We start from the raw sequence: 57,671 nt of genomic DNA on the forward strand, positions 1-57,671 counted from the left end.
GCTTAATACGCACAAGTGATACAACACCTTGGTATGGGTCAAACCAAGAATCGATAATAAGCGCTTGTAGAGGTGCGTCTTTGTCGCCTACTGGCGGTGGAACATCTCTAACAATCATTTCGAGTACTTCGGCAATACCTACACCCGTTTTAGCGCTACATTGCACTGCATCAAGGGCATCAATACCAATAATTTCTTCAATTTCTTCTGCAACGCGCAAAGGATCTGCTTGCGGTAAATCGATTTTGTTAAGTACTGGAATTACTTCTAATTCCATTTCAATAGCGGTGTAACAGTTAGCTAATGTTTGTGCTTCAACGCCTTGGCCTGCATCAACAACGAGTAGCGCACCTTCACATGCGGCTAAAGAACGCGATACTTCATACGTAAAATCAACGTGCCCTGGAGTATCGATGAAATTAAGTTGATAAGTTTCGCCATCGTTCGCTTTGTAATTCAACGTTACACTTTGCGCTTTAATGGTAATACCACGTTCGCGCTCAATATCCATTGAATCCAAAACTTGTTTTTGCATTTCACGGTCGGTTAAACCGCCACAAACTTGGATCAAACGATCTGAAAGGGTCGATTTACCATGGTCAATATGGGCGATGATCGAAAAATTACGGATATGCTTCATAAACTGGATTCTATACTTCTATTTTAATGGACTAAATATGAATACCTAAGTGACTTGAAAATACTTACTTTAGGATGCCATAAGCTCAGTTTGTAAGTTACAGACTTCACTCACGCTTTTTAAGATCGGTTACAATTATTTTATTTATTAAATAACAATAAGTTATGCTTTCTTAACTTAAATAACCCAACTAGATAAAATAATTTTAAAAACCACTATTCCCTGTATTTCCAAGTTACTTTGGTATAAAACGGCAATTTTACATTTAATTGGCGTCAATCACCATCTATTTGAGTTAAAGGGATACTAATTGGGTGAATTTTTATAACTTTTATATCGTGCTTTAGCGATCTCACGCGAGTTTTAGCTATAAAAAAGCCAGTAACACCACCTAAAGCTGCAGCTAAAATTTGCCAAGCTTCGGAAGCCATAAACAATTGCGCTGCAATCAGTGCAAAAACTAAACTTAGAAGGAGCGGAAGCATGTATACCGCAAATGCATGCTTAACGACGTGACTATCGTCAAGTGACAAGGTTACCTTTTGTCCTACTTCAACAGAGGATTCAAATTTATAAGGGAAGGTTTTTTTTGCAGTGCCAAACAGCTTACCAAACACTTGTGAGCCGCAACGACCATTGCAGCCTTCACATGCTTGTTTTTGTTGTGCTTCTAAATGAGCAATGTGGCCATCGAGGGCCACAACAGTGAGGGTTTGTTCAATCATAACAATCCTTACGAATCGTTTATAATGCGCGGGTAACTGACTCAGCAATCGCTTTTGCGGTCATACTCGGTACATTACCAACAACCGATACATCAAAATTACCGCCATTATGCACATATACTGTTGTTGCACCAGAGGTTAGTGCACCACTTAAACGCTTACCCGGCAATGGACGCTGAATAAATACCGAAATTTCAACAAAACCATCAGAGAACAAGTAATAGTCTGTTAATTCGTTATTTAAATCGAGCTTATGTCTGTCTGATTTTAGTAATTCAAAGCCATCTGGTAACCAACTGATTTGCCAATTAGTAGCAGTACTATCTTCATTTACAAGTGCATCGTTTGGTAACGGCGTTGGAAAGTTTCGATTGAGCACTTCAAGTAACATACCTGCTGGCTGCTCTGTCACACTAATATGAGTAAGCTGTAACTGCTCTAAAGCTTCACCTTCGTGGTTAACGTAAGCGGCTTTTAGTAACAACGACGATTCCATATCCAGCCAAATCCAATAATTATATTTATACTCGTCTTTAGATTCTATGCGAACTAGTTGTGCAGCACGCCCTGCAATACGACCTTTACCACCTAGTACAAAATCATAGTGCGCGCTTAAGCGATCTATATCTTTAAAAAGTACTTCAGGGATTGGACCAGCTATTGAATCTGTTTTTAGGGAATATGGTTCTGACTGAGGTTCAAAATAAGTAACTTGGTTGTCAATACGGACCATTTCAAGCCCAGCACCGTTAAGTAAACTTAAATGCTCAAGTTCTGTGTCACCTTGTAAAGCATGCACCCATCGGTAGGGTTCCATTGTTTTACCTTTGACAACCACAAACGAAGCGTCAAAATTACGGGTGTGAACGGCATTAGCCATTTTTAGTAATAAATCTTTGGCAGGGTTTGTGTCGTTAGCAAATGCATTAAAGCTTACTACCAACGACAGAACAAAAGTGATTACTTTCATTTAATTAGTTTTTTTCCTCAGACGCTTTGGTATTAGTTTGCGCTGTTTCTAAAGAATTCGCAACTCGTGCTTGGCGTTGATGCTCAAGAACTAATGCACCAATACGTTGTTGCTGTAATTCACGTAAACCTTGCTCTGCATTTTCAAGCGCAGGCTCAGATGAGTAACTTACTGGCGATGCCATACCTGTCAGCGGTGTGGTTTGTAGTAATGGAATTTCGCTTTGTTGCTCGTTGTTACTTTGAGGTAACGTATTAACGCCTACAATAGCAAACATTGCCACACTGGCTGCAATTGCTAGTTGAGCAACTGGTTTGCGCCAATTAAAAGCCACTACTTTATTATCTTGTACCGTTTCAGTGATTGCTTGAGGCTGTGTTTTTGACTGACTAAAGTCAGCATAAACAGGCTCGCTTTCTAGTGCTAATGCAACGCGATCGCTAATATCAATATGTGTGTCGTTATTATTTTTTTGAGCACGCATCGCATCACCAATTAACGCATAACGGCCAAACGTAGTTACATCTTGCTCTGCAATTTTTGCATCAGTCAGATGTTGCTCGCCATCAAGTAATGCCGATAACGCTTCGTTATCTAACTTGTTAAGGTGTGCTTTTGTCATACTAAGACTCGCCTATTAATGGGTTTAATTTGTTATCTATTGCTTCACGGGCACGAAATATACGCGAACGCACAGTCCCGACCGGGCAATCCATTACCACTGCTATTTCTTCATAGCTCATCCCTTCAATTTCTCTAAGGGTGATTGCGGTTTTAAGATCTTCAGGCAAACTATCAATCGTATTAAAAATAACAGCGCGTACTTCTTCGCTTAAAAGTAGGTTTTCAGGAGATGCATTAGATCGCATTGAATCGGCACAATCATAAAACTCGGCATCTTCGGCGTCTATATCATTTGCTGGCGGCTTACGCCCCTGGGCTACTAAGTAATTTTTAGCACAATTAACGGCAATACGGTATAACCACGTGTAAAAGGCGCTGTCACCTCTAAAGTTAGGAAGTGCACGGTAAGCTTTAATAAAAGCCTCTTGTGCTACATCAGCAATATCGCCTTGGTTTGATACATAACGTGAGATCAAACCTGCAATTTTGTTTTGATACTTCTTTACTAATAGGTTGAAGGCGTTTTTATCTCCTTGCTGGACCCTTTTTACTAGCACTAAATCTAATTCCTGCTCGCTCATTCGAGCCGGTACTCCTATGTCTGATTTTTGCTTGTTATTCATATTGTCGTCATTGTTCACAAATACTCTGACCTCTTTATGAATAAAAAGTTCTGCTTAATATTATTTTTTTATAAAATAGATGATAAATAACGGCGCTAAGCCTTTAAAATCACTACGTAGTAGTATGACAAATATGGTACAACTACAGATATTAAAAACAAATATTGCTCTATATGGGCATTGTAACCGCAAAGTACCTCTGACATGAACCAAAATAAACATCACATTGCAGATGTCGCTATTATAGGTAGCGGCGCAGCAGGCTTATCACTTGCATTATCTCTCGCTAATTATTGTAACGTTACCGTGATCAGTAAAGGAGCGCTTACAGAAGGTTCTACTTTATATGCTCAAGGTGGTATAGCTGCTGTATTTGATAAACAAAACGACAGCATAGAATCTCATGTTGAAGATACACTCGATGCGGGCGGCGGTTTATGCGACAGAGACGCTGTTCATTATACTGCCAGCAATGCTCACGATTGCCTACAGTGGTTAATCGATCAAGGTGTTCCCTTTGATATGGAGTTTGATAGCAAAGGAAAAGAGCGTTTTCATTTAACACGTGAAGGCGGTCACAGCCATCGTCGTATTTTGCATGCAGCCGATGCTACTGGTAAAGCGGTGCAAACCACACTTATTAGCCAAGTTAAAATTCATAAGAACATAACGCTCCTAGAACAATACAATGCCATTGATTTAATTACAGATAAAAGCGCCGGAAAAACAGGCTCACACATTGAAGGTATGTATGTGTGGAACAAAAAAGCTAAAAAGGTAGAAACCATTTCAGCTAAATTTGTTGCCCTAGCCACTGGTGGCGCAAGCAAAGTGTATTTGTATACATCTAACCCGGATGTATCAAGTGGTGATGGCATTGCAATGGCATGGCGCGCGGGCTGTAAAGTTGCCAATATGGAGTTTAATCAATTTCATCCAACAAGCCTTTATCATCCAGAGCTACAAAACTTTTTAATTACAGAAGCTATGCGCGGTGAAGGGGCTTATTTAAAACGACCTGATGGTACTCGTTTTATGAAAGACTTTGACAGCCGTGAAGAACTCGCTCCACGCGATATAGTGGCACGCGCAATCGATTTTGAAATGAAGCGTTTAGGTGCTAATTGTGTTTATTTAGATATTAGCCACAAAGATAAAGACTTTATTATTGAGCACTTTCCTACTATTTACGCAAAATGCCTAAGTGTAGGGCTTGATATAACAAAAGAAGCAATCCCAGTTGTACCTGCTGCACATTACACTTGTGGTGGCGTAATGACCGACTTTAACGGTAAAACAGATCTCGATAACTTATATGCAGTTGGCGAAGTCGCTTACACAGGCCTACATGGTGCAAACCGTATGGCAAGTAATTCTCTATTAGAATGTATTGTGTTTGCCCACGCCGCAGCTAAAGATATTTTAAGTAAAATTGAACAAGCACCAGAGCCAATGGCTCTACCTCATTGGGATGAAAGCCGTGTTAGTAACTCTGATGAAGAAATAGTTATTACCCATAACTGGCATGAACTACGTTTATTTATGTGGGATTATGTAGGTATTGTACGCTCTACTAAACGCTTAGAACGTGCACTGCATAGAGTTGAGTTGCTACAGCAAGAAATACACGATTATTATGCAAACTTTAGAGTAAGTAATAACTTGCTTGAGCTTCGTAACTTAGTACAAGTGTCAGAACTCATTATCAGAAGTGCAATGGAGCGAAAAGAAAGCAGAGGCCTACATTATACTATTGATTACCCAGAACAAAATGAAAACCCAACACCGACTATTTTGACTCCTCAGCGCAACTAATCGCGCTTAAAGTAGCACGTTTTAAACGCGCATAGCTTTGTTTGTTAACACCATTGGCTGAAATTATTAGCCAATGGTTGTTACTAAAACCCTTAATATGCAGCCAAATGCTATTGCCATAAAAGCGGCTTTTTTTACTAATTTCACCCTGAATTTTTAAGCCCTCGCCCTCAAACCTAAATAGCTTAGGCTCTAATATTATAACGCCATCAGTTGGATGAATCGCTAACACTTTTTGCCAAACTACAAAACCAGCGGTCACATTCATTACTAAGCAAAAAATAATGGCTAATACTGAACTTAAAAATAGGCATAATATTAAACCGAGCATACAAAAAAAGACCACAATAGGTTTGTGGTCAGCTTTATTATTTGTAACCGTAAACCTATACACGAACTCGGTCTAAGATAAGCTGAACCATGCTATTTAGTTGCTCATCTTTACATTCTTGATGGCCCATAAACCATGCAAATAAATCAGGATCTTCTTCTGTGAGCAAACGCTGAAAGATAGCTTGCTGCTCTGCGTTTAAAGAGTCGTATGCTTCTTCTACAAACGGCATAAACAAAACATCTAGCTCTAACATGCCACGACGACAGGCCCAACGAATACGTGCTTTACTATGAATTTCAACCATTTTAAACCTCATACTTAATTGACTTAAGTTTAACAAACACAAGCCTATTTAGCAGCTATTAATCTCTTATTAAACAATAAACCCGCACCAATAAGCGCTTGTCTGTACCATACGTAACAACTGCGTTATTATGTCACTTCATTTCTATTGCAAAGAAGGTTTTTATGTCGAGCGTTTATGCATGTCCGTTATCTCATCAACTTATTAGCCTCTCAGGCGCTGATAAATTATCTTATTTACACGGGCAAATCACTCAAGATCTAAATAAATTAACCAGCAGTAATTATTTGTGGGCTGGCCATTGCAGCGCTAAAGGTAAACTTTGGGGCGTATTTAAATTATTTTCTTATCAAGACAGCTACTACCTTACAGGCAGCGAAAACGAAGTAGAAAAATCGTTAGCTGAGCTAAAAAAGTATGCCGTATTTGCAAAAGTTGACATTAGTGCATGCACAAAGCGATTAATTGGTCTCATTGGTGATGATTTATCGGATGTACTCGCACAACTTGATATTAACTTTGAAGGTGATGCGAGCGCGTGTGACTTTGAAAACGGGAAAGCACTAAAATTAGCTGATAACCGTGTTTTATTAATGGTTGATAGTCAGTTTAGTATGCCTGATGACGTATCTACACTTGATAACGAAGCTCCTTGGCAACAAGCATCTATGCTTGCAGGTGAACCTCAGTTAAGTGCAGATGCAATTGGCGAGTATGTTCCTCAAATGGTAAACCTACATGCTATTGGCGGTATAAGCTTTAAAAAAGGGTGTTATACCGGTCAAGAAACTGTGGCTCGCATGAAGTACCTAGGTAAAAATAAGCGTGCAATGTATATAGTCTCAGGTCAAAGCGAAGGGATACTTTCAGAGCCTGATTTGGAAACCCAATTAGGCGAAAACTGGCGCCGTGCGGGTAAACTTATTGCACAAAGCTTTAATGAACAAACAAAAAAATTAACCGGCCTTGTTGTGTTGCCAAACGATACTGATGTAACTCAGGTACTTCGTGCAAAACACACACCTCAGGTGGAGCTAAGCATTCTGCCTCTACCCTACTCTCTTGAAGATGAATAAATAGGAATGACTATGATCGTTGCGGCAAACAAAGTGGTAAAAATGCATTATTCGGTAATGGATAATGATGGCAATAGCATTGATAATTCGTTCGGTGGTGAGCCACTACACTTTATCATTGGCACAGGCTACTTAATTTCAGGCCTAGAAAATGCTTTGCAAGGCAAACAACCAGGCGACACACTTAGCGTAAAAGTTGAACCTGATGAAGGTTATGGCGAACGCCACGATAACCTAATGCAAGCTGTACCTAAGTCGATGTTTGAAGGTATGGAAATTGAAGTCGGCATGCAATTTCGTGCATCAACAGACGATGGTGACCAATCAGTAATGATCATCGATATCCAAGATGAAGAAGTTATTGTAGATGGTAATAACCCACTTGCAGGCATAACACTTAACTTTGATGTGGAAATACTAGAAGTACGTGATGCAACCGAAGAAGAACTTACTCATGGTCATGTACATGGTGAAGGTGGGTGTGGTCACGACCACTAATACACTGTTATACCAATTAAAAAAAGCGCCTAAGGCGCTTTTTTTATATCATATTGTTGCGCTTAACTGTTTCAGTTTTTGCCTTACTAGGCAGCGCGATTGATACATTCTTTTCTTTTAAAGCGGCTAGTAAACCTTTTTGATCGTTTGTGCCAACTCGATACAAAGTGCCATCTTTAAGCGTTAGCTGTATTGCACTAAAGCCAGATACTGTATACACCCAACCATCGTGAGTAATTCGCATACCAATACCGTGTCTGTAAGAGTTTTGAACTGCCTTAGCTTCTACTACTTCGCCAAGCTCAATGCTTTGCCCTGCAACGCCTGGGCCAAACGCCCAGCTAATTTTTTTATCATCTACTTTTACTGTTAGACCATGGAACAAAAAGCCCACCAGCACTAAAATCCCAGTAAATATCATTAAAGGTCCATCAGCGCCTAACAAGTTCCATGCAAGCGCTACAAAACCGCCTATCCACGCTAATACAAAAAAGATAAACACCGCATACTGTTTATGCTGATACATAATATTCTCTAAATTAAATAAATACTTAAAAGCTGTACACCAATGTAGCACTCAGCTCTGAGTCAAACTTGAGTTTATCATCTTCGGGTTTTGAATTATAACGATACATATAGGTAAATTTGAGTGATACCGCGCCAATCACTTGGCTTATCAGTGCGGTTTCCGATTTTAAGCGAGAATTAAGACCTGAAAGCGACTGCTCTATACTCACATCTTGATTAAAACGAGTACGCTTAGAAACCAAACGTTCCCACTGCATTGCAACACGTACTAAATAACCGGTTTTATTAATTTCATCTTCGCTCACATCCGAATCTTCATCGGCTACTGAACGGTATAAACCAGGTCCTATATCAATATCTACTTTGTTTTTAGAGCCTTGATATACACGCGCACCATAGCCTGTCGCCACCGTACTTTTAAAATCAAGTCCACTAAACTCATCTTCTTCGTAATCACCGTAAATAAAAAATGAGGAGTTTTTAACACCTACTTTATAGTTACCTTGCGCAGATACAAAAACACGGTTAGCTGTAACATCAGTGCCACCGCTTTCGTCGTTCTCATCGCGCTTATAAAGAGAGTCTATTTTGAATTGGTTACGCCACTTTTCAAAGTCTTGATATAAATTACCTTTGAGCTTAAAACTGGTCGAATTGGTGTTACCTTTGCTTAGAATAAAGCCAAATTCGGTATCGCCGTAAAACATTTCACCTTTGTGTAACTCATGAATTTCTTCATCAGAGAGCTTGCCATATTCATGAAAATCTTCAAATGGATCAACGGCCCAACTTGGGCAGCTAATTATTAAAAAAATTAAAAATAAATACTTACGCACAACACTCTCTCTGCACACAATTATAAAAATAAGCAGTATTGCTTATTCAGTTTCTTTCCATAAAATATGACAAAACGGAGCATCTTTATCACGACTAATCAAAATTTTAGCAAACAAAACATCATCATTTTCAAATTCTAAACCAACCAACACCTGAATAAAGTGCTCTGGCTCTATTTCAAGGGCTACAAAGTCTTGCCACTGGTCATCTGGCTCGTCTTCTTCAATAAAGCCTAGGTCTTCTCTAAACTCATTAAAGTCTTCAACATCTTTTTCACTCAAGTTATTTGGCGCTAACTCTAAAAAAATATCATAAGCTTGGTGAGTAGCTTCTTCTACCGTATATAAACGTGGACCCGACATATGTGCTTAACCTTAAGCTTTTAAGTTGGACTATATTATCAAATCTCATCACCATTTTGATAAAAAAAAGCCTAAAACACTGACTTTTTTGTAACCGAGTCATGCTTTATTCAGCATACAACTAAAACAACAAACAACAATCCATCTAACCTATTGAATATAAAGATTACTTTTATTATTTAAGTTAAAATAACAACGTAAAATATTTTTATTATCTTAGGTTCGAATTGTTTAGCTTTTTCTCATCTAAAACCAATTTATTAAGACTACAGCTTTAGCAATAAATTCCATTTATTTAAAAAATACCGTCACTTTACTTAATTCCTATAACAACATAAGCTCAAGCAACAGGTCAGAGGAGTGTGTAATGATAAAACTAGAAAAACAAAATGGCATTGCAACCGTCACGCTTAGCAGAGCAAAAAAACAAAATGCATTAAGCTTTGAAATGTTTGTAGAGCTAAACAAAGTCATTAAAAATATAAAAAGAGATCGCAGTATTCGTGCTGTGATAATAAAAGGCGATGGCGAGCATTTTTGTGCAGGCCTTGATATATCTGCAGTAATGGCTACGCCAATGAACATAGTGAAATTATTGCTTAAATGGTTACCAGGCAATCAAAATTTAGCGCAAAAAGTAGTATTAGGCTGGCAGTCACTGAGTGTGCCCGTTATTGCACAAATTGATGGCAACTGTTTAGGGGGGGGTTTGCAAATAGCGTTGGGGGCAGATTACAGAGTTGTTCATATTGATGCCAAACTTGCCATTATGGAAGCGCGTTGGGGATTGTGCCCCGATATGGGCGCAAATGTAATGATGAGCGGTTTAGTTAAGCGCGACCAAGCACTTTGGCTTGCAAGCCACGCAAACCCAATCACTGCACAACAAGCAAATGAGCTAGGTTTGGTTACTAAACTTACCGATGATACTCAGCAAGCAACGCAAAACATGCTCGATATATTACTTGAGCGTTCACCAGATACGCTTGCTGCTATTAAACGTGTTACACAACTTAGCTACAAACCAAACCAACGAAAAATACTCGCTAAAGAAACCTTCAGCCAAATTCGCTTATTGCTAAACCCAAACACTAAAAAAGCAATTGCTAAAGCAAAAGGAAAAGCGGATATAACCTATGCAAACACAAAGCACTGGTAGACTATTGCACAATGCATAAAAGAGTTTGATTTGTTAAAGTTAAGCTCTTATCTTTTCTGTGAGCCACTTTGATGAAATATCTGCTCAGTAGCGCTATTATTTTACTATGTTTGGCCTCAGCTAAACTCATTATGCATTTTATTGGTGGAAGCTTTCCTGCACCATTACTTGCGATGGTTATTCTATTAGTTTTACTCTTATCTGGTATTGTAAAAGAGCAACACGTAAAACCATGCGCCTCCCCTATTTTAAATATTATGCCTATATTTTTCATTCCTGCGGGCGTGGGATTTATTGAACACCTCGGCCTTATAAAATCACACTGGGCATTTTTAGCCTCAGTTGTGGTGCTAGTCCCTATAACTACCTTGTTGCTTGTTAGCAGTGTAATTGCGTACTTTAAGGGAAAAGAAAATAATGACTAATTTTACTTTTTCTACAATATCAGAGCTACAGCCTAATTTATGGTGGCTAAGTATTCCTTTTATTATTGTATTATTTTTAGCACTAAGGGCCGTAAACCAAAGTATAAAAAACAGCGTATTTAAATCGCTCACTAACCCCGTATTTTTAAGTATTAGTATTATCGCTTTATTACTAATTAACCTAAATTTGCCGTATACGCAATTTGCCTCGCACAGCAAATTACTAAGCTGGTTATTAGAGCCCGCGATTGTGGCTTTAGCACTTCCGCTATATCAACAGTTTACACACGTACGAAAAAACCTATTACTCATAGTCGCAACATGTAGTTTAGGGATTGTTAATGCAACCGTGGTAGCATTTTTACTAAGCATACTATTTAGTGCGCCTGCGCAGCTAAGTGCATCTGTTGCCGCTCTCAGTGTTACAACCCCAATATCTTTAATTGTTACCGACTCATTAGGCGGTATTAGCTCTCTTGCTGCGGCTTTAGTTATTTTTATTGGTTTACTAGGCGCTTTATTTGGCTTTATGCTTTTTAAACTCATTAATCTTTTTAATCACGAATCTCAAGGTGTTGCAATAGGCACAGCTTGCCATGCAATTGGGACTGCTGCTGCTATTGCTGAGCATCCAAAAGTAGGCGCTTACTCCTCAGTTGCAATGGCGCTAAGTGCTTTATTAACAGCAATTATAGTGCCGCTGTTATATCCATTTTTAGTCAACATTTTGCTATAGTTGGAAAAATACAACATAGCCCTAACATAGAGCGCTTTATGATCAGTTCTGAAATCGAACAGTTTGAAAAATATTACACCATGCTTACTGAGTATATGGTTACCTACAGTATGCAAATTGTTGGCGCTATTTTTATCGTCCTCATTGGTTTGTGGATAGCACAAAAGCTTGCCAAATTTGTAGCCGCGTTAATGACCCGCCATAACGTTGATATTACGCTCACTAACTTTGTCAGTAGCGTGGTAAAAGTACTGCTAATTGTAATGGTTATAATTATTGCACTTGGCAAAATAGGTATTAGCGTTACGCCATTTGTAGCGGCCATTGGTGCAGCATCTTTAGGTGCAGGTTTAGCACTGCAAGGCATGCTTTCTAACTATGGTGCAGGCCTTGCCATTATAGCCACTCGACCTTTTGTTGTTGGTGATACTATCGAAGTTAAAAATGTAAGCGGCCAAGTTAAAACGATTGAACTTGGCTACACCATTTTAATTAATGAAGAAAAAGTAGAAATCACCATTCCAAATAAGCACATAGTAGGTGAAATACTTCATAACTCATTTAGTTACTCATTGGTCAAAGGTGAAATAGACATAGCTTATAGTGCTTGCTCTGATAACGCGATTAGCCTTATTGAAGACGTACTTAAAGCCCATGAATTAGTCGCGCAAAATCCATTATCACAAGTGGGTATTGAACGCTTTGCTGATAGCGGCGTAACTATTAGTTATAGGTATTGGGTACCTACAACTAAAATTATCGAAACTAAGCTGGCTATTAACGGTGGTGTTTATAAAGCAATTAATAATGCGGATATTGAAATCCCATTCCCTCAACGCGTAGTTACCATAAATAAAAGCGATATAGAGTCATAAAACTCAGTGGGTAACTCAATATTGAATTACCCACATCAATAAACCACTTTTACTGCGTAAAAACGCTTTATCTGTTTGTTATTTTATCTGTAATATAAAGACTTGGTTAAAAAAGTCGGCAAATCACTCGCTTTAATTACATAATAACAATAATGAGCCATTATGAATCGCAGCCCTTTTTATTTAGGTGATTGGCAAGTCAATCCCCAGTCAAATACTCTTCAGCGTGCAGAAAAAACTAAACAGTTAGAACCAAAAGCCATGGATGTATTAGTCCATCTGTGCTTACAAAAAGGCGAAATTGTTACGAGTGACGAGCTATTAGATCAATGCTGGAAAAATGTTGAGATAGGCGATAACCCGCTGCATAAAATAATTACGCAGTTACGAAAAGCCCTTGGTGATAAAGCAAATGAGCCCACCTACATAGAAACTATTCGAAAGCGTGGTTACCGCGTTATTGCAAAACTTGAGTTTCCTCTAGCTGAAGACATAAAAACAACTGAAAACACATGGCAAGGTGGCTCTCCTTTTTTAGGATTAAGCGCCTACAACCCAAGCGATACACACCTATTCTTTGGCCGCAATCAATCTATAGAAACGTTACTCAATAGAATATCGAGCCAAGTTAAATTTGGTCGTGCATTTTGCTTAATACTCGGTCCTAGTGGCACGGGTAAATCATCACTTGTTAATGCGGGTATATTGCCTAAGTTACTTGATGAGCGAGGCTATAATGGCATTGGGGTTATTTCTTATAGTCAACTCGACTTTGCAGATGTTCATAAAAATAGACTTTTTCTAGATTTAGCTTCCGTACTGCTTGATTGGGATATAAACGCCCAGCCTGTGTTTGAAGGATTAAGCGCTCAAACACTTGCAGAACAGCTAGAATTGGCAATCGATGGCGTAATTAACGCCATACAAGTTGCACTTAGCAAAGCCTCTACACATCTTAAAACACCACAGTTATTTTTATTTATTGATCGCTTAGAAGTACTGCTTTCTTCGCCTATATTTAGTAGCGAAACACGCAGCCATTTTTTATCGGTTATTGAGCGCTTAGCAACCTCTAAAACAGTGATTGTATTTAGTGCGTGTCGTAACGACTTTTATCCTTTAGTAGTTGAACAACCCAGCCTAATGGCAGGCAAAGCCCATGGCGCGCACTACGATTTAACACCGCCAAACCGCCAAGAGCTTCAACAAATTATTCGCCTACCAGCGTTAACCGCTAATTTAACGTTCTCGAATGACCCACAAACCCAAACACCACTGGATGAAATACTTTGTGCCGATACAGCCAATAACCCCGATGCACTGCCCATGCTGCAATACACATTGCAAGAGCTGTATTTACAGCGCAGTGATAATAACGAGCTACTGCACAGTGTTTACACAAAACTCGGTGGTATTGAGGGCGCCATAGGCAAAAAAGCAGAAGATATATTTATTGACCTCAGCAACGAGCAACAACAGCAACTAAAAAGCGTGTTATCACAGTTAATAACGCTTAACCATGATGGTAAAACCATTACGAGCCGCGCTGCCCGCTGGCAAACATTAACGAACATAAGCCAAAAAGAGCTTGTGCAAGCCATGGTCGATAGCCGTTTATTTGTATCGCACCTTCAAAACGAAGAAGCCTGTTTTAGCCTTGCTCACGAGGCATTATTACGTCAATGGCCGCGCGCAAAACAATGGATTAATGACCATAAAGATGCCTTAGCAATAAAAAGCCGCTTACAACACCAAGCGCAAAATTGGATAGATGAAGGTAAAAGTAGTGCCTACCTCCTAGCGCCAGGTAAACCGCTACAAGAAGCGCAGCTATTACTTAACGACAAACTGTTTAGATTAGATGATAACGAGCACGCTCTTATCAAAAGCTCTGTTAAAAAAACAAAAGCAAAAATAAGAGTAAAACGAGTGACCGTTGCTTTATTGTGCTTACTTACATTCACCGCGTTATTAATGAGCTTTACTAGTTTTAAGGCCCAGCAACATGCGCAAAAAAAACAGCTTGAGGCCGAAAGCTTACTAGGGTTTATGGTGGGTGACTTTGCCGACAAACTGCGTAGCGTAAAGCGTATGGACTTACTTGATGGTATTAGTAATAAAGCACTTGAATATTTTACAAATCAAACAGACGAATCAGGTTCACTCTTCGGCTTTAGCGATAATAAAGCACAATTTAACAACCGTTTTCAATACGCACAAACTCTTGAAGCAATGGGTGAAGTGGCCTATTCACGGGGTAAAACCGATGAAGCCTTTACCGCCTTTGAAAACGCCAGCACCCGCCTTGAGGCATTATTAAAAATCAAGTCAAACAATTTAGAGCTACTCACGCTTGCGGGTGCAAATGCCTTTTGGCTCGGCCAGCTCCATTATGATAAAAGTGATTACGCTGCCACAGAGCCATTATTTAAAAAGTACCATACATACAGCGAAACCATGTATTCGTTAGCACCGAATGATTTTAACTCCATTATGGAATTGTCATATTCACATAATTCGCTGGGGTCTTTGTATTTAAAGCAATTTAACTACACTGGCGCGAAGCAACGCTTTACAGAGTCGCTTGCTTTAAAAAATGAAGCCCTTGAGCTTAAACCCAATAATAAAAACTTACTGCGTGATAAAGCGGATACAATCAGTTGGCTCGCCAGCACTGAAGAGAGATTAGGGCACTTTAATCGCGCACTGGATATGTTTAATAATGCTACTAACGAATTAAGAATCATGCTAAACAAGTACCCTAATGACGCTAGTTTATACAAGGGGCTTGCGTCAAATTACATACAACAGAGTTACTTGTTAAGTTATTTAAGTGATAAAAGTCTTGCGTATGAAAAAGCCGAACAGGCGACAACTGCGATTAATATTGCTCGCTTGCAAGACCCTGCAAATAAACAATTTCAACGTTCCTATTTTCGTTTTTTAGCTTTGCAGTTAGTGTTATCTAAAAATATTCAAACTGAAAATGAGGTGAATGAAATCCTGAATTTTTTAGCTCAAGAGAAATTTAACAATACAGAAATAATTAACACCCAAATAAGCCTAATTCAATATTTTTCACAACGGGGTTTCTACTCAAAAGCTGAAGCACTTTTAAAATCACTTGAGCAAAGCGACGATTATAGGGAGCAGGTAAATAGTCTTAATGAAGATGGTTTAGGGTCAATTTCTGCAATAGTAAATTTAGCTAATGCTAAACTAACCCCAAATGAAGAAGAAAAAAAAATATACTGCCAAAACGCACTCAACATTTTGGGAAGTAAAAAAACTAAAAGCTTACATTACACTTTCCCACTAATCCAAGCGCATACTTGCTTAAACAAAGATGCCAAGATTACAAACTTAAAAAACAGCCTAACTAAATTAGGCATCAATAACTTTGAACTATAACAACTTAAAAGGAAAAAGCATGCTTCCAACCTTATCTCCATTTATATTTCATGTGGATATTATTATCAACGATACTGATGAAGCTATAATAACTTACTACCAGAATGACAAAGTGGTTAGCGGTGGTGGCAGCGTCGTAGATGCTAACTCAATTGGCCTTTATATTATTAAAGATCACCCTACCAATGAAGGTATCACATTCGTTGGCGTTGAGTTCTCGAAAGTAGAAGGATCTGTGGAGCCTTGCGCTAAAGAAGATTTTGCAGGTGCATTAATAAAAGGAGGTAAAGCTATTTGTGTATTTGATTCAAACCAAAATATTGGCCTCACCTGTATGCGTTTTGTAGTAGAGCGAGATGGTAAAGCGTACAAAAGCCCAGATCCACAAGTTGAGAACGATAAAAAACCTAACTAAAGCTGGAGGATAACACCAAAACAATTTGCACAGGAAAATCAAAGCCTGTGCAAAATAAAAATAAAAAAATCAAAGACTTAAAAAGGAAGATTACCGAAAGGTTTAAAAAATATAAATTAAATAAACTACTAGACATAAAGTTTCATTAACAATAAAAATGAGCAACACCATGTCTAACAATAATGAAAATAGCAGAGCAAATAACACCGAAAATGCTGTATCTGCATTAATCAGTAGCATTTCTAATACCGTTAACAATGAAAAAATAAGCGCAATTATTAATGTCACTAATGTCATGGCCGATGCTATTTTTATTGTTAATGCAGATGGGGTATTTGAATCAGTAAATCCCGTTGCGGCTCGTTTTTTTAATGTTACGTCTGATTCATTAATAGGTAAAAAATGGCAAGATTGTTTACAAGAACAGTATCGCGATGACTATGCTTACATGTTTGAAAGTTGGAAAAACAACTATCAAACACCACTCAATCATGGCCCCAAAGAAGTTAAAATAATAAAAAACAATGGTAACTGTTTAGATATAGAGCTCTCAATTTCTTGTATACCCGCATCAACCACAAACAATATCCCCCTATTTATTTGTATTATGCATGATATTTCTAGGCATGTTAAAAAGTATAAAGTACTCGAAAACATAGCCAAAATAGATCACCTTACAGGTATCGCTAATCGCTGCACTTTAGAAAAGGCGATTATTAAAAATTGGCAAGAATGCATAGTAGACAAACAGCCTTTGAGTTTTATCTTGATCGATATTGATTTTTTTAAACTGTTTAACGATAATTTTGGTCATGTAAAGGGTGATAAATGTTTGCAAAAAGTAGCGCAAACAATTGAAGACTGCCTCCCCTCAAAAGATAGTTTAGTAGCACGCTATGGTGGTGAGGAGTTTGCTGTTGTATTACCTCGCTCACATGTCTCAAATGCAGAAATGATCGCAAAACGTATTCAAGAAAAAATACTCAACATTAGTTTTAGAGATATTGGTTTGCCAGCGAATGTAAAGATAAGTGTAAGCCAGGGTTTAGCCTGCGAATACGATAATCAATACAGAACATCTGAGGCATTAATATGCGCGGCTGATACGGCTTTATATAGAGCGAAGTCGGAAGGTCGAAATAAATTATGTATAAGGTGATGTACTCACTATTTGGTATAGCCTTTATATACTGAAATAAAAACCGCACTTGGCGGTTTTTTATTACTTGAGAAAAGTTTAAACGTCGATTAGCAGCCCTTCGTCTTTTTTAATCTTTTCGATCACCATATATGTATGATGAGTGCCCACGCCTGGAATATCGACTAAGTCGCCAAGAACTTGTCTATATTCTTCCATATTAGAAACGCGGATTTTTAATAAGTAATCATAACCGCCTGCCACCATGTCACATTCAACGACTTGTTGTATTCTTAGTATATGCTCTCTAAATACCTTAAATACTGCTGTATTTGAAGCAACAAGCGACACTTGAACGTGCGCTACTAAGCTCTGATTAAGTTTAGCTTCGCTAAGCTTAGCGTAATAGCCTTCGATATAGCCTTCTTGCTCTAATCGTTTTACACGATCAAGACACGGGCTTGCACTCAAATTAACCTGTTTTGCGAGGTTAACATTTGAAATTCTGCCGTTCTTTTGTAGAACGTCTAGTATGGCTAAATCAATACGATCTAGCATGCGTAATCTATTTGGAATTGTCATAACAGAATTTTATGCGGATAAGTTAAATTTATGCCCTGTAAATTATCGTAAAACGCGAAATTTAACCAGCATATTCTGCTGAAATTTAATTAGAATGCACTCACAATATCACTGGTAATTTATTGGTAATTAATTTTACTTTAATTCTTAACACTCCTGAGGGTTGCTTATGTTATTCAACGGCGATTTAACAACGATTTGTCCTATTAGACAAAGAATCCGTGACTTCTACCGCATAGATGAAAATGCGGTTATTGATCATATTTTACCGCTTGCAGAAGTAGGCGTAAAAGCACGAAGTCGTGCCTGGGAAAGAGCCCGCCAGATTGTTTTAAACATTCGTAAAGAGCAAGATGGGCAAGGCGGTGTTGATGCGCTTTTAAATGAATTTTCACTTTCAAGTGAAGAAGGCGTTGTATTAATGTGTTTGGCCGAAGCACTGCTTCGTGTACCAGACAAAGCAACTCAAGATGTACTGATTCGCGACAAGTTAGCGAAAGGTGATTGGAGCTCTCATTTAGGAAGTAGCGATTCTTTATTTGTAAACGCGTCTTCTTGGGGATTATTAGTTACCGGTAAAATGGTTAACTACACTGACAAAACGAAAGAACAACAGTTCGGTATGCTTAAAAAGACCATTGGTCGTTTAGGTGAGCCAGTTATTCGTAAGTCTGTAAATTTTGCTATGAAAATTATGGGTAAGCAATTCGTTATGGGTCGTACCATTGACGAAGCAATTGAACGTGCTGCCGATACAGAGCAAAAAGGTTATGTATATTCTTACGATATGCTAGGTGAAGGCGCTCGCACAATGAAAGATGCGAAGCGTTACTTTGACAGCTACATGAACGCTATACACTCTATTGGTAAAGCGGCCAATGGTCGTGGTCCAATTAAGAGCCCTGGCATTTCAGTTAAACTTTCTGCTATTCATCCACGTTATGAGTTCACTCATAAAGACCGTGTGATGGAAGAAATTGTACCAAAGTTAAAAGAGCTTGCGCTTGCCGCTAAGAAATACGATATCGGCTTTACCGTTGATGCTGAAGAAGCTGACCGTTTAGATATTTCTCTAGATGTAATTGAAGCAGTATTTAGTGATGAAGATCTTGGTGATTGGCAAGGATTTGGCTTAGCTGTTCAAGCGTATCAAAAACGCGCTATTTTTGTAATTGAATGGCTAACAGACCTTGCAACCCGTGTTGGTCGTAAGATGATGGTACGTTTAGTTAAAGGCGCATACTGGGATACAGAAATCAAAACCACACAACAAGATGGTTTAGAGCATTTCCCTGTATTTACTCGTAAAGCAACAACCGATGTTTCTTACAAAGCATGTGCAATTAAAATGCTTGAAGCGCGCGACGTGCTTTATCCGCAATTTGCTACACATAACGCTTACACTGCTGCGACTATTTTAGAAGTAGCGAAAGGCGACAACACTGGTTTTGAATTTCAACGTTTGCACGGTATGGGTGAATCATTATTCGACCAAATCGTTAACGAAGAAAAAATTCAATGTCGTGTATATGCACCCGTTGGTCAACACGAAGACCTACTTGCTTACCTTGTTCGTCGTTTGTTAGAAAATGGTGCTAACTCATCATTTGTAAACGCCATTGTGGATACAACAAAACCTGTTGAATCATTACTACCAGACCCTGTAGAAACACTGCAAGGCTTGCGTAATAAGTACAATACGCAAATCAGAATGCCGATTGATTTATACGGTGAAGAACGTGCTAATTCTAAAGGCATGGATTTAACCGATATTAACGTTATTACCCCTTTCAAAGAGAATCTTGAAACATGGTTTAACGAGCACTTAATTGAGCAAAGCCAAGTACCAGAAGGCTCATTGGCTGTTAAAAACCCAGCAAATCACAAAGAAATCATCGGCCACGTTAAATTGCAAACTGGCGAAGAGATGAAAGTATTACTGGCGAATGCTGAAGCTGCACTTGAATCATGGTCACAAACACCTGTAAAAGACCGTGCTAATTTACTGCGCCGCGTTGCTGATATTTTAGAGCGTCATCATGATGAACTAGTCGCTATCTGTATTAAAGAAGCGGGTAAAGTAGCGCAAGATGGTATTGATGAAGTACGTGAAGCGGTTGATTTTTGTCGTTACTACGCAGCGCGCGCTGAAGAGTTATCTAAAGATGAGCGTTTTGAAGCCCGTGGCGTTATTTTATGTATTAGCCCGTGGAACTTCCCGCTTGCAATATTCTTAGGTCAAGTTGCTGCTGCGATTGTTACAGGTAACACTGTAATTGCTAAGCCTGCTGAGCAAACAAGTTTAATCGCCCTTCGTGCTATTGAACTAATGCTGTCTGTTGGTTTACCTGAGCATGTTGTTCAACCGGTTATTGCTCGTGGTTCTGAAGTAGGTAAAACAATCGTTCCTGATGAGCGCATTCAAGCGGTTATGTTCACAGGTTCTACTGAAACAGGCACATTAATTTCTCAAACACTTGCTGCACGTAACGATATTCAAGTACCGTTAATTGCAGAAACAGGTGGCCAAAACTGTATGATTGTTGACTCAACGGCCCTGCCTGAGCAAGTAGTTGACGATGTGATCAGTTCTGGTTTTCAAAGTGCTGGCCAACGTTGTTCTGCCCTTCGTGTTTTATTCATTCAAGATGACGTAGCTGATGGCATTATTGAAATGCTCAAAGGTGCTCTAGCTGAGTTACACATTGGCGACCCAGCGTTGCTATCAACTGATGTTGGTCCTGTAATTGATGAAAAAGCACTTAAAAACTTAAATGAACACGTTGAGTACTTAAAAGGTAATTCTATACTTCATTACGAGTGTAAAATCCCTGATAACACTCAAAATGGCGCATACTTTTTTGCCCCTCGCTTGTACGAAATCGAAGACTTATCAGTACTTAAACGTGAAGTGTTTGGCCCATGTGTACATATTGTTCGCTTTAAGTCGAATGAACTTGATGATGTGATGGATCAAATAAATAACACGGGCTATGGTCTGACAATGGGTGTTCATTCACGTATTGAAGAGCGTTGTGAGTACCTTGCTAAGATGTCACGTGCAGGTAATGTTTACATTAACCGCAACATGATTGGTGCAATTGTTGGTGTGCAACCGTTTGGTGGCCGTGGTTTATCAGGTACTGGCCCTAAAGCCGGTGGCCCTAACTACCTACAACGTTTAGTAAAAGAAAAAGCATCACCAGATAACGTACAAATGACTAACCTGACGCCAGATGAGCTTGATTTACACCACTACAGCGGTGCGAATGAACAAGTTCAAAAGCTAATGACGAACTCAATGCGCGATGAAAAAATCTGGCGCGCAACACCACTAAACGACCGTGTTTCGGCTGTACGTCAGTTGCTTGCTAAAATTGCGACGGTAGAAATTATCGACGATTTAGCAGACGATTTAGCATTAACACTATCAGAAGCACGTGCACAGCTTAACCGCCTTGAAAAGCACATGCGTAAGTTTACTACCCTGCCTGGGCCAACGGGTGAGTCTAATACACTTCATCTAGAAGCACGTGGTTGTGTAGTATGTTATGCCGATAAGAGCACATCATTTAACTTCTGGGCATTGTCTATCATTACTGCTATTGCCGCTGGTAATACGGTAATTACTGTAGCGTCTGAGCTGTTTTATGATGAAGCCGTTGCCTTTAAAGATAAATTTATCTCTACAGGTGTTGCAGAAGGTGTTTTCCAAGTAGCTAAACCTAACCAGTTACAAGCTATTTTGGCCCACCCTCATTTGGCCGGTGCAGTAGTTGCTGCTCGCTCGTCTCGCTTGGGCTACTTTAGCCAACAGCTTGCACAGCGTAAAGGTGCTATTTTACCAGTAATTAGCTCTGAGTATTACGATACATTAATCAAACGTCTTATTACTGAAAAAACAATCAGTATTGATACAACAGCATCAGGTGGTAACACATCACTAATGACGCTTGTTGAAGATGATGAATAATTAAGCTAATGTTTTTTCATTAAAAAATAAAAAAGGCACTGAAAAGTGCCTTTTTTATTAGGTAGTAACGTATGTTTTTGTTAAATTAGTTAAAGATTAGTAACAGAAGCAGTAAATTTGAAAATAATTCCCGTTAGTCAGCTACTCCCAGGTATGTTTGTACAAAGTGTTACCAAGCAAACTGGTAGTATCAAAATTAAAAATCAAGGCTGGGTTAAAACTCAGGCAGGTATTAACAACCTGATAAAAGCAGGCATTCTAGAAATAGAAATCGACCCTGATAAAACCCTCATTGATACAGTCCCCGAAAAAGATCTAATTGCGACACCTACAACAAAAATAAAGCGCGACCCTTGGCAAAAAACACACAGTGCCGAACAAGAAATGGGAAAGGCAAAAAAGCTGTATGACGAAGCTAAAACGCTACAAATAAAAGCATTTAAAGATATAAAAGCAGGCCGCGATATAGATATTGCGCCATTTAAAGAGCTGGCAAGTGGCTTTATGGATTCTGTTTTTAGAAACCAAGATGCCCTAGCCTGCCTTACTCAAATGCGCCAAAAAGATGCCTACCTACTTGAGCACTCTATTAATGTATCGATACTAATGGGGATCTTCGCTAAGCATTTAAGTATAGAAAAAAACATTATCGTTGAGCTGACTACAGGCGCACTTTTACATGACATTGGAAAAATAAAAATTCCAGATGAAATACTGAATAAACCTGGTCGCTTTACTGATGAAGAATTTAAAATAATGAAATTGCACTCGCTTTTCAGTAAAGAAATTTTAGAAGAGTCCGGCTTAACAGGTATCGCTGTTGATATTGCAGGTATGCATCATGAAAGGCTTGATGGTAAAGGCTACCCATCTGGTAAAAAGGGTGACGAAATAAGCCAATACGTACGTATGGCGTCAATTGTAGATGTGTATGATGCACTCACTGCAGAGCGTGTTTACAAGGCAGGCATGGAGCCAATAAAAGCGTTTAAAATACTAAAAGATGGGTGCCCAGATAGCTTCGACCCTGTGCTGCTTAATAAGTTTATTCAATGTATTGGTATTCACCCAGTAGGAACGCTTGTTAGGTTATCGAGTCAAAAAGTTGGCTTAGTGACCGAGAGTAACCCAAGTACACCACTAAAGCCTATTGTTAAAACATTTTACAGCGCCAAACATAGTCGCTATACAGAGATAAAAGATATCGATTTATCTAATAAAAAAACCCTAGATACCCTTGAATCAGCGGTGAAACCAAAAGAGTATAATATTGATTTAGAACGCTTTTATAAAAACTCAATATTATCCTAAGCAATATTGAGAGCTCAACATTCTACCGAGCTCTCAATTAAATAACTAAGCGCTTACTCTGGCCAATCTTGCAAAGCTTTTAAGCTAAACTCATAACCATCAAAATCAAGTACACTTTGTTCAGGTGTAATCTCTCTTACAGTTAAAGCGCCAATCCTCTCCCCCTCATGTAGCTCTCGGCCATTTAGCTTGATCCAACGCTTATCCGCACTCGATGAATATATATGTGCTTGATATTTAATACTAGGCAACATTGATTGCAAACCATCAGGCAGCAATTCTACAGGCTCAACACGTGATGACGTTTTTGATGCTTGGGTAACTTCATAATCTTGATTTTTTTCGACGTCTTGTATAGCTTGAGCAAACGCATTTTTAAGTGTTGTAGGCACCTCATCAAGTTCAGGATCGCTCATCAATTGAGATTGGTTGCTACCATTAATTGGCTTACCCAGGACTTTATATTTACTCATATCTAGTTGAGCAGATGCTGTATTTTGACTTTGCCCAAATACCGAAGCGTTCTGCATATTATTTGGATTGTAATTACTTTGTGGATTAAATACTGGCTGATTATAATTTTGAACTGGCATTACTTGCTGCACGCTCTGCTGATTATAACCTGCTGCATTCCCGCCCTGACTCGATGGCATAGGAATATATTGCCCATTAGGCGTTAATAACATTTGCTGTACACCATTAGGTGTTTGCACATGTACAAGTTGTCCTTCAATCGTTGCTGTATTTGTTGGAGCTACTTTAGCAGGCTCTAACTTAGCTATTTGCTGTTTTTCAACTTCAACATCTACCTCTTTAACTTCTTCTTTAGGTGACGATTTTTCACTTTCAACCACCTTAATTACAGCGGGCTCCGATATGTTTAATAAAGTAGTACCTTGAAACCACTTACCCGTAGTAAACCCACTAGCTACCGCAATAAAAGCAGCTAAGCTTGTACCAAATACTAGCGCTAATCGTCTATAACGCTTAAGTGCTTGCTGTTGCTTTAACTGCTCTGATTGTAAGTCGTATTGCTCAGCACTCATATCTGATTGCTGTGACTGCTTTAGCGCATCTAATAAATAAGACATAACTTACCTAACTATAAAATAAATGAAAGCCCAATGCCTACGGCAAATAAAGCAGCGAATGCAAGGCTATATGGTACTAGTGACGTTGCTTTGTTAGCCTCATTAACGGGCGCTACAAAATCCATGGGTAATGACTCATGTGCTGATTTTTTTATTATATCGCTATCAACTATCAACTGCTGCTTTGCAAAAGTGCCTACCAAAGCTCGCTCACAGACCAAGTTCATTAATCGTGGCACACCACCGGTTAATTGATGAACAGCTTGCATAGCATCCATCGAAAAAATTCCTTTATCACATCCTGCAACATGTAAACGGTGCTTTATGTAAGCTACTGTTTGGCCTTGCGTAAGTGGTAATAAATGGTAACGAGCTGTTATTCTCTGGGCGAGTTGCCTTAATTCATTGCGCTTTAAAAGCTCTTGTAGCTCAGGTTGCCCAACCAATACTATTTGTAATAATTTTTTATGATCGGTTTCTATATTTGTCAACAAGCGTAATTGTTCAAGCACATTAGGGGCAAGTAACTGCGCTTCATCAATTATAAGAATGGTATGCCCACCCGATTTATTATTGGTCTCTAAATGCTTTTTTATAATATCGGTAAGACTTTTAAGCGTTGCATTATTAGCATCATAACTAATGTTGAGCTCATCACAAATACTGGCTAATAACTCTAGCTCTGAAAGTGCTGGGTTATGGATCATAGCTACTTGCGTGTTTTCAGGTAACTGCTCTAACATACTGCGGGTAATTGTAGTTTTACCTGTACCCACTTCGCCTGTTAATAATACAAAACCACCGTCTTCACCTAATCCATAGGTAAGGTGTGCTAAGGCTTCTTTATGTCGTTCACTTAAAAATAAGTAATGAGGGTTGGGCGAAATTGAAAAAGGTTTTTCATTCAGGCCAAAATAGCTTAAATACACCGTGATGTTCCTTCGTAATTAAATCACGGCCTATAATGGCAAAAAAACGCGCTAAGTGACAACGTTGTAAGCGCTTTATTATTGAAATAACGTAAATTTATGTAAAACAAAAAAATGCAGCGGTTTTAAGGCTGCACTTTTGTCTGTCTAATCTTAGTATGCATTTTACTCTTCGTAGCGCACTAACCGTAAATACACATTACTGGTTTTGGCATGTAAGCTATTAAGCCCACTATCAAATTGATAAACCCACGCTGAGCTCATCGTGCTAACACCCGATGTATTTGACCAATAGTTTTGAAGCTTAGTACCAAAAAACACCTCTTCATTAATGCTCGGCTCGGTACAACTGTGCTCTAAAATACTCGCAAGCTCTTTAATGTTAGGCATTTGCCAATCATCGTAGTCTGCGGTTGTATCATTATTAGCACCGCGTAGTGCTTCTTGCCAAGTAAGAGAAGGTGTAGAGCCTTCACAAAGCTGGGTCTCTGTATTATAAGTTTGCCCATAACTACAGCGTTGCCACATAAGGCCAGTTTCGGTATCAGACACTGTGCCATCTGTATTTATAGTAAATCTATCTGTCGGTGTTGTGGTATCTGCACCGTCGTAGCACGTTTGCGCCGCTGCAATATTAAAGCTCAAGCTTATAGTTGCTAGTGCATAGAGTAATTTTAATCTCATTATTTTCTCCTAACGGCTTCTAACTAAACGAACATACGCGGTATTTTCTTTTGGATAAGCAAGATCATTACCATCACTCATATCAATAATGTACGCTTGCGATAAACTGGTACCATCGGCTGCGGTTTGTGAGGTCCAGTAACGTAAATGGCTTAATGCACTTTCACTGGGCATATTAGGAAAAAATGCCTCATCAATTAATATGCTTTGCCCTTGTTTACCGTAATCAATTAAACCTAAAAGCTCTGTATAAGTAGGTAACCGCCAGTTTGTACCACCACAAAAATCTAAGTTATTCACTTCGTTTATATAACTTTGTACTCCACAACTCGTATCATCCGGACAAGTTGAATTGGCTGTACTGATATCGGTAAAAGTAGTATTCCCTACATCCCAAAAGTAATGATTTTGCCCCTCACGCAAACTTGTATTTGGTAATACTCCTGAGGATTCACTTTTTACTTCCCATACAAGTCCAGTAACATTATCGCGTATACAGGTAAAGTCACTACTATCATCACCAACTTCATCAGCAAACTGATTAAGTTTAGTGTAGTCAAACGCTAAATTACCTTTGCCAACCTTATCTAAGCGGTTTGCATAGCTATCGCGTCCAAGCTCAGCATCTTGCGCTGGAAAGTCATCGCTTTCACAGTTAATTCGTTGGGTGTTGTTATAGCACTCACCAACACCACTATCATTTATAAGCCCAAGCGCTTTTGGTGATACATCAACAAATAAAGAATCTGTATCGGTTCGACCTTTTGAGTCCGTTATCGTTACTTCAAAGCTCAATGTGGATTCAGTATCTACATCAGAGGCAAAAAATGTCGTTGTACATTGGTCGCTATTACTTAATGTTTCGCTATTACCGGTAAGTTGTTGCCATTTACACTGATACGTATCGGTGACAGTTTCGCTATTCGTTGCATCAAGCGTTACTTCTTCAAACTCTTCGACATTTTGATCAGCGCCTGCATTTGCATCCACTAGTTCATTTGTTTTATTAAGTGTCATTGAATATTGAGTACTCGCCTCACCGCCTTCATCATCAGTGACTGTTAGCTGCCAAGATAAATTTACGTTACTTTCTAGTAATGGATGAGAAAAGCTAAGAGTTGACTCGTTAAAGCTCGCAATATCTAAATCAGGACCTGATAGCAGTTGCCACAAATAACTATCAATTTGGCCATTATCATCAGGATCGCTCGACTCAAGGGCGCTCAAAGTCACTGTATCATTATAAACAGAAGGGAGTGTTTCAGGTAAGGTTTGGGTAATAACGGCTAAAGGAAGCTGATTATTAGAGCTAACCGAAATTGTAATATCATCACTAACAGCACTGCTACCCGTACTTTCGTAGCTAACTCTTAAAATAATTTCGCTGTCAGCTTTTACGTCAGGGGCTGTAAGTGTTTGCTCTGCGCCATCAAGCGGAAAACCTTCTAAGCTTGGGCCGCTAACCTGTTGCCATGAAAACGTACCATCCGCAGGGGAACCTTGTGCTGTGATGGTAAATTCAGTTTTTTCGATAATTTGTAAATCGGTTCCAGCATTAACAGACGTTTCTACAACTGTATTATCGCTATCACCGCCACCGCCTCCACACGCACTCAGCAAACCACAAGAAATGAGGGGGATTAAAGCAAACGCTTTCATACGCAGCACCTTATTATGTCAAATAATTACTATAGTGTAATCACAAGCAATAAAGATGCCATTAAAGTACTACATATATGTATCTTGATGAATGCGTACAAACAACTTTGTACCTATTTTACTGTAATCTACTTTGTATTCACGCCCATCTAAAGCTTGAATAAACAGTAATTGTTTTTCTTCGCCGAATACATCAGCGCTACTCACATAAACCATCTCTAAATAACGTTCTTTTGCGTCACGGCGGTTTTTAGGTAACTCTTCTTTAAATGGCTCTAAGCCATGTTGAGTCACTTTAATTTTGGGATGAATTTCAGAGTTTACAATTACTAAATCGTGCTTTTTATCTTTATGTATTATGGTGTTTCGACCACTTTTTAAAAAGGCTCTGTCTTGGCTCATTTTTCTTTCCTACAGTCGCAGCTTAATTATTAATTTGCGACGCTATAAACTGACTAGGCTCGCGCTTCCATTTATTTAAGTTAGCACTAAATGTCCAGATATCTCTATCCAACACACTGGCTGGCAATAATAAATCGTAACCGGTTAACAGTCGAAGGTGCTTAGTCCTGTTAGCAAACATAGCTATAAGACCAGTATAGCTTATCCCTTTATGGGATGTGTAATGTGTATCTTCTATTAGCCATTCTGATGGGCAATTGCCATTTTTGCAATGTTTTTGAACAACTTGCATGAATAAGTTACGCTGCTCTATTAATAATTTCCCTGCAATTCTAGGCGCTATGCTTGTTAAAAACTCGTCTATGTCGTTTACCTTAACACCAACTGCATTTAATTCTAAATAATCAAAGCCATCTTCTACTTTGGGTATACCACTGTGATGAAAGTTACTATGGGGCATACACCAAGCCCCGTACTTATGGCAATAAACAAGCTCCGACTCACTTAAAATAAGACTATGATATGGCTCTTGGGTTTTCAAAAAGCCAATAAAAATAGCAGCAAGGCACAAACTAACTAAAAACACTTCAAGGATGCTAATTTCACCTGGCCTTAGTATATTGAATAACATAATAAAAGCTAAGCCTATAGCACCTACAGCGAGCACCTCAATTGCGTTTCGCGCACCTTGTGCTCGAAACTTAATGACATTGTTAGATTTATCCATATTGGTAAAACACCATATAAAAAACAAACATAATAATGGCCCAAATTATGACCTTTCTTGTTGTTATACATAAGTTACAGGTAGTTTTAAATTTCATACATTACCGCTTTTACCTCAACAAAATAGGAACAATGAATAAATCTTATTTACTTTTACGCTTAACGCACAAATTTATGAGACACATAACCGTCTTTTCCCGGTCTTATTTCGTACAATACTTACAATTCATTTCCAGGTATGAAATCAATGTACTCAAGACAATCAGGTAAAGCACTTTTTCCATTTATTATTACGTTACTTCTAATATTTAGCGTTTATTTATATCTACCCGCTAGCCACGGCGAACAGGCCGATTCATCACAAATGTCTACTCAGGTAACTGCTCATACTGTTACTTCACAGGAAAATGCTGTGATGATAGAAGCTATCGGTAGCGCGCGTGCAAACCAAGCTATCTATATAAAAAGTGCGCAAAACGATTATGTCACAGATATATATTTTAAAGACGGCGACTTAGTCAGTAAAGGACAAAAACTAGTACAGCTACAAAGCCAACAAGAACAAATTGCAGTTAAAGAGCTTGGCATAAACTTACGTGAAGAAAAGCGCCAGTTAGATCGCCTAACCGAACTTTCACGCTCGCAATCAACGGCAAAATCGTTACTTGAGGAGCAGTTATCTCGTGTTGATGCCACTGAAGCTCAATTAGAAAGCGCTAAAACTAAATTAAACGAGATGACTATTAGTGCTCCGTTTTCAGGTTTGTTAGGTAAGCGTGAAATATCAATAGGTGCCTACGTAAGTAATACAACAATAATCACAACACTTGATGATATTAGTATTATTAAAGTTGACTTTAAAGTACCTGAAAAATATTTAGCACAATTAAATATGGGCATGAAAGTACTTACCCAAAACGATGCCTACCCAGGACAAACATTTAACGGCAAGGTAACGCATATTAGCTCGCGTATTGATTCGGTTACACGCAGTGTTGAAGTAACAGCAAGTTTTGCTAATAAATCAGGATTACTTCGCCCTGGTATGTTATTAAATACAGCACTTGAGCTAAGCAGCAACCAGGCATTAATGGTGCCAGAAAAAGCGGTTATACCTTTGCAAGACAAACACTTTGTTTTTCAAATTCAAGACGGAATAGCTAATCGAGTTGAAGTACATGTAGCCGGCAGAAATAATGGCTGGGTTGCTATAGACGAAGGCTTAACCGATGGCGAGCAAATTGTTACTGAGGGGCTAATAAAAATTCGCTCTGGAAGTAAAGTAAGCGTAAAGGGGTAATACGTGAAAATTACAGATACTAGCGTCAAGCGCCCCGTTTTTGCCATTGTAATTAATTTACTGCTGCTTACTTTTGGATTGGTGGCATTTACAATGTTGCCACTTCGTGAATATCCTGATATTGAAACGCCCATTGTAAATATCAGCACTGAATACACAGGTGCTTCAGCCGAAATTATAGAAACAAAAATAACACAAATTATTGAAAACCGTATATCAGGTATTGAAGGCATTAAAAGTATTAATTCATCGAGCCAAAATGGTCGTTCTAATATTACTATTGAGTTTGATATTAATCGTGACATAGATGCCGCATCTAACGATGTACGCGAACGTGTAGCACGTGCACTAGACAGCTTGCCAGATCAAGTACGCCCGCCAGAAGTATCAAAATCAAATAGTGATGAAAGTCCAATCGTATGGTTTGTATTAAACAGCGATAAAATGGACTCATTGCAACTATCTGACTATGCCCAACGTTTTATAGTAGACCGCTTAGCGGTTGTTGATGGCGTATCTAATGTGCGTATTGGTGGCGAGCGTAAATACGCCATGAAAATTTGGCTAAACCGCCAAGCAATGGCTGCACGAGGTATTACCTCAAGCGATATAGAAAACACATTACGTACTGAAAACGTTGAGTTACCAGCCGGCCAAATAGAATCTATCGACCGTGACTTTACAGTACGTACAGCGCGTAGTTACAAAGATCAGCGCGACTTTAATAACCTTGTAATAAAACGAGGTGAAGAAGGTTATTTAGTGCGTCTAGGGGAAGTTGCCGATGTACGCCTAGAAGCTGAAGATGACGAAAGTTTATTTCGTGGCAATGGTCGTAATATGATTGGTTTAGGCATTGTAAAACAAGCCAAAGCTAACACGTTAACCGTAGTAGATAACGCACGTAGTGAACTTGAAAAAATAAAGCGCAACTTGCCAGAAGGGACAACTATTCAAGATAGTTACGACTCATCTGTATTTATTAAGGAGTCGATAAGTGAAGTATATAGCACCCTCGCTGTTTCGATGGGGTTAGTTGTTTTAGTTATATTTTTGTTTTTAGGTAATATACGCGCCACGCTCATTCCTGCGGTAACTGTACCTGTAGCGTTAGTTAGTAGCTTTATGTTTTTACTAGCAATGGGCTACTCAATTAACTTACTAACTTTACTTGCCTTGGTGCTTGCCATTGGTTTAGTTGTTGATGATGCCATCGTAATGCTTGAAAACATTCACCGCCGTATCGAATTAGGCGAACCACCACTACTGGCTGCATACAGAGGTGCACGTGAAGTTGGTTTTGCTATTGTAGCAACTACCCTTGTACTTATATCTGTGTTTGTACCATTAGTATTTATGGATGGCCGTATAGGTGCATTATTTACTGAATTTGCAATGGCAGTGAGTGCAGCTGTATTTTTCTCAAGCGTTACTGCATTGACACTTGCACCTGCACTTTGTTCTAAAGTACTTAAAGTATCAGACAAACCAAATAAATTTAGCCAATGGATGGACCGTCAATTTACAAAAATAGAATCGAGTTACCGTAATTCATTAACGACTAACATGACCCGAAAATGGGGTTTAATGGTGAGCTTGTTGCTTGCAGGTTTTGTTAGTTACTCACTCTTTTTACAAGTGCCGTCTGAGCTTACACCTAAAGAAGACCGCGGTACTTTCTTTATACTTATGAATGGACCTGAAGGCGCTAGTTACGAAAATAATGCAGCCAATATGGCTAAAATTGAAGAACGCCTTATCCCCTACTCTGAAGCTGGCGAATTAAGTCGTGTACTTGTGCGAGTGCCTGGTTTTGGTAGCAGCGGTGGTGTAGCAATTGTTGGGATGGCTGATTGGGATAAACGCAAGCGTTCAACATGGGAAGTAATGGGCGAGATAAGCGGTAAAATGCAGGAAGTTACTGACGTACGCGCATTTGCCATTATGCGACGAGGCATTGGCGGTAGAGGTATATCTCAACCTCTTGAGTTTGTACTGCAAGGTAACGACTATGAGCAACTTGCTGATTGGCGCGACCGTATTATTAAACGCGCAGAAGAAAATCCAGGGTTGTTAAAACTGGATCACGATTACAAAGAAACCTTCCCGCAGTTTTTAGTCAGTATTGATAAAAACAAAGCGGCTGATTTAGGTGTATCAGTATCTGATGTTGGTACCACTCTTGAAACAATGTTGGGTCAACGCCGTGTTACTACTTTTATTGATCGTGGTGAAGAGTACGATGTAATTTTAAAAGGGACTAAAGAAGATTTCACCAACCCTACTGATATTTCAAATATATACCTTAAATCACGAAGCGGTGAACTAGTACCACTTGATAGCCTTATTAGTTTAAAAGAAGAAGCAACTGCATCTCGCTTGAACCGATATAACCGTATGCGCGCAATTACGCTTAGTGCTAATTTAGCTGAAGGGTATACATTAGAACAAGCACTTAACTTTTTAAATGAAGTAGCAGCTGAAGAAAACGATATAGATGGCGCAATAGATTACAAAGGTGAATCGCAGTTATATTACGAAGGTGCTTCAGCAATGACCTACGTATTTATACTTGCACTCACGGTTACCTTTTTGGTACTTGCCGCGCAGTTTGAAAGCTTTATGCATCCATTTGTAATTATGCTTACAGTACCACTTGGTTTAATGGGTGCTATGTTCGGGCTTTGGGCTACAGGACTTACCTTAAATATTTACAGCCAAATAGGTATTGTCATGCTCATAGGGTTAAGTGCTAAAAACGGTATACTCATCGTCGAATTTACTAACCAATTACGCGATAAAGGCATTGAGTTTAGCGAAGCGATATTGCAAGCAGCGACTCAACGCTTACGTCCAATTATTATGACTTCACTCACAACTGTTATGAGTTCAGTACCATTGGTACTCGCCTCTGGGCCTGGTGCAGAAAGTCGTATGGTAATTGGTGTTGTAATATTCACAGGGGTAATAGTATCAACTTTATTAACTCTTTTTGTAGTACCAGCGGCTTATTATGCATTAGCACGTAATACGCAGTCTCCTGAGTTTTTACAGCAAAAACTAGATAAGCAAGCTACAGAAAAACCTTTAGAAGAGATCTAACCTGCTTATAGCGCCGTAACCTTGTTGTTGCGGCGCATACAATTTATGCTCGCCTTTAAACTCCATATACATTTTAGGAATACTTATGAGCTCAACAACGCAAGTAGCAACATTTGGTGGCGGCTGTTTTTGGTGTATAGATGCTGCATTTAGACGTGTAAATGGCGTATTAGATGTGAGTTCTGGCTATACAGGCGGCGAAACCGACGCCCCAACCTATAATTCTGTATGCTCTGGCACAACAGGGCACGCTGAGGTTGTTAAGATTGAATTTGACGCAACTGTCGTTAGCTTTGAAACACTGCTGGCAATGTTTTTCACTTTGCATGATGCAACACAGCTGAATCGACAAGGTAACGACATAGGCACACAATATAGAAGCGTTGTTTACTATCACGATGAAGCCCAACTAAAGCAAACCAATGAAATGATAGCTCAACTGCAAAGCCATGTGAGTGAGCTAATTGTGACAGAAGTCAGCCCTGCCGCTATGTATTATCCAGCAGAGCATTACCATCAAGATTACTATAACGAAAACCCACAGCAGGGTTACTGCAGTATTTTAATCGCACCTAAATTACATAAGTTTGAAACCGTATTTAAAGAGCTTTTAACTGAGTAACTAAGTTTAGTCACATAGTAAAAAGCCCGATTTAAATCGGGCTTTTGTCTTTTTACTCTTTAACTATTAAAAGCGATTAAAACTGGTAACTTGCGCCTGCAAAAAAGCGGCGCTCTGGTGTGTTGTAGTAATACACTTGACCCGTTGTAAAATCAGCGTTTGAGTCAACCGCGTTATACTCTTTATCAAATAAGTTTTCTACACGAAGCGAAACCTCAATGTGTTCATTTACTTGGTAATTACCCGCTAAATTCCACAGCGTGTAAGAGCCTAAACGCGTTACTGCACCTTCTCGGTCGCTACGGTATTGCATGTCTAACCTTGCATCAAAAGCACCAAACTGTTTTGCAAGTTCCCAGTTAAATGTGCGTTTAGCAACATTACGTAACTCTGCGCCCGTTTCTTCGTCTTCTGCACTTAAATAAGCAAAGTTAAGGTTGCTATCAAAACCAAAAAACTGCTGAGATAAGCTAAATTCAACCCCTTCATAACGTGCTTCATCGATATTAGCTAATGCAAAGTTTGCATCGTAATCAATTTTATCTTCAATATCGTTTCTAAATATTGCAACATCAACTTGCGCAATATCAAAGTCCACACTCAAACCTAACTCACGGTTTACTGATTTTTCAGGCTGTAAATCAGGGTTACCATAAAGTGGGAAATATAAATCGTTAAATGTAGGGGCTTTAAAGCCAGTACTTTGGCTTATACGAAATGTTGCATCTTCAGATAAATGGTAACCTGCAGCAGCTGTATACGTTGTTTCGTCGCCAAATTGCTCGTCATCATCTTGGCGAACAGTTAAATTAGCCAATACTTTATCTGCATCGTAGTAAGCACCTACAAACACAGCAAGTACATCTCGGCTGTCTTCAACAAATAGTTGCGAACTATGAGATACATCATCGTTGTACCAGTTAACACCACCACTAATGTTAAGCTCATCAGATAGTAGGTATTGGCCGTTATAATCAACCTGTGTGCGTTTAGTTATAAAAGTACTTGTTGTTGGTCCAACTGAAAAATCGACATATGTATTGTCTGAATCATCCGTTGCTAGCGCTAAATCAATACTGTGCGTTTGATTAGTGTAGTTTTTACTCCAACCTGCAGAAAGCTGGTAGTTTTTAAAATCATCTCGTTCAATCGTACTGTCGGCTGGACTAAAGCGACTGTCGTAATCTGCGAAACCTTCACTGTATTGACCTAATAACTTAAAGTCGCCGTAGTGTGCATCAGAATAATTTACTTTAAAACCAAGATTTTTATTTTCATAGCCATCTTCATCGGGTGCTACGCCTTGCAGTACATCAAAGTTATCTGTTTTTTCAAATCCTGCATTAAATGCTGTTGTTATATCGCCTGATTTTACAGAGCCTGCCACTTGATAATTTTGATAAGAATCAGAACCAAACGTAGCACTCAAAGATAAGTTATCTGATTCACGCGTTATAATGTTGATTACGCCAGCAAGTGCATCAGAGCCGTAAACAGCCGCGCGAGAGCCCTTAATAATTTCGATGCGTTCGATACTATTTAGAGGAACATTATTTAATGCTTTTTGACCAAGTGTTGCAGAACCCGTACGTACACCGTCAATCAAAATTAGCGTATCGCCAGAGCCAGTACCACGAAGTGACACACCTGTATTTTGGCCAAAACCACCGTTTGGATTAACCTGAAAACCAACTCGCGTGCTTAATAAGGTTGGTAAATCGCGTACGTTGCTTGCTTCTATTTCAGCGCGTTCAATAACACTTACACTCGCTAAAACATCATTGATTGATTGCTCAAATTTATTAGCAGTAACGGTTATTTTTTCAATTGAATTATCTGCAGCAGACACAGAAAATGAAAGCGCAGCAGAAATAGCAACGCCTAGAGTTGTTTTGTTTAACATGATGTCCCCTACCTTTGCCCACCGCAAAGATTTAAGTAAGTAAGATTGCATCAAGGCCGGTCTCCGGACTCAGTAAGCACATAAAAATATGCAATACTTTACCGTTGCGGGGGCAGTGTTGGGCTTGTAGTCATCATGAAAACTCACCAACTTCCCGATTATCTTGCTGTTAGTTTCAATACCTTAAAACCAATGCATAAGCATTAAGCAAGCACCTCAAAAATATGCGGCTATTGTGAGCATTTTGTTTACAAATGTCAACGGACGTCTATACAGCTAAAACAATTTAACTATAAGTATTACTCAATATTAAAACTTGAAGAAACACCGTATTTATTTAGCAGGCTTTTGATCTGGAACTTAATAGCTGAAGAATTAAGAATAGCATCAATTTTAGACGCTGATATTTTGCTTTGCTGAGTATTAACTAAAAAGTGAGTATCGAAAACGGCATCGGGGATTTCACTTTTGTATAGCAAACTCATATCGAAAGCTTTTTGGTCTTTAAAATACTGGTACGCAATGCTATTTAGTACGCCAATGTTGGCACGCTTTAGTAACAACATTTTTACCACGTTGTATTCGTCTATAGTAAGGCTAACACTGTGCTCCTCACTTAAGTAATATGCATCAGTATTGTAGCCAGCAAAGTGATACGAATAGCCTAAAACCCCTACTTTTGTTAGTGCTCGTAAATCATTAAAATAAGCTTGATTTATTGCATTTTCTTTAAGCGCATATAACTCATTTTTTGTAATCATATAAAAACTACTTTGCATCACATTCGAGCGCATAGATTGCGGGATCCATTGCAATGCCATTAAGAATAGAACATCAAAATGCCCCTGTTCAACAGACTTTGATAGCCTTTTAACAGGTAAGGAATTGAGTATAAAGTTAAATTCGCTCTGTGAGTCATTCAATATTTTTATAAACTCAGGTGCAAGCCCCCGTTGTGTTTGTGCATCAATAACAATCGGGAAATAGCCATCTTCAACCAATATATTAATATCAATTGCTTTTGATAAACTAGGCTGCGTAAATAGAGCTAACAGAAATAGCAAAAATAATTGATAGGCTTTCATTTAATACCTTGTATAAAAATCACATGTAATAAATATAGTAGCTTAAATACTAAAAAGCGGATCAATCGAAGAAAGGTCTTTAGAAGGGAATATATAAAGCGGCTTTAATCAAAAGTAAAAAATCAAAGCGCGCTTTATTACAAAGCTTATAAAGCTTTATTAATCGCGGAAATTTTTAAACTGAAAAGGCTGACCTAGTTCAGCGCTGCGTACTACTTGCATAGCCTCTTGAAGATCGTCACGTTTTTTACCCGTTACACGAACTTCTTCGCCTTGAATAGCAGCTTGAACTTTAACTTTAGAGTCTTTAATGGCTTTAACTACTTTTTTAGCCATATCTTTTTCGATGCCCTGTTTTAAGCCCACATTACGAAAAACATTTTTACCTGCGCGGCTAATATCTTGAAGTTCCAAGCTTGATACATCCATACCACGCTTAGATATCTTGCTTGCTAAAATATCAAATAATTGCATAACCTGAGAGTCTGCTTCAGCTTTAAGCTTAATTGTTTTATCATTTAGCTCAATAGATGCATCAACCCCTCTAAAGTCAAAGCGGGTCTCTAGCTCACGATTTGCATTATCAACTGCGTTTTTAGCTTCGTTCATTTCTACTTCAGATACAATATCAAATGAAGGCATTGGTTTGCTCCTAACTATTTAATCTTAATTTTATGTCGCAATTATAACGCTAAAATTATAAATATTTACATTTTTCTGCATCTTGTTCAGGTGCGATACTAATTTAGTTTGATATAATCCAGTTTCTTTTTTAAGCGATTTTAGGATTTGTCGTGACAAGGCGTGTTTATCAAGCAATTTTTTTAATCAGCATAGTAGCTTTTACCTTTTTATTTGCCAAAGAAGTAAAAGGTGGCGTTGTAAATTTATTTCCTCATGTTGATAAAGTCGCCCATTTTGGGATTTTTTTTATACTAGCCATAATAATGGATAAAGCGTTTAAGCTTCCTTTATATGCGCAAATACTTTTATTGGCTGGTTATGGCGCTTCTATAGAAATAATGCAAGATGCACTTCCATATAGGCAAGCATCACTCGGTGATTTTTTTGCTGATTTTGCAGGTGCTGCAAGCTACTTTTTACTTAGAGTAATTTTTACACCTCGAAAAAAGAACCCATATGGCTAATATTTTAATTGTTGGCGATGGTGCTATTGGCTTGTTACTTAGCCATTTTCTAAGCGCGTCGCATAATGTCAGTGTTTTAACTCGCAAGAGCCCAACAAATACCCGCTTTTATAGTCGAGGTAAAAGCGCATCTAAAAAAATTGACGCACAATTTATTTCATTAAATCAGCTAAATAAAGCAGCTGAATTTGATGTTGTTTTATTTACCGTTAAAGCCTTTCAAGTACTTGATGCATTTTCACAAATAAAGCCGCTTTTACCAAATCATTGCTCTGTTGTACTTTCGCATAATGGAATGGGTAATGTTGATGAGGTAAATAGCCAACTAAGCACTCACCAAGCGCTCTACTTTTTAACTACAAGTATAGCGGGCTTTAAATCAAACCAATACATTGTGCAGCACACTGGTGAAGGGCAAAGCGTTATTGGTGACTGTAATGAATTAGCTTTTCAAAATAGTGCGCCAATAGCTGATATTTTTAAAGTAATACCCAACCTAAAGTTTACTAATAACATTCAGCAGCTTCGTTTTGAAAAACTACTCGTAAATATTGCTATTAACCCATTAAGCGCCTTAAATAATGTAAAAAATGGTGATTTACGCGCACCTAAGTACAACGCTATAATTTTTAATGCACTCACTGAAGCATGCAATATAGCAAAGGTACAAGGGCTTAATATCCCATTGATTAAAGCACTTAATACCGCTTATAAAATAATGGAATTAACGTCTGACAATTACTCTTCAATGCAGCAAGACGTAGCGCATAGCAGAGAAACTGAAATATCAGCTATATGTGGCTATATTAGCCAACAAGGTAAACTCCACGGTATTCCAACACCTTACAATGATGAGTTGCTTGCTAAAATTCAGGCAAAAAAAAGCGTGGTATAAACCACGCTTATATAAGTTTTTTACTTTACGGACGATAAACTTTTACAGTTTCAAAGCCTTGTTCGTGCAGCATAAGTGCCTGTAGTTGGCTCATTACACCTCTATCACAATATAAATAATAGTCAGTGTCTTTTGGTAAATCACCAAACTTAGTCGCCAGACGGAAAAACGGTAAATGCACCACTTCAATACCATCAATTTCTAAGGGCGCAGCTTCTTCTTCCTCAGGAGAGCGAATATCAACTACTACAGAGCCTATAGGTAAATCAGCAACCGACTCAGCCTCTTTAAGTTCTTGCTTTGCTTCTACATCAATATCACGCACATCCATTATACGTGCGTTGTTTACAACGGTATCAAGTACATCAAAGTCGAATTTTTCTTCCTCACCAAGAATAACGTCTATTTTGGCTTTAACGGTTGGCTTTTTGGAAATAACACCACAGTATTCAGGCATTGTTTCTGCCATTTCGGCTGTACCAATTTGGCGAGCAATATTAATAATTTCTTGCTTATCGTGTTGAATAAGCGGACGTAAAATAAGTGTTTCAGTAACACGGTCAATCACACTTAAATTCGCTAATGTTTGACTAGATACTTGGCCAATACTTTCACCAGTGACAAGTGCCTGAATGTTTAACTTTTCGGCAACTACACTACCCGCGCGCATCATCATACGTTTAAGTACAACACCCATTTGGCTGTTTTCAACGTTTTCTAATATTTCAGCAACAACAGGTTCAAAATCAACCGTTACAAATTTAACTTTATGCGTAGAGCTGTATTTTTTCCATAAGTAGTAACTTGCTTGCTTAACGCCAATTTCGTGGGCTGCGCCACCAAGGTTAAAGAATAAAAAGTGTGTGCGCGCGCCTTTACGAATCATTTGGTAACTTGCTACGCCAGAGTCAAAACCACCCGACATAAGCGAAAGCACATCTTCTTGCGTTGGCAGCGGAAAACCAGCCATACCAAAATGTGTTTGCGAAACAATGTAAGCTTTATCATCTTTTACTTCTAAGCGTATTGTTACTTCTGGGCGGCTAAGCTTTACGCTTGCGCCTTCGATATGTTGATTTAATCCACCACCAACATAACGCTCTAAATCAGTTGAGGTAAAGTCGTGTTGACCTATACGCTTTGCACGAACACAAAAGGTTTTACCTACAATTGTATGACCAACTAACGCTATTGTTTTTTGGTAGATATCATCAAGAGTTTCGAATTGTGTTTCGGTTACTTCAATAAATTGAACAATGCCAGGGATGCGTTTAAGGCTATCGATAAAATCAAGACGAACTTGTGCGTCTTCAAGTTTCGTAACAACTGAAATGTTATCCCAGTTATTTCTTACTTGTACTTTTTCGTCAACACGTCGCAATACAATTTTAATGTTATTTTCTAACACTTTAGTAAAGCGTTTACGGACCGAACGGCTTTTAATGGCTATTTCAGGATGTAGTTTGACGATAAATTTAAGCATAGTTCACTCTTAGACTGCGGGAATTCGCGCTCCCAGGCATTTGGCGCGGGATTATAGCAAAAAATTCAGCGCCTAGGAAACAACCAAGAGCAAAGGCTAAACAACAGTTGGGGCTTGTTGCGCTAATTCTGTATATTTTTCACGTAGCAGGTTCATTTTATCAATGCTTTTATCGGTACTGTACGCTCTAAATAATGTAAGTACTTTTAAAATGCCATGATATATATCTTGCTCAGCAAGCGTACCACTTGGCCTACGGGCTTTAATATAAGGCGTCCAAAAACTAACCGTTAACTTTAATGTATGTGCTAAATCAATGACATCTTGCTCATCAATAGCAATCATTTCACTGTCGCGAAGTCCTAAAATAATTTTACGAACTTGCTCTAACAACTCTAACTGAAAATCAATATAAGCTTGTTTTAAATCAGCATCTCTAGAGAGAATATCCCCGAGATTATCGTAAAAAAAATGATAGCGCCACATCAGCTCAAATAACGAATCTAGGTAAGCCGTTAAATGATTAAATGCATCATCATCTTTATTAATAGGTTTAAAGTGAGTATTTAAATGATCGCGATACAGCGCAAAAATATGACGGATAATGTCTTCTTTATTTTTAAAATGATAATAAAGATTACCCGGGCTCATCCCTAAGTTTGATGCAATATGATTTGTCGTTATTGCACGCTCACCATTTTCGTTAAACAACAAAATACTGGTGTGTATTATTTTATCCTTGGTATTCATATGCTAATACTCAAATTATCTATAGGCTACATTACACTCAAAAGAGGTAAACAGTATAAACAAATATGAATCATTAAAACACTCCCACCATGGACTGACCTGTTTAAAGAAAGTAAGTGTTTATATGCTTTTTTAGCTAGGCTGCTTTGTGGCATAAACACTGTTAAACTAGCGCTAAAATAATAAATAGTGAACATTATGAAAGTTATTGCAATTTACCCTGGCACCTTTGATCCACTAACTAATGGGCACACAGACCTTATTCAACGTGCAGCTAAAATGTTTGATACTGTATTAGTTGCGGTTGCTAATAACCCAAGTAAAAAACCCTGCTTTAACCTTGAAGAACGTGTTGAGCTTGCAAACTCTATTTTAAGCCACATAGATAATGTTAAGGTGATTGGTTTTTCTGGTTTATTGGCTGATCTTGCACGCGATCACAATGCTAATGTGCTTATTCGCGGTATTAGAGCTGTATCTGATTTTGACTATGAATTTCAATTAGCTAACATGAACCGCCGCCTGAACCCCGACTTAGAAAGTGTATTTTTAACACCCGCAGAGCGAAATTCATTTATTTCATCAACACTCGTTAAAGAAGTCGCTCGCCACAATGGTGATGTAAGCGAGTTTGTAGACCCTGTAATTGTTAAAGCGCTAAAAACTAAATTGGGCTGTGGTGCCCAATAACACTTCCCGAATTAGCGCATAACTTGTATGCGCTAATTCGGCTTTTGTATAGATGATTTTAATTTTTTAATTAACCAAACAAGTTTTAGCAAATCTTTATTGATAATTAGTATTAGCGCCATAGTGATATCAATAATAGGCATAAGAAAACCATACAGCATCCACAACCACCAAAAATCCCAATTGCCATAAAGAGTATTATCAATATACATCCCCATAAACAGTGAGGCATTGATAGCAAGCCCTACAATAAGATAATAAAATCCGTACGGTATTTTACGTCCTAAAAAAATACGCCACATAAAAATAACGGCAATTGTTAGTACATCAAATATAAACAACTTTAAATGCGGAGCCGCAGTAGTTATGTCCATAAACAAACTAAATGTATACGAAGCCATCATAATAAAGCAAAGGTGAACTCGGCTTTTATCTTGCTTATTAATAGCCGCTGATAGAGTGAATAAAAAAGAAAAAACAAAAAGCCATGTAATAAATATTCCAAAATATTCGTTAACTGAATTTAATTGCCAAAATAGCTCCTCCATTTTATTCAACCTTTTGATGAGTGTTTTTTATACGATTAAGTAAATACCGTTTTAATGCAACCAAACCTAAAAAGTCTTTATTAATTAGGAGAACTAAAAGCATCGTTAAATCAGAAATTATTTGCCCTATTACATATAAGGCCCAAAACCACCAATAATCCAAATTTCCTAAAACAATACTGTCGTAGTGCATTCCAAAAAAAACAAATGCGTTAAAGCTAAGTCCAACTAAAAGATAATAAAAGGCTACGGGGAGGTTTTTACTAAAGTATATCCGCCATATAATCAGAAAAAACATAGTTACGATATCAAATATAAAAAGGGTCAAATGGGGTGTGTTGCTCAAGGGATCCATAAAAATACTTGAGGTGTAAGATACCATCATAATGAATGCAAGTTGTGTGCAGCTTTTGTCAGACTTGTTAATGCTTGCAGACAAATTATATAAAAAAGCGAGTACAAAAGACCATGTAGTAAAAATAGTTATATAGTCGTATAAACTAGCCAGCTGCCATAAAAAATCATGCATTGCGTGACCTTTTAAATTTTTCAGTTAAAAATTTAGTAAGCTTAACTAGACCTAAAAAATCTTTGTTAAAGATAAGCGCTAATGGCATTATCAAATCTGTAAAGTACATACCAAATACATAAACGTTCCAAAACCACCAATAATATAGAGTACCTAAAATCTCTATATCGTAATGCATAGCTAAAAATAAAGATGCATTAATACTCAGACCAAACACAAGATAATAAAATGCGGTAGGAATTGGGCTTTGGCTGTAGTACCTAAACGTAAAAATAATAATTAGAGTTACAATATCGAAGTAAAAATAGTTTAAGTGAGACACTATAACCATATCGAACAGTGTACTTAAGGTGTACGAAATCATCATAATACCAGAAAGGTACATTGTATTTTTATAGGGACTGTTTATGCTTGCTGACAAATTATAAAGAAATGCAATTACAAAGAACCATGTAATAAAAATACCTACATAATCTCTAATCGCTACCAGATCCCACAATATGTCAGCCATCATGCCCTCTTCAAACTCGTAATCAAACCATTTCTAAATTTCATCAAGCATAAAAAATCTTTGTTTATAAAAAATATAGCTACCATTATGAAATCAGCAGCGTTGACCCCTATCGCGTAAGCATTCCAAAGCCACCAGTAGCTTGTATTATTTGATATATAGATGTCGTAATGCATGAGAAAGTGTAGAGCTGAGTTTATAGCTAAACCAGTAATAATATATAAATAGGTAATACCATCATGCCAGAGCTGCCTAAGGGAAATAATAACTAGGAGAGTTAAAATATCGGAAAACAAAAAATCTAGATAAGTTACCGTATCCATATTTGTAAATATACTAAACGAATATGAAACACTCATAACCAAAGACAAATACACTCTTTCTTTATTAGGCTTATTAATCGAATGAGCAAGGGAGTACAAAAAAGCCATAAGAAATCCCCATTGTACAAATACACCTATGTACAGAGAAACTGTTGGGCTAATTATGAGTTCACTCATTATTCTTAAGATTTTTTTTATTCAAATTAATAATTTTTAAAGGCGACATTTTTATAAGATTTTTATTAAGTATTAGCGAGAGCATCATCAATACATCTATTAAAGTACTCCCAACAGAATAAAAACTCCAATACCACCACTCATCTAAGTGGTAAAGAATATATAGATCGTAATGCATTACTGATGCGAGGAGGCTATTAATGACTAAACCTATCAGAATAAAATTGGCACTTGGGCAACATTTAATAAAGTCAATTTTTATAAAAAAGAGTATCGCTACTATGGTAAGAAAATCATATAAAATCCAATCTAAATAAGGAGCATTCAATATAGTAAAGTATCCACTTAAAAAATATGAACACAACATAATGCTTGATGTAATGAGAAGGGATTTATTTTTAATATTGACACTAGATACTAAGCAGTACAAAAAGGCCATTAAAAAGCCCCATTGTGTAAAAGCATTTATATAATCCAGAAAAGCACCAGTTAAGTACATTTTAAACTAAGTTACTTTATGGGTATCGTTTGACTTGAAGTAGCTGAGGATTTTGTTCTTTAATTTATGAAGACCGAGGAAGTCTCTATCAACAATTAATGCGACTATCATAATTAAGTCCATTAAATTAACTGCGTATGTATAAACATCCCAAAAAAACCATCGTTCCATATTTCCGAATATATACATATCTAAATACATACAAAAAAAGAAAATCGAATTTATAGACAATCCAACAATTAAATACAAAAAAGAAGGTGTTGTTTTTTCTGTTATTTTATATATACATATTAACGCTAAAATAGTAGAAATATCATACAAAGCCCAATCCAAGTATATTGAGCTTTTAATAGAAAGCCATGTATAGAAGTAGTCAGATAAGGTATAAGATATCATCATAATAAATGAACTGAGCAGAAGAGTTGTACCTCTTTTTACATCTAATGAGTATACAAACACATTAAAAAAGAAAGTCATCAGAAATCCCCACATCGTAAAAGCAGACAGTGAGAACAACCCAAAAAGCTCAGTTAGAATCATTTAAAACCTTAAATTATTACTTTGGTCTGACAGGCATTACACTGCCCCCGCCGCGTTGTAAGCTATCACTACTTGCTGCAGCAATAGCCTCTTGAGAAATGCTTACTGTATCAGATTGCAGGGTTTTAGGGCTAGCAGTTTGTTCCATTGCAGGCTTTAATTGTTGTGTTTTGTTGTATGCTTGCATTTGTACTTGGCTATTAGCTGAAACTTGCATGTGATTGATCCTTGTAAAAGTTTTAATTATATTTGGTGCAACTTTTAACCACATTATTATGTAGATAAATGCATCACCTGTTTAAAGTAGTGATAGCTATTTTGCTATCTACCTCATACAAAGCAACCAATGTGCCAACTTTTTTTGACACATCAAAACTCACTCAAAACATACTTATATAATCAAACCAAACAGATCCGACCAGTTTACTGCAAACATAAAAAAACGCACAGGGATAACCGTACGTTTTTGTATCCAGGGAGTTTAAGCTACGTATTTACACGGGATCTCCGCACGTGTACTTAGCTTCAAAATATATTCCATTGCTACTTCGTCACAATTTTCTTTACGAAGGCAAAGTTCACAATCTTTCATTACTTTTTCAGGCAAAGAGTCTTTGCTACAAAAAGTAAAACGTTGTTGTTCAAAAAAATCTGGTACACGTGTTAATACAATAACTCGGTTAAGTGCCAATTTTTTGGCTTTAGTAAGTAGATGATCTACAAGCTGTCTACCCTGCCCCGACACTTTACTTTTTGGGTCTATACCCAATGAGCGTATTTCAGCAAGGCCGGTATCGTAAATGTATAACGACGCACAGCCCGACACTTTTCCATTTATTTCTGTTACTGCAAACTCATTAATAGAGTGCACCATATCACTTTTTGCACGAGGCAGGTTTTCACCTACCGTTGCCCAATGCTGTATAAGCGTGGCAATTGCTTCTACATCATCTAAATTTGCATCACGTACCGTTATTTGCTGTTTTTTTTTGGCTTCTTTAACAGCATTCGTTACTTGTTCAATAGACGTCCCACCAAGGGCTTTACGTGCTTTTATACATGCATCAATTTCAAGTACTGGGTAAACATCGTCTTCAAATACAGTGTTTACTGATTTGTACTGCTCAAGCGATAGCTCTTCAAGCGTTTTACCTTCGCTAATCGCAAGCTGTACAAGTACACCTACAATGTGATGCCCTTCTCTAAATGGCACACCTTTAGCAACTAAGTAATCAGCAAGTTCGGTGGCGTTTGCATGCCCTCCTTTTGCTGCAGCAAGTGTCTTATCACCGTTTACTTTAACGCCTTTAATACATGCTTGCGCCATATGAATACATGCAAGCCATGTTGGCATAGCGTCGAACAGGCCTTCTTTATCTTCTTGCATATCTTTATTGTATGCAAGTGGCAGCGCTTTTAACGTCATCATCATAGCGCTAAATGCACCAAACACACGTCCGGTTTTACCGCGAATAAGCTCGAGTGCATCAGGATTTTTTTTCTGAGGCATGAGCGATGAGCCTGATGTTACGTTATCAGCAAGCTCTATAAATCCGGCTTCACCCGAATTATAAAAAATCAGATCCTCTGACATACGAGATAAGTGAATCATCGAAATAGACGCACAACTTAAAAGATCTAACACAAAATCACGATCAGATACGCCATCAAGGCTGTTTTTTGTAGCCGCTGTAAAACCTAATCCGTGTGCTAATGCTTGGCGATCAATCGGATAAGCTGTGCCGGCTAATGCACCACTGCCTAATGGGCAAAAATTCATGCGCGCTTTAGCATCTTGCAAACGGCTTTCATCACGCTCTAGCATTTCTACATATGCCATACACCAGTGGCTAAATAGTACTGGTTGTGCGCGTTGCAAGTGCGTGTAACCTGGTAATATTGTACCAAGCTCTCGCTCTGCAAGCGCTACAAACTCGCCTTTAAGCTGTGCAATAGCATCTAGTAAATGGTCAGCCGTATCACGGCACCATAATCTAAAGTCGGTGGCAACTTGGTCATTACGGCTTCGGCCTGTATGTAATTTTTTAGCTAAATCACCTACTTTTTCGATTAATGCAGCTTCAACATGTGAATGAATATCCTCTGCACCTGAAGTAGCTACCGCTTGTGGATCTGCTTTAACTTCTTCAAGCAGCTCATTTAATGCAGCCACTAATCTTGTGTGCTCATCACTTGAAAGTACACTTACCTGTTCAAGTGCACCAGCCCATGCCACAGAGCCAATAATATCTTGCTCTGCTAACTGGTAGTCAAAGGGAAGAGAGTCGTTAAATTGCTTAAACGCCTCATCTGGACCCGTAGAAAAACGTCCGCCCCATAATGCCATGAAATCTCTCCAAACCCTGTAGTGCCCCTTTTACAAGGGGCTATAAATAATTTACTTTTTAGCCAATGCTGAAATTCTGCTTGAAAGCGAAAATAAACGAATAAAGCCTTCAGCGTGTGACTGGTCGTACACATCATCTTCGCCAAATGTAGCAAATGCTTCGCTGTATAAGCTATTTGGTGACTGCTTTTGAACTGCAGTTACTTGGCCTTTGTATAGCTTAAGTACAACTTCACCTGTTGCCACTTTAGAAAGTGCTTCTGCACCGGCTAAAATAGAATCTTTAAGAGGTGTAAACCAACGGCCGTCGTATACTAAATGCGAAAACTCGCCACCGAGTACTTCTTTCCACTTACGGCTTGCTTTATCAAGCACTAGCTCATCAATGGCTTGAAGCGCTGCCATAATGACTGTGCCGCCTGGGGTTTCGTAACAACCGCGAGACTTCATGCCAACTAAACGGTTTTCTACAATATCAACACGTCCAACACCATGAGGCGATGCAATATCGTTTAATTTAACTAAACAATCGTAAGGTTTAAGTTCTACGCCATTTACAGCAACCACTTCGCCTTCAACAACTTTTAATGTTACTAGTTCTGATTTATCTGGTGCTTGCTCTGGAGAATTAGTCCAAGTCCATACTTGTTCAGTTGGTTGACACCATGGGTCTTCAAGCTCACCACCTTCGTGCGAAATATGCCATGCGTTAGCATCACGGCTGTAAATTTTTGTAGCCGATGCTGAACACGGTATGTCACGCTCTGCTAAGTAATCAAGTAATGACTCACGACTCGATAAGTCCCACTCACGCCATGGCGCAATTACTTTTAAATCAGGTGCAAGAGCAGCAAAACATGATTCAAAACGAACTTGGTCGTTACCTTTACCAGTACAACCATGAGAAAGTGCATCAGCACCTACTTTACGTGCAATTTCAACTTGTGCTTTAGCAATAATTGGGCGCGCCATAGACGTACCTAATAAATAAGTGCCTTCGTAAATTGAGCCTGTTTTAAGCGTTGGGTAAATGTAATCACTTACCATTTCATCTTTTAAGTCAACTACGTAACATTCAGATGCACCAGAGGCAATTGCTTTAGCTTCTACGCCTTCAAGCTCTTCAGCGCCTTGACCTACATCAGCAACAAACGCGATTACTTCACAGCCGTAGTTTTCTTTTAACCATGGAACGATAGCCGACGTATCAAGACCACCAGAATAGGCTAAAACGACTTTTTTAATTGAACTCATAGGTGTTCCTTAACAAAATTTGGATTTAGTAATGTAACTAGCAGAGCATTTTGCGCATGCATGCGATTCTCTGCTTGTTGAATAATTTTAGATGCTGGACCATCCATTACCTCAGAGGTAATTTCAAATTCACGGTGTGCCGGTTGGCAATGTAATACCGTAGTCGCACCAGTTTGATCTAGCAATGCCTGATTTAATTGATAAGGCATGTATTTTTCTTTTACTTGCTCAAGCGGCGTTGTATCACCCATTGATACCCATGTATCTGCGTATACAACATTTGCACCAACCGCAGCTTCAACTCTATCGCTCACCATAACTGATGCGCCATTCATTGCTGCAATTTGCTCAGCTTTCTTAAGTATTTGTGAATCTGGCGAACACCCTTTTGGGGTTACAGCAACAAAGTCAGTACCTAGCGTTGCAGCAAGTAACATCAATGAATGAGTCACGTTATTGCCCTCACCTAAGTAAGCTACTTTAAGCTCACTTACATCACCATGTACTTCTTGAAGTGTTAAAAAATCAGCAAGAGCTTGGCAAGGGTGGTACAAGTCACACAAGCTATTTACCACAGGTACCGATGAATATTCACCTAACGTAGTTAATGTACTGTGTTGATTAACACGCGCTACAATACCGTCGGCCCAAGTAGAAATATTAAGTGCAAAATCTTTAATTGATTCGCGTGCACCCATAGCACCATTTTGCTGATCTAAATAAACAGCATGGCCGCCAAGGCGATTAATGCCTATATCAAATGATAAACGTGTACGTAAACTTTGCTTTTCAAACAATGTTACGATTGATTTTCCTGATAATACTTGGCTGTATTTTTCTGGCTTTGCTTTTATATCTTGCGCTAACTTTAATAAATTAAGTGCGCCTTCTTGGTCTAATTCTAAACCCGTTAAAAAATTCTCAAACATAATAAACCTATGGTGTAATCTTTGTTCCGACATGCTCACCTTGCAGCAGAGCAGTTAAATTTTCTGGCTTTTGCCAGCTGGAAATATACACACCGCGTCGTAAATGTTGGGCAGCGTGAAGGCTGGTCTTAACTTTGACCTCCATCCCGCCCACAATTACTCCATCTGTAATTAAAGTATCAATGTGTTTTGTGTCAAGTTGATGTAACGGTTGTTTATTTGCATCAAGTACCGCTTCTACATCCGTCATAAAAATTAGTTCTGCATTTAAATTACTGGCAATAGCCGCTGCAGCTTCATCTGCATTTACGTTGTACCACAAGCCTTGTTCATCAAAGCCGATAGAGCTAACAATAGGTAAACGAGAAATTCTAAGTAAATCATTGATGATAGAATCGTCGTTACTTGTGCATTTACCTACTAAGCAAAGCGCTTTTAGCTTTTGAGTAGCAGTCACACCCGCCTCAAAAAGGCTTAAGCCAACAGGTTTATGCCCTGCATTAATCGCTTGAGTCATTAATTGTTTATTAGCACAACCTGCAAGTGCCCCAACTATATAAGGCATTTGCTCTGCTGGACTAATACGTAAACCTTGGTGTTTAGCACTAGCAAAACCCGCTTGCTTTAGCCATGTATCTACTAAAGAACCACCGCCATGAACAATGACAAACTCATCATTTTTTTGCTCGCTTAGCACGTCAAATAACGCTTTTGCTGCATTTTCTGTATTAAGTACTGCACCACCGAGTTTAATAACCCACGTTTTTTTACTCATTTAAAACGCTCCTTTTAAGCCCGTAGTGTGATCTAAATTCATAGAAATATTAATACACTGCAAAGCTTGTCCAGCAGCGCCTTTTAATAAGTTATCAATCGCAGACATTACAATTAACTGCGTGCCTTGTTGTTGCCAACCAATATCAACAAATGGCTGCTTAGCTACACCTTTAATTGAAGGTATTTTATTGCCTAACAAACGAATTAATGGCTCGTTAGCAAGTACTTGATAAGCCGATGCAACGTTTTCCTTGGTAACGCCTGGCTTAAGTTGTACATAAATAGTTTCTAAAATACCGCGCGGGAAATTACCTAAATGCGGTGTAAATAACACTTTGTGGCCAAGGTGTTGTTCAATTTCAGGACCGTGGCGGTGGTTAAACAAACCATAAGGTGCAAGCGATACCTCACAAAAATGTGTTCCTACACTCGCTTTACGCCCGGCACCCGTAACACCCGATACGGCATTAATAATAATACTTTCACTGCTCAATAAGCCTGCTTTTTTAAGCGGTTTAAGTGCATTAAGTGCGGCAGTTGGGTAACAGCCTGCAACAGCAATTAGCTTTGCGTTAGCTATAGCATCACTGTTCCACTCTGCTAAACCGTAAGCCGCTTCATTTAAAAGCTCTGGGTGTTGATGCTCAAAACCATAGTAAGTAACGTAATCATCATTACTTGCTAGGCGATAACCACCAGACAAATCAAATACTTTTTTACCCATAGCTAAAAATTGAGGCGCTAAATCAACACTTACTTTATGATCGGTACATAAACATACATAGTCAGCATCATTTTGAATGTCATCAAAAGCTGATGCACTAAGAGGAAGTAAAGGACAATCTAGTAAGCCAAGGTGCTCTGGATATAAATCACTTAGTAATTTATTTTTATCTAAGCTACCCTCAGATACATAACAGCCTGTTAAGGTAAGGTTTGGATGATTAGCAACTAAGCTTGCTAACTCTGCGCCGCTGTAACCGCTTGCGCCAATAATAACTACATTCATTGATTACTCGTTATTTTTAAATTTACTGCTAAATATATATGTTGTTCGCTTAAACTAGCTAAAACGCTAAATTAAGACTTAATTTAATGAATTTGTAGATTATCGTCGCATTATTTTCATAGCTTTACTTTAATATATTTATGCTTAAAAAGTGAATTGATATTCATCATAAATACTTTTATATTGTTATGCAATTAAATTGAATAATAATTTTGGATTTTTTTATGCCTTTGCCTTCGTTTATTTCTATGTATCAACAATTGATTGCAGCCCCTTCTATTAGCGCAATTGAAGACAACCTGTGTATGAGCAATAAAAACGTAATCGAACTCCTTGCAAACTGGTGTGAAACACTTGGTTTTACGTGTGAAATTATTGAACTAGAAGGCGGTAAGGGCCGCTTTAATTTATTAGCAAAACGCGGGAAAGGCGATGGCGGATTAATGCTTGCGGGCCACACTGATACAGTGCCTTTTGATGACAGCCGCTGGAACCACAATCCGTTTAAACTTACCGAACTCGACAATAAATTGTACGGGCTAGGAAGCATTGATATGAAAGGCTTTTTTGCTTTTGTATTACATGCGATTAGTGAGCTTGATGAAAAGCAGCAAACTCAACCTATTTTAATACTCGCCACTGCCGATGAAGAAACAACTATGGCAGGTGCACAGCAAATATGTAAGCACCCTAATTTAAAACCTGCGCGCTGTATAATTGGCGAACCTACTGATATGACTCCAGTATTTATGCACAAGGGCCATATGAGTACAGCAATAAGAGTAGTTGGTCGCTCTGGGCATAGCTCAGATCCCGAACGTGGCCTTAACGCCATTGAAGTAATGCATAAAGTGATTACAAAATTGATGTTCTTAAAAGAGCAACTAAAGCATAAGTATTCAATAAATCACTTTGAAATTCCTTATCCAACATTAAATTTAGGTAATATTCATGGGGGCGATAACGCGAATAGAATTTGTGGTTGCTGTGAAATGCATATAGATATGCGCCCATTACCGGGTTTAAGCATTAAAGAACTACAAGCATTAGTACTCGATGCAACGAAAGAAATTAATGATCAATACCCTAACGCTGTGAGTGTTATTGATTTACACGAACCCATTCCGGCATTTAGTGGCAGCACCGACAGTGCTTTAGTAAAAATGGCTGAAAAAATAGCGGGGCAAAAAGCGGTCGCGGTAAATTACTGTACTGAAGCTCCTTTTATACAACAACTTGGCTGTGAAACAATTGTAATGGGTCCAGGTTCAATTAACCAAGCGCATCAACCTGACGAGTTTTTAGCGATGGAAAAAATAAAACCATCACAACAAATAATCACCGATATTATTAAAGCTAATTGCTTTAGCTATCAGGGTCACTAGCTGCTTATAACAACACAAATAATAAAGGCGCCAATTGGCGCCTTTATTAGATAATACCAATTCCATTAAGTATGTGATCTAAATTTTACGCCGAAAAAACAATTCAGTTCTAGGCGTAAATTGATGTAAATGGTTGTTCCCTTTGCGAAATTTACAACAAAGAAATGGGTTGTTTTAGCAAGTAAAATAGATCAGCTATTTATTGGAGTTGGTATAATTAAATACTAATATTTAATCACCTTTAACTTCTAAATTAATAAACTTAACTAGCTCTTCAGGTTGCCCTACTAGCATCATAACTTGTTGATTAATTTCCATCATGGTTTTACCTTCAGGTAGCTTTGCAGATACGCTAAATGAATTTAAACCTTTAGCAAAGCTAGTTAAAGCTGCGGCTATGTCTTCAGTAACAGGCGCTTGTTGCAACTGTTGCTCTAGCGTCATTTCCATCTGCTCAAGCGTCATACCTTGCTTTTCAAGCTCGCTTGATAATAAATCTTTTAGCTTACCTTGATTATTTAAAACAAAGCTAACATTACGTGGCTCTAACTTACTCATTGCTTGCATAACAAGTGTTTGCTGCTGCAACTCTTGCTCGTAAGTAAGTGGCTGGTTACCCGCTTCTTGCTGTGCTTTATTAATCGCCAATGAAGCATCCATTAATGCTTTTGAATTAGCCAAGCCCATATCCATATTAAAACTAACAATATCTTTTGCATCAAGCTTAACCACAACATCACTGTTGCCAGACTCTTCATCGTAATCAAGTGATGAATGTAAATCGTAACTTGCCGACGCTAGCATTTCATTTGTATCTGCAGGTAATTTTGAAACAAAATCTTTATCAAACTGAAAGCTTTTTACATCAAATGATGTATGCGGTGATATTTTATCTGGCTCGTAACCAGTTATTTCAATGCTTTGAATATTAGCAACATTGTCACCCTCAGGACTTATTACTTCCATGTTTGTTATTTCTACGCTTTTTGAAATAACACTTGCCGATAAACCAGCGTATTTAAATGTAGCGCCAGTTTGCTCGCTTACTAAAGCAAGTTGCTTATCTACTTCTACACGCACTTCTTGTGTAGCTACATAATTTGCATAGCTCACGCCACCAACGCCCGCAGCTACAATTGCTGCAACTATTACTAACTTTTTCATGTTATTTCCTTATTCTATTCTTTGTGTAAACCGAGTTTTCTTAAGAGTAACATTACAAATTAACACCCGTAAGTGTTAATTAATTAAACTAAGCAACTCATGTACTGTTTTAACTGGCGTAATTTTAGCGCCAAGCCCTTCCATTGATTTATGATAATTACGAAATGGAATATATATTTCTGTAAAACCATGCTGAGCGGCTTCTTTAACACGTGGTACACCACTGTCGATTGGGCGTACATCGCCGTTTAAGCTAAGCTCACCCATAATACACGTGGTACGAGGTACAACAAATTCGTTTAAGCTACTAAGTAATGCGGTAACCAATGCTAAATCAATACACGTTTCTGTTTCATCAATTCTTAGGCCGCCAACAATATTAAAAAAAGTATCGTGAAATATTTTAGTTTTAGTGTGTTTGCGTAATATACCAGTCAGCATTTTTATACGGTTCATATTTAAACCAACACAAACACGCTGCGGAAATTCTGCCTCGGTTTCGGTCGTTAAACACTGAATTTCGAGCAATAAATTACGATTGCCTTTACGAATACAGGTAATTGTAGACCCTGGTGAATCGGTTGTAGAACCCGATAAAAATATTTCGCTTGGATTATCCACGCTCAACATCCCACGTTCACACATTTTAAAAATGCCCACAGTATCAATATCACCAAAGCGGTTTTTATTTGCCCTAAGGGTTCGAATTTGCCCATCATTGGTATCTATGTGTAAAAGCGCATCGACAATATGTACGAGTGTTTGAGGGCCTGCTATTTCGTTATTTTTATTTACGTGAGCAATAATGAACATGGTTACATCATTTTGCTTACAGTATTGAGTTAACGCTTGGGCTGCACTTTTTACTTGCGATGGCGAACCTGGGCTGCCATTTGCCGTATCGGTTACAACAGCTTGAATAGAGTCAATGACAGCAAACTTAATTTTATTTTTCTCGAGCTCTTCAATAATAGTTTCAACACTAGTTTCTGAAAGTAAATAAAGCTCATCAGGGTTATAGTTTAACTTTAAACGATTTACCCTGTTTTTAAACTGAGATAAAGACTCTTCTGCCGTACAGTAAAGTGACGGCATACGTTGTGACATTCTCGCCACTAAGTCAGATAGTAAGGTTGTTTTACCAGCACCTGGATCACCCGAAATTATATTAACCGAGCCGGTAGTTACACCACCGCTTAGCACACGATCGAGCTCGCCAATTTCTGTTAGCTGCTTTTCTGCCTCTGACGTAGCAATATCATTAATTTTTTTAGAGCCACCACCAATACCCCCAGCATAACCACCAACACTTGATCGCACTGCCGCTTTTTTACTTTGTCCTGCTGAAGGTTTAAATTCTGCTAATGTGTTCCATGCACCGCAGCGGCACTGACCTTGCCAACGAGGGTAGTTCATGCCACATTCTGTACACACAAACTCTATTTTTGCCGCTTTAGTCATTTATTACCTACTATTCTTTAATTTTGAAAATACTTACCATTAAACGCATATTTTGCCATTTCAAGCATTTACTTAGCAACAAACTCTTGCCTGCGTAAAAATCTACCGTCACAATCATTAAATACACATGGTGTTTCTTTTTAGCTATAATTTAGGGCATACTTTTTGCTTTGAAATAGTTTAAAGTAATTTGCCAATAAAATGGCAAATAACACATAAATAACAAGAGCTAAACGGTAGTTACTTAAATAATCGTACCTATATTAATAACATAGCGCGATTTAACGTTTATTGAATTTCTAATAAATGGACTTAATAGTATACCTACTTTTTCAATTAGACGGTGATGGTTTTATAAATGGCTGATGACATAATGCTCAAACACGAAGACCTCGTGAATGAGTTAAAAACATATTTAGGCAATGCTAAATTTGACCTGATTTTCAAATCAAAAACTGCGGGGTTAACCAAACCTGAGCAATTTTTGATGAAAATGGAAATGTCACGCTTATCTCAGCCAGTGGCACGTTTTGTTGATCTTCGTGGATTAGTAACAGGCCAAGTAAAACCGTATGAGCATAACGGCAAACAACACTTTATGGATGACACTGCCATTGAAGTGTTTGAAAAAGCACTTAAACAGCATGGTGAATACACCTTAGCTGTTTACGAAGCTGTTATGAATACAGAAAATAATCACCGCGTATTACAAAAACAAGCCGCCGAAAAATCAGAATTACAAGAATTAGAAAATAACTTAAGCACTGAAGTCATTAAGTTTGCCTCTTACGAGAGCCGCCGTGAAGAGCGGATGAATTACTCAATAAAAGTAACTATTGATTACAAAGATAAACAGAACATTGCAGCTAGCACCTCAGATATATCTTTGAGCGGCTGTAAAGTTAAGCTTGCAACACGCTACTCTATAAAAAAAGGCGAGCTAATTGCAATGCGCTTAGTTGGCCTTGAACAAGACTTTGAGCTTGGCTTAAAAAACGGTATTCAATACGAAGTTGTTGCCGTTGAAAATATTTCTCGTGAGTTTAATCATATTCGCTTAAAACGCACTTATATCGAAAATAACGATGCCTTTAATGACTTTTTAGAAAGCTTTATTCACGGTAATAAACGTCGTTATAAAGTGAATTTAGATAACACACTCGATGCTGTAGTATCAAAAGGATATGAACAATACTACATTCCTCGCGTAACGTCTTTATATGTATTTTTAAGCAAAAAAGATGATCAATATTATCCAAGTCTTAGCCTTACTACTGAAAATAATATTTTTATCCAACGCTATTTTACCGATGAAAGAAAAATACCGTGTTTGTACAATGTACTTAATCATCAACGCATTACACAATTACTAACCCAAATTACTGCGGTCAAAGAAGATTATCTTTATACATTTACTCATGTATCATCAGGTAAAATTTATTACTACTCAGCGACACGTACCGAACTAACTAATAGCCCCAAGTTACGTGATCTATTTTTAGGTTTTGGTAGCCAAAAAGAGAGCTGGAAGTGTTTTAAAATACAAATAATGCCAAGCCATCCTGATGACTCTTTTATACCCCTTTCACTACCTAATAGTGCTGGTGAAAATATAGAAAAACTCAATAAGCCGCCATCACCTCGCGTAAAGGGCCTTATAAAAGACGTTAAATATATTGTAGTACTAACAAGTATCGGCAATAAAACAGAGCAAGCGAGTTATAAACAACTTACTTTTGACAAAGCGTTAGTAAATCAGCTTAAGCATTTTGGCCACGCCAAACACAAAACGCCACCTTATTTAGACATTGTGCCACTTGAATACGTAAATTTACGCTCACATAAGCGCTACCTTTATAAGACACCAGTTAGCATCACAATTAATGGTGAAGTATTTAACGGTTATACACGTGATTTTTCAGTGATGGGTTTACAGTTAGAGTGCGAGCAACCTGCTACATTCAAAAAAGGGGATATAGTACTTTTAACATTTCCTGAGCTTCAAAAAATAACTAAAAAGCATAAACTTAGCGAACTAAAGTACGAAGTAATGGCTATTAGTAAGTCATTCACTACTATTAACCTAAAAGCGAATCGCATTGCTGAGTTACCCCATGCTGGCGTAACCTTTTTCACTCAGTTAATAGAAGGTAATAAAGACAAACTTAAAGTATCTGAAGAAGCACCTAAAGTAGAAGGCTTATCTACCGCGCTTAGAAATATGGTGACGAAAAGTGTATGCCAATTTCCACTGTATTTACACAAGGAAGCTGCACACTTTAAAACGGGTGCAATTGGTTATGGTTTATATGCAAGCCCTATGCATGTTATTTTACAAAACTTTGGTTTATTAAGTAACAAAACTGACTTTTCGAGTATTCTTACCGA

Annotated in this window: 54 protein-coding genes and 1 riboswitch (2 of these 55 cut by a window edge); of the genes, 20 read left to right on the forward strand and 34 right to left on the reverse strand. The window is 38.2% G+C overall.

What is annotated here, in order from left to right; genetic code table 11:
- The 5 genes from lepA to rpoE form a co-directional block, all read right to left on the reverse strand.
- Positions 1 to 640, reverse strand: the start of a protein-coding gene (gene lepA, locus WNY79_RS09255) for a translation elongation factor 4 (RefSeq protein WP_008134818.1). The gene continues 1,148 nt to the left of window position 1, outside the view; the window shows 640 of its 1,788 coding nt (coding positions 1-640); its start codon is at positions 638 to 640; its stop codon lies off the left edge, out of view.
- Positions 641 to 915: 275 nt separating this feature from the next.
- The gene (locus WNY79_RS09260) at positions 916 to 1,365 is read right to left on the reverse strand and encodes a SoxR reducing system RseC family protein (RefSeq protein ID WP_024598754.1); all 450 of its coding nucleotides are present in this window, start codon (positions 1,363 to 1,365) and stop codon (positions 916 to 918) included.
- A 19-nt stretch (positions 1,366 to 1,384) separates the two neighbouring features.
- The gene (locus WNY79_RS09265) at positions 1,385 to 2,335 is read right to left on the reverse strand and encodes a MucB/RseB C-terminal domain-containing protein (RefSeq protein WP_024598755.1); all 951 of its coding nucleotides are present in this window, start codon (positions 2,333 to 2,335) and stop codon (positions 1,385 to 1,387) included.
- Between the two features lie 4 nt (positions 2,336 to 2,339).
- On the reverse strand, positions 2,340 to 2,957 hold the full coding sequence (locus tag WNY79_RS09270) for an RseA family anti-sigma factor (RefSeq protein WP_342875716.1): 618 nt from the start codon (positions 2,955 to 2,957) through the stop codon (positions 2,340 to 2,342).
- Between the two features lies 1 nt (position 2,958).
- Positions 2,959 to 3,540 carry an RNA polymerase sigma factor RpoE gene (gene rpoE / locus WNY79_RS09275; protein WP_002958721.1) on the reverse strand — a complete coding sequence of 194 codons (582 nt, stop codon included), beginning with the start codon at positions 3,538 to 3,540 and terminating at the stop codon, positions 2,959 to 2,961.
- A gap of 246 nt (positions 3,541 to 3,786) precedes the next feature.
- Between rpoE and nadB the strand changes: the two genes are divergently transcribed.
- The gene (gene nadB / locus WNY79_RS09280) at positions 3,787 to 5,397 is read left to right on the forward strand and encodes an L-aspartate oxidase (RefSeq protein WP_024598757.1); all 1,611 of its coding nucleotides are present in this window, start codon (positions 3,787 to 3,789) and stop codon (positions 5,395 to 5,397) included.
- Here nadB and WNY79_RS09285 read toward each other — a convergent pair.
- Both WNY79_RS09285 and WNY79_RS09290 read right to left on the reverse strand, forming a co-directional pair.
- Complete coding sequence (locus WNY79_RS09285; protein ID WP_342875717.1) at positions 5,372 to 5,728, reverse strand: hypothetical protein; 357 nt, start codon at positions 5,726 to 5,728, stop codon at positions 5,372 to 5,374. The genes nadB and WNY79_RS09285 overlap by 26 nt on opposite strands.
- 55 nt (positions 5,729 to 5,783) lie before the next feature.
- Complete coding sequence (locus WNY79_RS09290; protein WP_024598759.1) at positions 5,784 to 6,035, reverse strand: succinate dehydrogenase assembly factor 2; 252 nt, start codon at positions 6,033 to 6,035, stop codon at positions 5,784 to 5,786.
- Positions 6,036 to 6,199: 164 nt separating this feature from the next.
- Here WNY79_RS09290 and WNY79_RS09295 point away from each other — a divergent pair, with 164 nt between their 5' ends.
- Complete coding sequence (locus WNY79_RS09295; protein ID WP_024598760.1) at positions 6,200 to 7,111, forward strand: folate-binding protein YgfZ; 912 nt, start codon at positions 6,200 to 6,202, stop codon at positions 7,109 to 7,111.
- A 12-nt stretch (positions 7,112 to 7,123) separates the two neighbouring features.
- Positions 7,124 to 7,609, forward strand: coding sequence for a peptidylprolyl isomerase (locus WNY79_RS09300; protein WP_007581704.1), 486 nt, complete (start codon positions 7,124 to 7,126; stop codon positions 7,607 to 7,609).
- A gap of 43 nt (positions 7,610 to 7,652) precedes the next feature.
- Here the strand turns inward: WNY79_RS09300 and WNY79_RS09305 are convergent, their stop codons facing one another.
- Genes WNY79_RS09305 through WNY79_RS09315 form a run of 3 tightly spaced genes read right to left on the reverse strand, consistent with a single transcriptional unit; the run spans position 7,653 to position 9,336 of the window.
- Complete coding sequence (locus WNY79_RS09305) at positions 7,653 to 8,135, reverse strand: hypothetical protein (RefSeq protein ID WP_076923567.1); 483 nt, start codon at positions 8,133 to 8,135, stop codon at positions 7,653 to 7,655.
- A 25-nt stretch (positions 8,136 to 8,160) separates the two neighbouring features.
- Positions 8,161 to 8,973 carry a DUF481 domain-containing protein gene (locus tag WNY79_RS09310; protein ID WP_342875718.1) on the reverse strand — a complete coding sequence of 271 codons (813 nt, stop codon included), beginning with the start codon at positions 8,971 to 8,973 and terminating at the stop codon, positions 8,161 to 8,163.
- A gap of 42 nt (positions 8,974 to 9,015) precedes the next feature.
- Positions 9,016 to 9,336 carry an HI1450 family dsDNA-mimic protein gene (locus WNY79_RS09315; protein WP_007581697.1) on the reverse strand — a complete coding sequence of 107 codons (321 nt, stop codon included), beginning with the start codon at positions 9,334 to 9,336 and terminating at the stop codon, positions 9,016 to 9,018.
- A gap of 367 nt (positions 9,337 to 9,703) precedes the next feature.
- Between WNY79_RS09315 and WNY79_RS09320 the strand changes: the two genes are divergently transcribed.
- From WNY79_RS09320 to WNY79_RS09350, 7 genes are all read left to right on the forward strand, one after another.
- On the forward strand, positions 9,704 to 10,495 hold the full coding sequence (locus WNY79_RS09320) for a crotonase/enoyl-CoA hydratase family protein (protein ID WP_342875719.1): 792 nt from the start codon (positions 9,704 to 9,706) through the stop codon (positions 10,493 to 10,495).
- 71 nt (positions 10,496 to 10,566) lie between these two features.
- On the forward strand, positions 10,567 to 10,920 hold the full coding sequence (locus tag WNY79_RS09325; RefSeq protein WP_182723985.1) for a CidA/LrgA family protein: 354 nt from the start codon (positions 10,567 to 10,569) through the stop codon (positions 10,918 to 10,920).
- Positions 10,913 to 11,656, forward strand: coding sequence for an LrgB family protein (locus WNY79_RS09330; RefSeq protein WP_342875720.1), 744 nt, complete (start codon positions 10,913 to 10,915; stop codon positions 11,654 to 11,656). The genes WNY79_RS09325 and WNY79_RS09330 overlap by 8 nt, the downstream gene beginning before the upstream one ends.
- 38 nt (positions 11,657 to 11,694) lie before the next feature.
- Positions 11,695 to 12,531 carry a mechanosensitive ion channel family protein gene (locus WNY79_RS09335; protein WP_024598766.1) on the forward strand — a complete coding sequence of 279 codons (837 nt, stop codon included), beginning with the start codon at positions 11,695 to 11,697 and terminating at the stop codon, positions 12,529 to 12,531.
- A gap of 162 nt (positions 12,532 to 12,693) precedes the next feature.
- A complete protein-coding gene (locus WNY79_RS09340; RefSeq protein ID WP_342875721.1) occupies positions 12,694 to 15,942 on the forward strand; it encodes a winged helix-turn-helix domain-containing protein in 3,249 nt (1,082 codons plus the stop codon).
- A 19-nt stretch (positions 15,943 to 15,961) separates the two neighbouring features.
- Positions 15,962 to 16,357 (forward strand): DP-EP family protein, encoded by a 396-nt coding sequence (locus WNY79_RS09345; RefSeq protein WP_024598589.1) that lies wholly within the window; start codon positions 15,962 to 15,964, stop codon positions 16,355 to 16,357.
- Positions 16,358 to 16,526: 169 nt separating this feature from the next.
- Entirely contained in the window at positions 16,527 to 17,516 is a 990-nt protein-coding gene (locus WNY79_RS09350; RefSeq protein WP_024598590.1) for a sensor domain-containing diguanylate cyclase, read from the forward strand.
- A 78-nt stretch (positions 17,517 to 17,594) separates the two neighbouring features.
- On the opposite strand, the gene WNY79_RS09355 is transcribed toward WNY79_RS09350, so the two are convergent.
- Positions 17,595 to 18,077: a winged helix-turn-helix transcriptional regulator gene (locus WNY79_RS09355; RefSeq protein WP_024598591.1), complete on the reverse strand. Its 483-nt coding sequence runs from the start codon at positions 18,075 to 18,077 to the stop codon at positions 17,595 to 17,597.
- A 169-nt stretch (positions 18,078 to 18,246) separates the two neighbouring features.
- Between WNY79_RS09355 and putA the strand changes: the two genes are divergently transcribed.
- Complete coding sequence (gene putA, locus WNY79_RS09360) at positions 18,247 to 22,050, forward strand: bifunctional proline dehydrogenase/L-glutamate gamma-semialdehyde dehydrogenase PutA (protein WP_024598592.1); 3,804 nt, start codon at positions 18,247 to 18,249, stop codon at positions 22,048 to 22,050.
- A 117-nt stretch (positions 22,051 to 22,167) separates the two neighbouring features.
- Entirely contained in the window at positions 22,168 to 23,361 is a 1,194-nt protein-coding gene (locus tag WNY79_RS09365; protein WP_342875722.1) for an HD-GYP domain-containing protein, read from the forward strand.
- Between the two features lie 53 nt (positions 23,362 to 23,414).
- On the opposite strand, the gene WNY79_RS09370 is transcribed toward WNY79_RS09365, so the two are convergent.
- The 6 genes from WNY79_RS09370 to WNY79_RS09395 form a co-directional block, all read right to left on the reverse strand.
- The gene (locus WNY79_RS09370; protein WP_342875723.1) at positions 23,415 to 24,452 is read right to left on the reverse strand and encodes a general secretion pathway protein GspB; all 1,038 of its coding nucleotides are present in this window, start codon (positions 24,450 to 24,452) and stop codon (positions 23,415 to 23,417) included.
- Positions 24,453 to 24,463: 11 nt separating this feature from the next.
- A complete protein-coding gene (locus WNY79_RS09375; protein WP_024598595.1) occupies positions 24,464 to 25,381 on the reverse strand; it encodes an AAA family ATPase in 918 nt (305 codons plus the stop codon).
- Positions 25,382 to 25,546: 165 nt separating this feature from the next.
- Positions 25,547 to 26,065 carry a DUF1566 domain-containing protein gene (locus WNY79_RS09380; RefSeq protein WP_076923575.1) on the reverse strand — a complete coding sequence of 173 codons (519 nt, stop codon included), beginning with the start codon at positions 26,063 to 26,065 and terminating at the stop codon, positions 25,547 to 25,549.
- 9 nt (positions 26,066 to 26,074) lie between these two features.
- A complete protein-coding gene (locus WNY79_RS09385) occupies positions 26,075 to 27,724 on the reverse strand; it encodes a DUF1566 domain-containing protein (protein ID WP_342875724.1) in 1,650 nt (549 codons plus the stop codon).
- Positions 27,725 to 27,793: 69 nt separating this feature from the next.
- Positions 27,794 to 28,126, reverse strand: a complete 333-nt coding sequence (locus WNY79_RS09390) for a hypothetical protein (RefSeq protein ID WP_024598598.1) — start codon at positions 28,124 to 28,126, stop codon at positions 27,794 to 27,796.
- Positions 28,127 to 28,148: 22 nt separating this feature from the next.
- Positions 28,149 to 28,853, reverse strand: coding sequence for a DUF2982 domain-containing protein (locus tag WNY79_RS09395; RefSeq protein WP_024598599.1), 705 nt, complete (start codon positions 28,851 to 28,853; stop codon positions 28,149 to 28,151).
- A 246-nt stretch (positions 28,854 to 29,099) separates the two neighbouring features.
- Here WNY79_RS09395 and WNY79_RS09400 point away from each other — a divergent pair, with 246 nt between their 5' ends.
- The 3 genes from WNY79_RS09400 to msrA all read left to right on the forward strand — a co-directional run bounded on the left by WNY79_RS09400 (position 29,100) and on the right by msrA (position 33,876).
- Positions 29,100 to 30,152 carry an efflux RND transporter periplasmic adaptor subunit gene (locus WNY79_RS09400; protein WP_024598600.1) on the forward strand — a complete coding sequence of 351 codons (1,053 nt, stop codon included), beginning with the start codon at positions 29,100 to 29,102 and terminating at the stop codon, positions 30,150 to 30,152.
- 3 nt (positions 30,153 to 30,155) lie between these two features.
- On the forward strand, positions 30,156 to 33,254 hold the full coding sequence (locus tag WNY79_RS09405) for an efflux RND transporter permease subunit (protein WP_076923579.1): 3,099 nt from the start codon (positions 30,156 to 30,158) through the stop codon (positions 33,252 to 33,254).
- Positions 33,255 to 33,339: 85 nt separating this feature from the next.
- Complete coding sequence (msrA, locus tag WNY79_RS09410) at positions 33,340 to 33,876, forward strand: peptide-methionine (S)-S-oxide reductase MsrA (protein ID WP_342875725.1); 537 nt, start codon at positions 33,340 to 33,342, stop codon at positions 33,874 to 33,876.
- A gap of 76 nt (positions 33,877 to 33,952) precedes the next feature.
- Here msrA and WNY79_RS09415 read toward each other — a convergent pair whose 3' ends face one another.
- The 3 genes from WNY79_RS09415 to WNY79_RS09425 form a co-directional block, all read right to left on the reverse strand.
- A complete protein-coding gene (locus tag WNY79_RS09415; RefSeq protein WP_342875726.1) occupies positions 33,953 to 35,779 on the reverse strand; it encodes a TonB-dependent receptor in 1,827 nt (608 codons plus the stop codon).
- A 36-nt stretch (positions 35,780 to 35,815) separates the two neighbouring features.
- A riboswitch (cobalamin riboswitch) is annotated at positions 35,816 to 35,980 on the reverse strand.
- A gap of 98 nt (positions 35,981 to 36,078) precedes the next feature.
- Positions 36,079 to 36,864 carry an ABC transporter substrate-binding protein gene (locus WNY79_RS09420; protein WP_076923582.1) on the reverse strand — a complete coding sequence of 262 codons (786 nt, stop codon included), beginning with the start codon at positions 36,862 to 36,864 and terminating at the stop codon, positions 36,079 to 36,081.
- 159 nt (positions 36,865 to 37,023) lie between these two features.
- Positions 37,024 to 37,506 (reverse strand): YajQ family cyclic di-GMP-binding protein, encoded by a 483-nt coding sequence (locus WNY79_RS09425; protein WP_024598605.1) that lies wholly within the window; start codon positions 37,504 to 37,506, stop codon positions 37,024 to 37,026.
- A 152-nt stretch (positions 37,507 to 37,658) separates the two neighbouring features.
- On the opposite strand from WNY79_RS09425, the gene WNY79_RS09430 reads away from it, so the two are divergent.
- Positions 37,659 to 38,012 carry a VanZ family protein gene (locus tag WNY79_RS09430; RefSeq protein ID WP_076923583.1) on the forward strand — a complete coding sequence of 118 codons (354 nt, stop codon included), beginning with the start codon at positions 37,659 to 37,661 and terminating at the stop codon, positions 38,010 to 38,012.
- Positions 38,005 to 38,907 carry a 2-dehydropantoate 2-reductase gene (locus WNY79_RS09435; protein WP_076923584.1) on the forward strand — a complete coding sequence of 301 codons (903 nt, stop codon included), beginning with the start codon at positions 38,005 to 38,007 and terminating at the stop codon, positions 38,905 to 38,907. The genes WNY79_RS09430 and WNY79_RS09435 overlap by 8 nt, the downstream gene beginning before the upstream one ends.
- 25 nt (positions 38,908 to 38,932) lie before the next feature.
- Here WNY79_RS09435 and thiI read toward each other — a convergent pair whose 3' ends face one another.
- A complete protein-coding gene (gene thiI / locus WNY79_RS09440) occupies positions 38,933 to 40,390 on the reverse strand; it encodes a tRNA uracil 4-sulfurtransferase ThiI (protein ID WP_024598607.1) in 1,458 nt (485 codons plus the stop codon).
- 96 nt (positions 40,391 to 40,486) lie between these two features.
- Positions 40,487 to 41,140, reverse strand: a complete 654-nt coding sequence (locus WNY79_RS09445; protein ID WP_007581663.1) for a TetR/AcrR family transcriptional regulator — start codon at positions 41,138 to 41,140, stop codon at positions 40,487 to 40,489.
- A 198-nt stretch (positions 41,141 to 41,338) separates the two neighbouring features.
- Between WNY79_RS09445 and coaD the strand changes: the two genes are divergently transcribed.
- The gene (coaD, locus tag WNY79_RS09450) at positions 41,339 to 41,830 is read left to right on the forward strand and encodes a pantetheine-phosphate adenylyltransferase (protein WP_024592299.1); all 492 of its coding nucleotides are present in this window, start codon (positions 41,339 to 41,341) and stop codon (positions 41,828 to 41,830) included.
- A gap of 32 nt (positions 41,831 to 41,862) precedes the next feature.
- Here the strand turns inward: coaD and WNY79_RS09455 are convergent, their stop codons facing one another.
- The 10 genes from WNY79_RS09455 to argC all read right to left on the reverse strand — a co-directional run bounded on the left by WNY79_RS09455 (position 41,863) and on the right by argC (position 51,273).
- Positions 41,863 to 42,378 carry a hypothetical protein gene (locus WNY79_RS09455; protein ID WP_024590027.1) on the reverse strand — a complete coding sequence of 172 codons (516 nt, stop codon included), beginning with the start codon at positions 42,376 to 42,378 and terminating at the stop codon, positions 41,863 to 41,865.
- A 1-nt stretch (position 42,379) separates the two neighbouring features.
- Positions 42,380 to 42,907 carry a hypothetical protein gene (locus WNY79_RS09460; RefSeq protein ID WP_342875727.1) on the reverse strand — a complete coding sequence of 176 codons (528 nt, stop codon included), beginning with the start codon at positions 42,905 to 42,907 and terminating at the stop codon, positions 42,380 to 42,382.
- Complete coding sequence (locus WNY79_RS09465; RefSeq protein ID WP_101217553.1) at positions 42,900 to 43,418, reverse strand: hypothetical protein; 519 nt, start codon at positions 43,416 to 43,418, stop codon at positions 42,900 to 42,902. The genes WNY79_RS09460 and WNY79_RS09465 overlap by 8 nt, the downstream gene beginning before the upstream one ends.
- A gap of 1,005 nt (positions 43,419 to 44,423) precedes the next feature.
- Positions 44,424 to 44,957, reverse strand: coding sequence for a hypothetical protein (locus WNY79_RS09470; protein WP_342875728.1), 534 nt, complete (start codon positions 44,955 to 44,957; stop codon positions 44,424 to 44,426).
- 16 nt (positions 44,958 to 44,973) lie between these two features.
- The gene (locus WNY79_RS09475) at positions 44,974 to 45,174 is read right to left on the reverse strand and encodes a hypothetical protein (RefSeq protein WP_342875729.1); all 201 of its coding nucleotides are present in this window, start codon (positions 45,172 to 45,174) and stop codon (positions 44,974 to 44,976) included.
- Between the two features lie 264 nt (positions 45,175 to 45,438).
- Positions 45,439 to 47,304, reverse strand: coding sequence for an argininosuccinate lyase (argH, locus tag WNY79_RS09480; protein ID WP_007581654.1), 1,866 nt, complete (start codon positions 47,302 to 47,304; stop codon positions 45,439 to 45,441).
- 51 nt (positions 47,305 to 47,355) lie between these two features.
- Positions 47,356 to 48,558, reverse strand: a complete 1,203-nt coding sequence (locus tag WNY79_RS09485; RefSeq protein WP_007581653.1) for an argininosuccinate synthase — start codon at positions 48,556 to 48,558, stop codon at positions 47,356 to 47,358.
- Positions 48,555 to 49,487: an ornithine carbamoyltransferase gene (locus tag WNY79_RS09490; protein WP_024590034.1), complete on the reverse strand. Its 933-nt coding sequence runs from the start codon at positions 49,485 to 49,487 to the stop codon at positions 48,555 to 48,557. Before WNY79_RS09490 ends, WNY79_RS09485 begins: the two co-directional genes overlap by 4 nt.
- Positions 49,488 to 49,494: 7 nt before the next feature.
- Positions 49,495 to 50,262, reverse strand: coding sequence for an acetylglutamate kinase (gene argB / locus WNY79_RS09495; RefSeq protein ID WP_342875730.1), 768 nt, complete (start codon positions 50,260 to 50,262; stop codon positions 49,495 to 49,497).
- Positions 50,263 to 51,273: an N-acetyl-gamma-glutamyl-phosphate reductase gene (gene argC / locus WNY79_RS09500; RefSeq protein ID WP_342875731.1), complete on the reverse strand. Its 1,011-nt coding sequence runs from the start codon at positions 51,271 to 51,273 to the stop codon at positions 50,263 to 50,265.
- Positions 51,274 to 51,497: 224 nt separating this feature from the next.
- Between argC and argE the strand changes: the two genes are divergently transcribed.
- The gene (gene argE / locus WNY79_RS09505) at positions 51,498 to 52,658 is read left to right on the forward strand and encodes an acetylornithine deacetylase (protein WP_342875732.1); all 1,161 of its coding nucleotides are present in this window, start codon (positions 51,498 to 51,500) and stop codon (positions 52,656 to 52,658) included.
- Positions 52,659 to 52,889: 231 nt separating this feature from the next.
- Here argE and WNY79_RS09510 read toward each other — a convergent pair whose 3' ends face one another.
- Both WNY79_RS09510 and radA read right to left on the reverse strand, forming a co-directional pair.
- Complete coding sequence (locus WNY79_RS09510) at positions 52,890 to 53,822, reverse strand: hypothetical protein (RefSeq protein WP_342875733.1); 933 nt, start codon at positions 53,820 to 53,822, stop codon at positions 52,890 to 52,892.
- A gap of 75 nt (positions 53,823 to 53,897) precedes the next feature.
- Positions 53,898 to 55,283, reverse strand: coding sequence for a DNA repair protein RadA (radA, locus tag WNY79_RS09515; protein ID WP_024598620.1), 1,386 nt, complete (start codon positions 55,281 to 55,283; stop codon positions 53,898 to 53,900).
- Between the two features lie 358 nt (positions 55,284 to 55,641).
- Between radA and WNY79_RS09520 the strand changes: the two genes are divergently transcribed.
- On the forward strand, positions 55,642 to 57,671 hold the 5' portion of the coding sequence (locus WNY79_RS09520; RefSeq protein WP_342875734.1) for a PilZ domain-containing protein. 448 nt of this gene lie beyond the right edge of the window; only the first 2,030 of its 2,478 coding nucleotides appear in the window; the start codon lies at positions 55,642 to 55,644; its stop codon lies off the right edge, out of view.

The sequence above is a fragment of the Pseudoalteromonas sp. AS84 genome (assembly GCF_038900255.1).
Lineage (GTDB): Bacteria > Pseudomonadota > Gammaproteobacteria > Enterobacterales > Alteromonadaceae > Pseudoalteromonas.

Coding starts and splice junctions, on each gene's coding strand:
- WNY79_RS09420 (WP_076923582.1), bottom strand. CDS start 36,864: ATGAAAGCCTATCAATTATTTTTGCTATTTCTGTTAGCTCTATTTACG.
- WNY79_RS09260 (WP_024598754.1), bottom strand. CDS start 1,365: ATGATTGAACAAACCCTCACTGTTGTGGCCCTCGATGGCCACATTGCT.
- rpoE (WP_002958721.1), bottom strand. CDS start 3,540: ATGAGCGAGCAGGAATTAGATTTAGTGCTAGTAAAAAGGGTCCAGCAA.
- WNY79_RS09465 (WP_101217553.1), bottom strand. CDS start 43,418: ATGGCTGACATATTGTGGGATCTGGTAGCGATTAGAGATTATGTAGGT.
- WNY79_RS09270 (WP_342875716.1), bottom strand. CDS start 2,957: ATGACAAAAGCACACCTTAACAAGTTAGATAACGAAGCGTTATCGGCA.
- argC (WP_342875731.1), bottom strand. CDS start 51,273: ATGAATGTAGTTATTATTGGCGCAAGCGGTTACAGCGGCGCAGAGTTA.
- argH (WP_007581654.1), bottom strand. CDS start 47,304: ATGGCATTATGGGGCGGACGTTTTTCTACGGGTCCAGATGAGGCGTTT.
- WNY79_RS09315 (WP_007581697.1), bottom strand. CDS start 9,336: ATGTCGGGTCCACGTTTATATACGGTAGAAGAAGCTACTCACCAAGCT.
- WNY79_RS09490 (WP_024590034.1), bottom strand. CDS start 49,487: ATGTTTGAGAATTTTTTAACGGGTTTAGAATTAGACCAAGAAGGCGCA.
- radA (WP_024598620.1), bottom strand. CDS start 55,283: ATGACTAAAGCGGCAAAAATAGAGTTTGTGTGTACAGAATGTGGCATG.
- WNY79_RS09265 (WP_024598755.1), bottom strand. CDS start 2,335: ATGAAAGTAATCACTTTTGTTCTGTCGTTGGTAGTAAGCTTTAATGCA.
- WNY79_RS09335 (WP_024598766.1), top strand. CDS start 11,695: ATGATCAGTTCTGAAATCGAACAGTTTGAAAAATATTACACCATGCTT.
- WNY79_RS09400 (WP_024598600.1), top strand. CDS start 29,100: ATGTACTCAAGACAATCAGGTAAAGCACTTTTTCCATTTATTATTACG.
- coaD (WP_024592299.1), top strand. CDS start 41,339: ATGAAAGTTATTGCAATTTACCCTGGCACCTTTGATCCACTAACTAAT.
- WNY79_RS09510 (WP_342875733.1), bottom strand. CDS start 53,822: ATGAAAAAGTTAGTAATAGTTGCAGCAATTGTAGCTGCGGGCGTTGGT.
- WNY79_RS09345 (WP_024598589.1), top strand. CDS start 15,962: ATGCTTCCAACCTTATCTCCATTTATATTTCATGTGGATATTATTATC.
- WNY79_RS09445 (WP_007581663.1), bottom strand. CDS start 41,140: ATGAATACCAAGGATAAAATAATACACACCAGTATTTTGTTGTTTAAC.
- WNY79_RS09380 (WP_076923575.1), bottom strand. CDS start 26,065: ATGAGATTAAAATTACTCTATGCACTAGCAACTATAAGCTTGAGCTTT.
- argE (WP_342875732.1), top strand. CDS start 51,498: ATGCCTTTGCCTTCGTTTATTTCTATGTATCAACAATTGATTGCAGCC.
- putA (WP_024598592.1), top strand. CDS start 18,247: ATGTTATTCAACGGCGATTTAACAACGATTTGTCCTATTAGACAAAGA.
- thiI (WP_024598607.1), bottom strand. CDS start 40,390: ATGCTTAAATTTATCGTCAAACTACATCCTGAAATAGCCATTAAAAGC.
- msrA (WP_342875725.1), top strand. CDS start 33,340: ATGAGCTCAACAACGCAAGTAGCAACATTTGGTGGCGGCTGTTTTTGG.
- WNY79_RS09435 (WP_076923584.1), top strand. CDS start 38,005: ATGGCTAATATTTTAATTGTTGGCGATGGTGCTATTGGCTTGTTACTT.
- WNY79_RS09340 (WP_342875721.1), top strand. CDS start 12,694: ATGAATCGCAGCCCTTTTTATTTAGGTGATTGGCAAGTCAATCCCCAG.
- WNY79_RS09355 (WP_024598591.1), bottom strand. CDS start 18,077: ATGACAATTCCAAATAGATTACGCATGCTAGATCGTATTGATTTAGCC.
- WNY79_RS09455 (WP_024590027.1), bottom strand. CDS start 42,378: ATGGAGGAGCTATTTTGGCAATTAAATTCAGTTAACGAATATTTTGGA.
- WNY79_RS09415 (WP_342875726.1), bottom strand. CDS start 35,779: ATGTTAAACAAAACAACTCTAGGCGTTGCTATTTCTGCTGCGCTTTCA.
- WNY79_RS09290 (WP_024598759.1), bottom strand. CDS start 6,035: ATGGTTGAAATTCATAGTAAAGCACGTATTCGTTGGGCCTGTCGTCGT.
- WNY79_RS09370 (WP_342875723.1), bottom strand. CDS start 24,452: ATGTCTTATTTATTAGATGCGCTAAAGCAGTCACAGCAATCAGATATG.
- WNY79_RS09300 (WP_007581704.1), top strand. CDS start 7,124: ATGATCGTTGCGGCAAACAAAGTGGTAAAAATGCATTATTCGGTAATG.
- WNY79_RS09330 (WP_342875720.1), top strand. CDS start 10,913: ATGACTAATTTTACTTTTTCTACAATATCAGAGCTACAGCCTAATTTA.
- WNY79_RS09395 (WP_024598599.1), bottom strand. CDS start 28,853: ATGGATAAATCTAACAATGTCATTAAGTTTCGAGCACAAGGTGCGCGA.
- WNY79_RS09320 (WP_342875719.1), top strand. CDS start 9,704: ATGATAAAACTAGAAAAACAAAATGGCATTGCAACCGTCACGCTTAGC.
- argB (WP_342875730.1), bottom strand. CDS start 50,262: ATGAGTAAAAAAACGTGGGTTATTAAACTCGGTGGTGCAGTACTTAAT.
- WNY79_RS09460 (WP_342875727.1), bottom strand. CDS start 42,907: ATGCATGATTTTTTATGGCAGCTGGCTAGTTTATACGACTATATAACT.
- WNY79_RS09390 (WP_024598598.1), bottom strand. CDS start 28,126: ATGAGCCAAGACAGAGCCTTTTTAAAAAGTGGTCGAAACACCATAATA.
- nadB (WP_024598757.1), top strand. CDS start 3,787: ATGAACCAAAATAAACATCACATTGCAGATGTCGCTATTATAGGTAGC.
- WNY79_RS09425 (WP_024598605.1), bottom strand. CDS start 37,506: ATGCCTTCATTTGATATTGTATCTGAAGTAGAAATGAACGAAGCTAAA.
- WNY79_RS09485 (WP_007581653.1), bottom strand. CDS start 48,558: ATGAGTTCAATTAAAAAAGTCGTTTTAGCCTATTCTGGTGGTCTTGAT.
- WNY79_RS09475 (WP_342875729.1), bottom strand. CDS start 45,174: ATGCAAGTTTCAGCTAATAGCCAAGTACAAATGCAAGCATACAACAAA.
- WNY79_RS09470 (WP_342875728.1), bottom strand. CDS start 44,957: ATGATTCTAACTGAGCTTTTTGGGTTGTTCTCACTGTCTGCTTTTACG.
- WNY79_RS09385 (WP_342875724.1), bottom strand. CDS start 27,724: ATGAAAGCGTTTGCTTTAATCCCCCTCATTTCTTGTGGTTTGCTGAGT.
- WNY79_RS09295 (WP_024598760.1), top strand. CDS start 6,200: ATGTCGAGCGTTTATGCATGTCCGTTATCTCATCAACTTATTAGCCTC.
- WNY79_RS09305 (WP_076923567.1), bottom strand. CDS start 8,135: ATGTATCAGCATAAACAGTATGCGGTGTTTATCTTTTTTGTATTAGCG.
- WNY79_RS09350 (WP_024598590.1), top strand. CDS start 16,527: ATGTCTAACAATAATGAAAATAGCAGAGCAAATAACACCGAAAATGCT.
- WNY79_RS09325 (WP_182723985.1), top strand. CDS start 10,567: ATGAAATATCTGCTCAGTAGCGCTATTATTTTACTATGTTTGGCCTCA.
- WNY79_RS09285 (WP_342875717.1), bottom strand. CDS start 5,728: ATGCTCGGTTTAATATTATGCCTATTTTTAAGTTCAGTATTAGCCATT.